Origin of the sequence: Streptomyces sp. NPDC006393, assembly GCF_040628575.1 — a bacterium.
In the GTDB taxonomy this organism is placed as follows: domain Bacteria; phylum Actinomycetota; class Actinomycetes; order Streptomycetales; family Streptomycetaceae; genus Streptomyces.
In genome coordinates, this window is record NZ_JBEXZD010000001.1 from 190,512 (window position 1) to 236,325 (window position 45,814).

Here is a 45,814-nt window from a genome sequence, read left to right on the forward strand (position 1 = left end):
CAGCCCGGGCCCCCGCCCCGGCCCGGGCGCCTGACCTGCTGTCACGCCCGCCGCGGAGCGTCGTCCGCCGCCCGTGTCAGGCGCGCCCCCAACGCCCGTACGCACTCCACCAGTTCCGCCGGTTCCCGCACCGTGAACGGGTGGCCGAGCATGGCCAGCCGGACCGCCAGCCACTCGACCGAGTCCCCGGTCGTGGCCCGCAGCCGGCACCCGCCGTCCGCCAGTGGCTCCGGGGTACCCAGCCAGGCGGGCAGCCGCTCCGCGACGACCTCGGCGGGCGCCTCGAAGACCACCGAGAAGGCGTACGTCTCCTGCCGCCGCTGCATGGACTGACGCAGATACTCGGCCGCGTTCCCGGTCGGCAGCTCGCGCGGGTCGAACCGCGCGCCGGTCGCGAACGGCTCGCTCACCCGGTCGACGCGGAACGTCCGCCAGTCCGCCCGGTCCACGTCGTACGCCACGAGGTACCAGCGCCGCCCGGTCGACACCAGCCGGTACGGCTCGGTCAGCCGGCGCGTCGCGGTGCCGTCGCCGGCCCGGTAGGCGAACCGCAGCCGCTCCCGGCCCGCGATCGCCGACGCCATGACGGTCAGCGTCTCCGGCGCGACGCTCGCGCCGTCACCGCTGGTCAGCGGGGTCGTCGCGGCCTGGAGGGTGGAGACGCGGTGACGCAGCCGGGCCGGCAGCACCTGCTCCAGCTTCGCCAGCGCCCGCACCGAGGCCTCGTCCACGCCCTCGATCGCGTGTCCGGCCCCCGCGCGCAGCCCGACCGCGATCGCCACCGCCTCCTCGTCGTCGAGCACCAGCGGCGGCATCGCCTTGCCCGCGACCAGCCGGTACCCGCCGTCGGAGCCCCTGGTCGCCTGCACCGGATAGCCCAGCTCACGCAACCGGTCCACGTCCCGGCGCACGGTGCGCCGGGACACCCCGAGCCGCTCGGCGAGCTCGCCGCCGGGCCACTCGCGGGGCGTCTGAAGCAGCGAGAGAAGCTGGAACAGTCGGGCCGGTGTGTCCGTCGTCATGGAGACGAGGATGCCGCACATCTAGGACATGACCTGACCTAGAGGGGTTCTAGCTTGTGGTCCATGACCTCCACCGGAACCACAACCTCCCCCGACAGTGCAGCGCAGACCGCCGACCGCCGTCGTTGGTTCGCGCTGGCGATCGTGATGACCGCGGCCTTCATGGACCTCGTGGACGTCACGATCGTCAACATCGCGATCCCCTCGATACAGCGGGACGCGGGCGCGTCCTTCAGTCAGATCCAGTGGATCACCGCCGGTTACGCGCTCGCCTTCGCGGCCGGCCTGATCACCGGCGGCCGGCTCGGCGACATCCACGGCCGCAAGCGGCTGTTCCTCGTCGGCATCGGCGGCTTCACCCTCGCCTCCGCCCTGTGCGGCTTCGCCGCGAACCCCGAGATGCTGGTCGCCTCCCGGATCCTCCAGGGCGGCATGGCGGCGATGATGGTCCCGCAGGTGCTGTCGATCGTGCACGCCACCTTCCCGGCGCACGAGCGCGGCAAGGTCTTCGGCCTGTTCGGCGCGATCGTCGGCCTGGGCGCGGTCTCCGGCCCGCTGCTCGGCGCGCTGCTCACCGAGTGGAACCTGTTCGGCCTCGAATGGCGGCCGATCTTCCTCATCAACCTGCCCGTCGGCGTGGTGGCGTTCCTTCTCGGCAGCCGCTTCATCACCGAGTCGAAGGCGCCGCGCGCGCTGAAGCTGGACCTGGTCGGCGTCGCCCTCGTGACGCTCGGGCTGCTGATGCTGCTCTACCCGCTGACCCGGGGCCGCGAGCTGGGCTGGCCGCTGTGGGGGTATGCGTCGATGGCGGGCGCGCTGGTCGTCTTCGCGGCGCTGGTGGCGTACGAGCGCCGGAAGGCGGCGCGGGACGGCTCCCCGCTGGTCGAGCTGTCGCTGTTCCGGGTGAAGAGCTTCGCGGCGGGCATCGCGGTGCAGACCGTCTTCGGAGTCGCCCTGGGCGTGTTCTTCCTGGTGTGGACGCTGTACATGCAGGTCGGTCTGGGCTGGAGCCCGCTGCGGGCGGGCCTGACCGGGGTGCCGTTCTCGATCGCGGTGTCCGTGGCGGCCGGGATGTCGGTGCAGAAGCTGGTCCCGCGCTTCGGCCGCAAGGTGCTCCAGGCGGGCGCGCTGCTGATGGCGGCCGGCGTGCTGCTCTACGTCTGGGAGTCCGGGCGGTACGGCCAGCACATCGCTCCCTGGCAGATGGCGCTTCCGCTGGTGGTGATGGGCGCCGGCATGGGCCTGATCGTCGCCCCGCTGACGGACGCGGTGCTGTCGGAGGTGCCGCGCGAGCACGCCGGTTCGGCCTCCGGCCTGATCAACACCGTGCAGCAGATGGGCAACGCGCTGGGGCTCGGGCTGGTGTCGGTGGTGTTCTTCGGAGAGATCGGGGACCGGCTGACCCCGGCCCAGGTCGGTCCGGCCTTCGTCGACGCCTTCCGGCACGCGCTGCTCTGGGTGGCCGCGGTGCTGGTCGTCATCTTCGCCCTGATGTCCGCCCTGCCCAAGCGCCCGGCCCAGCATGTCGAGGGCGCCGGTGAGCAGCCCGCGGACCAGGCCCGGGGGTCGGAGCCGGAGCCGGAGCGGGAACTCGTCGGCTGAGCACGTCCGGTGGAGGAGCCCGGTACCGATGGCGGTACCGGGCTCTTGCCTGCGCGGTCGTACGCGGTCGTACATGGTCGTACGCGGCTGCCTCCACGCCGTTTCCGGGCCGTGGCCCCCGGATGTCCGACCAAAAGCCCATCCGAAGCCCATCCGAAGCCCATCCGAAGTCCGATCGTGCCCGTTCCTGGCCCGAACCTGTTTACTTTCCGGACATCGGGGCGTAGCCTCAGGCCGAAACCACAGGTTCGGGCATCGGTCGGAGGTAAACGGACATGTACGCACCCGAGCGACAGCAGGAGATCCTCCGGCTCGCCCGTGACGGCGGCCGGGTGGACGTCGTGTCGCTCGCCGAGGAGTTCCAGGTGACGGCGGAGACGATCCGCCGGGACCTGAAGGCCCTCGACCGGGCCGGCCTGCTGCGCCGGGTGCACGGCGGCGCCATTCCGGCCGGCCGCCTCGACTTCGAGCCGGACCTCACCGAGCGCGAGTCCACCGCGGCCGACGAGAAGGACCGCATCGTCAAGGCGGCCCTGGCCGAACTGCCCACCGAGGGCACGCTGATCCTCGACGCCGGCACCACGGTGGCCCGCCTGGCCGCCGCCCTGCCCCTGGAGGCCGAGCTCACCGTCGTCACACACTCGCTCCCCATCGCGGCCCGCCTCGCCGACCACCCCGGCCTCCAGCTCCACCTGGTCGGCGGGCGCGTACGGCACCGTACGCGGGCCGCCGTGGACGCCTGGGCGCTGCGGGCCTACGGCGAGATCCGCGCCGACGTGCTGTTCGTGGCCGCCAACGGCTACTCCGCCGAACACGGTCTGACCACCCCCGACCTCGCCGAGGCGGCGGTGAAGCGCGCGGCGATCGCCGCCGCCCGCCGCGTGGTGCTGCTCGCCGACTCCACCAAGCACGGCCAGGAGCACTTCGCCCGCTTCGGTGGCCTGGGCGACGTGGACCTGCTGATCACCGACAGCGGGCTGAGCCCCGAGGACGCCGCCGTCATCGAGCGTGGCGGCACGGAAGTAGTACGCGCATGATCGTCACCGTCACCCCCAACCCGTCCCTGGACCGCACCTACGAGGTGCCCTCCCTCGACCGGGGCGAGGTCGTCCGGGCCACCGGCGAGCGAGTGGACCCGGGAGGCAAGGGCGTGAACGTCTCGCGTGCCGTCGCCGCCGCCGGACGGCGCACGGTCGCCGTACTGCCCCTGGGCGGTGCGCCGGGCGCCCTCGTCGCCGAACTGCTCGACGCGCAGGGCATCGAGGTCGCCCCGGTCCCGGTCGCCGGGGCCACTCGCTCCAACATCGCGCTCGCCGAGTCCGACGGCGTCCTGACGAAGATCAACGCACCCGGCCCGCGGCTGTCCGCCGAGGAGCAGGAACTGCTGCTGGAGACCGTGCGACGGCAGTCGCGCGGCGCGGACTGGATCGCCTGCTGCGGCAGCCTGCCGCGCGGACTCGCGCCGTCCTGGTACGCCGACCTGGTCGCGCGGGCGCACGCAGCCGGCGTACGCATCGCCCTGGACACCTCCGGACCCGCCCTGCTGCACGCGCTGCGCGAGGGCCCGGACGTGGTCAAACCGAACGCCGAGGAACTCGCCGAGGCCGTCGGACGCCCCCTGGCGACGGTGGGCGACGCGCTGAAGGCCGCCGAGGAACTGCGCGGACTGGGCGCGCGCGCCGTGCTGGCCAGCCTGGGCGCCGACGGGCAGCTGCTCGTGGACGGTTCGGGCGCCTGGTACGGCAGCGCGCGCGTCGACGCCGTCCGCAGCAACGTCGGCGCCGGCGACTCCTCGCTGGCCGGCTTCCTGATCGCGGGCGGCACCGGCCCCGAGGCCCTGGCCTCCGCCGTCGCCCACGGCGCCGCCGCCGTGCGGCTGCCCGGCAGCGTGATGCCGACCCCGGGCGACCTGGACCCGGCGGCGGTCACGGTCACGGCGGAGGTGCCGGTCGACCGCGCCCTGACAGAGCCGGTGCCATGACCGCCCCCGCCATGACCGCCCCTGCCCCTGATCCCCGCCGCGCCACCGCCCCCGCTCCCCGGCGCCGCACCACACGTGTGCCCCTCCCCGACGGCGCCTCCACCCCCGTCCCCACGTCCCCTTCCCTCTCCCGTCCCCACCCCGCCCGCCCCACCCACCGGGCGATACGCGTGCTAAGGAGCCCGCGATGAGCGAGATGATCACCGCGGATCTGGTCGATCTCGACCTGTCCGCCGACACGAAGGAAGCCGCGGCGCGCGCGCTCGCCGAGCGGATGGTGGCCCGTGGCCGGGTGACCGATCTGGAGGGCTTCCTCGCCGACGTGGCCGCCCGTGAGGCGCAGATGCCGACCGGTCTCGACGGCGGCATCGGCATCCCGCACTGCCGCAGCGCCCATGTCACCGAGCCGACGCTCGCCTTCGGGCGCAGCGCCGTCGGGATCGACTTCGGCGCACCGGACGGGCCCGCCGACCTGATCTTCCTGATCGCCGCTCCGGCCGGTGCCGACGACGCCCATCTGGCGATCCTGTCCTCGCTGGCCCGGCAGCTGATGAACGCGGAGTTCACCGGCGCGCTGCGGTCGGCGGGCGACGCGGCGACCGCGGCGGCGCTCATCCGCGGCGACGAGACTCCGGCGGAGGCGTCTGCCCGGGGCGGGGGCGCACAGGTGTCCGCGGACATGTCCGGCACCTCCGAAGACACCGCCGCGGCGTCAGGGGCGGCCTCCCCCGGCGCCGCGGCGGGCACCACCACAGCGGCGGCACCGGCGGCACCGGCGGCCCCGGATGCCGCCGCGCCCGCCGGCGAGGAGCGGCCGTTCCGGATCGTCGCCGTCACCTCCTGCCCCACCGGTATCGCGCACACCTACATGGCCGCCGAGTCGCTGGAGAACGCCGGCCGCGAGGCGGGTGTCGAGGTGCTCGTCGAGACCCAGGGCTCGGCCGGCTTCACCCGGCTCGACCCGGGCGTGATCGCGGCGGCGGACGGTGTGATCTTCGCCCACGACGTCCCCGTACGGGACAAGGACCGCTTCGCCGGGAAGCCGACCGTCGACGTCGGCGTCAAGGCGGGCATCAGCCGGCCCGGCGAACTGATTGTTGAGGTCCGGGAGAAGGCCGCGCGCGGCGAGGTCACCTCGGCGGCGGCGCCCGGCGGCACGCCGGTCGAACGGGCCGGTGAGGCGGGCGAGGGCTACGGCACGAAGCTGCGCAAATGGCTTATGTCGGGCGTCAGTTACATGGTGCCGTTCGTCGCGGCGGGCGGTCTGCTGATCGCCCTGGGCTTCGCGATCGGCGGCTACGAGATCAAATCGGCGCCGTCGGTCATGAACCACTTCGTGTGGACGCAGTCCGACAGCTGGGCCGCCCTGCTGTTCCAGATCGGCGGCGTGGCCTTCGCCTTCCTCGTCCCCGTCCTGGCCGGCTACATCGCCTACGGCATGGCCGACCGCCCGGGGCTCGTCCCCGGCTTCGTCGGCGGCTCGATCGCCCTCACCATCAACGCGGGCTTCCTCGGCGGCCTGGTGGCCGGTCTGATCGCCGGCGGTGTGGTGATGGCCATTCAGAAGGTGCGCATCCCGGCGCCGCTGCGCGGCATCATGCCGGTGGTGGTGATCCCGCTGATCTCCTCGGCGGTGGTCGGGTTCCTGATGTTCGTGGTCATCGGCAAGCCCATCGCCTCCGGGCAGAAGGCGATGACCGACTGGCTGAACGGCCTCACCGGAACCAACGCCGTCCTGCTCGGCGCGCTGCTCGGCCTGATGATGTGCTTCGACCTCGGCGGTCCGGTCAACAAGGTCGCCTACGCCTTCGCCACCTCCGGAATCGCGGTCTCCGACCCCAGCGACTCCGCGATGAAGATCATGGCCGCGGTCATGGCGGCGGGCATGGTGCCGCCGCTGGGGATGGCCCTGGCCACCACCGTGCGCGGCCGGCTCTTCACCCGGGCCGAGCGGGAGAACGGCAAGGCCGCCTGGGTTCTGGGCGCCTCCTTCATCTCCGAGGGCGCGATCCCGTTCGCGGCGGCCGACCCACTGCGGGTCATCCCCGCCTCCATGGTCGGCGGCGCGCTCACCGGAGCCCTGTCGATGACCTTCGGCGCGACGCTGCGCGCCCCGCACGGCGGCATCTTCGTGGTCCCGCTGATCGGCAACCCGTTCCTGTATCTGATCGCCATCGCGGCGGGCATGTGCGTGACGACCGCGCTGGTGGTCGCCCTCAAGTCGCTGCGCAAGCCCGCGCCGGGCGCGGCGGCCGAGGCGGGCGGCGCGGACGCGGGCGAGGGGCCGCAGGCCGCGGCCGCGGGGCGCAAGCAGCCGGTGGCGGCCTGACGGCGGACGCGTCGAAACCCCTTTGGGGTGCTGTGAGTAGTTCACGTCACTTGCGAGATGCGTCACGGTCCGGGACCAACGTCCCGGACCGTGGTGTTCACTTGGAGACATGCCTGAGCACGTCTCGATCCTGATCTGGTTCGGTGTGGTCCTGCCCGCCGTGCTGGTCATCGTCTGCGCCATCGGCCTCGCCGGCTACCGCTTCGGCCTGCGGTTCGAGATCCGTCGACGGCATCGTGTCCCCGGCCTGCCGGCCCTCCCGTCGCAGCGCGGCTCGGGCCCCCACCGGGAGTACGTCGAGCTGACCCCGGCCGAACGGGCCGCCTTCGCCGGCCTGATGCGCCAACTCGGCGACGGCCACTGACGACGCCAGGGCCCGCCTACTGCACCCGCGCCGCCGGTCCGCCGCGCTGCCTCCTCTACGGCACCCGCGCCGCCGCCGGTCCGCCACGCCGCCTCGTCTACGGCACCTGCGCCGCCCGGCGCTCCATCGCGTCCCGGGCGGCGTCCTCCGTCACGTACACCTCGCACATGTGGCGGCCGTCGGGCGTCGCCGTGTGCTCGACCTCCCACAGGGAGATCTCCACGCCGTCGCTCAGCAGGAACGCGTGCTCGTAGAGCGAGAAGCACAGTCCGGCGCGGCGCGTGCGGGAGGGGCGGCCGAACGCCTGGGTGATCTGGTGCCCGTACGCCGTGGCCAGCCGGGCGGCGACGTCCGGGCCCGGCCGGTCCGCGTTCTCCGCGCGCCGCAGCAGACGGCGCGCGTGGTCGGCCGAGTCCTCCGGGGCGTACGCGTGCCGGGCCTCGGGCAGCGGCGAGAGCTGCACCAGCACCGGCAGGTCCAGCTCCGGGTTGTCCGGCGGGAACGGCAGCCGGGCGGTGGCCGTGCGCAGCTCCTCCTCGTCGACGTACAGCTCGTGCTGCGGCTCGCTGCCGGGCGCGGTGTTGTGGACCAGCTCCCAGAGGGTGAGCGCCGAGCCGTCGGCCAGCAGCCAGGTGTGCCGGTACGTCTCGCGGTGCAGCCCCGCGCTGTGGTGCGCGGAGTGCAGCGAGCCGTCGTAGGCCAGCGCGCAGTCCAGGTGCCGTATCGTCTCGTCGGGCAGCTCGAAGGAGTTCAGCGCACGGCCGAGGAGCCGCGCGAGATGCTCCTCCAAGGAATCCGGCGACTCGCGTGGTTCGTACGCTGTCGTCTCGTACGGAACGCTCAAGGTTTCTCCCGGCGTCGCTGCATGTCACCTTGTGGGTGCATACCGTAGCCCCTCGGTCGGACATCATGTCCGGGAACCGAGAAAACGTACGGCGGAAAAACTGGCGGGCCGCGCGAGAAGTTCCCGCGCGGCCCGCCGTACCGTCAGAATCCGCTGCTCACAAGCCTGTTGGCGGGTCAGGGGCGGCTGCTGGGCCGGACCGGTCAGAGGGCGCTGCCGGCGGTCCACTCGCTCCAGGACATGTTCCAGCCGTTGAGGCCGTTGTCCGGGGCGACGGTCTTGTCGGGGGAGTTCCTCACGATCACGACATCACCGATGAGCGAGCTGTCGTAGAACCACTTGGCGTTGGTGGCGCCTCCTCCGCCCTGCACGTCCGCCATCCCGACGCAGCCGTGGCTGGTGCCCTCCCGGCCGAAGGGCGGATTGCCCTGGTTGTACCAGTAGTTGCCGTGGATGAAGGTGCCGGTGTCCGTGAGGCGCATGGCGTGCGGCACGTCCGGGATGTTGTACTCGCCGCCCAGGTCGACCGTCCGGCTGTCCATGCGTGTCTGGAGGAACTTCTCCGAGATCACCATCTTGCCGTTGTACGTGGTGTGCTCCGGGCTGCCGGTGGACACCGGGAGCGTCTTGACGGTCTGCCCGTCCCGGACCACCGTCATGGTCTGCGTGTTCACGTCCACCGTGGAGATCTGCGAGCGGCCGACGGTGAAGGTCACGGTCTTCTTCTGCACACCGTAGACGCCGTTCGCGCCCTGCACGCCGTCCAGGTCGATCCTCATCGTGACCTTGGAGCCGGCCTTCCAGTAGTCCTGCGGGCGGAAGTCGAGCCGCTGCGAGCCGAACCAGTGGCCGACCACCTGCTGGCCGGTGCTGGAGGTGACCGTGATGTGCGACTGCACGGTCTTCCTGTCGGTGATCGGCTTGTCGAACACGAACTTCACGGGCATGCCGACGCCGACCGTGGTGCCGTCGTCCGGCGTGTAGGTGCCGATGAAGCTGTTGGCCGTGGTGACGGTGGTGAAGATGGAGTTGGCCGCGGCCGTACGGCCGTCCGCGTCCTTCGCGGTCGCCGAGATCTGGTACTTCGTCCCGCGCTCCAGCTGCTCCTTCGGCTTCCAGCCGGCGCCGTCGGCGGAGATCGCACCGGGAACGGCTTGCCCCGACCCCGCCACGGTCATCCTCACCTCGGTCAGCCTGCCGCCGCTGACCTTCACCCCCGTGGTGTTGATCGACGCACCGGTCGAGCCGTCCTGCGCCGAGATGGCGATCTTCGCGGTGGAGGTCTTCGGGTCGTCCTTGCCGCCGCCGCGGCCGTCGTCGCTGGCCTTGGCGTCGCCGCCGCATCCGGTCAGGGTGAGGGTGCCGACCATCAGGGCGGCACAGGCCCCCAGTGCGCGCCGCGCTGTCATGTCCGGCCTTGTCACGGGCTTCTCCAGGTTGGTGTCGTGTGCGTGTTCCGCTGCAGTGCGTCGGTGAAGAGGCCGACGGGCCGTCACGAGGTTCCCGCCGCCCGGGCGAAAACCCTCACGGTGACAGAACCGCGACAATCACCGGAAACGGCTTCAGCGGCTGGGGTCGTACAGCTCGCCGTAGGACGGCCAGGCCCCGGCCGGGGTGTGGACCGGCTCGGCCGCGCGGACGGCTCGTACGATCGCCCGGGTGACGGTGTCCGCGCCGGCGGCGAGGATGTCGTTGAGGGCGAGGGGCTGGTCGGGCGCGAGCGGGCGGGCACCGGTGGACAGGGCGAACACCGTGTCACCGTCGTTGAGCAGGTGCACCGGCCGCACGGCCCGGGCTATGCCGTCGTGGGCCGTGCCGGCGAGCTTCTGGGCCTGCGCCTTGGACAGGTCCGCGTCGGTGGCGACCACCGCGAGCGTCGTGTTCAGCGGGGGCGGCGCGTTCCGCGCGGCGGCCTCGGCCAGCCGCCGGCGCGCCGCCTCGTGCACCCCGGCGTCCGGGTACGCGACCCGGCCCTGGAACAAGTCCCCGTACAGCACCCCCGTGTCCGGATCCACGGCCGAACCGGCCGCGTTGGCCACCACCAGCGCCGCCACCGTGACGCCCGAGGCGAGCACCGTGCTCGCCGTGCCGACCCCGCCCTTGACGGGGCCGACGGTCGCTCCCGTGCCGGCGCCGACGCATCCCTGTGGCACGGGCCCGCCCGGCTTGCTCGCGGCGGCGGCCTCCACCGCCTCGCGCCCGGTGGCCGCGTCCGGCCAGGCCCGGAAGTCGCCGCCCCGGCCCAGGTCGAACACGCAGGCGGCGGGCACGACCGGCACGACATGGGAAGGGTCCGGTCCCACCCGCACCCCGCGGCCCCGCTCCTCCAGCCAGGCCATCACCCCCGAGGCCGCGTCCAGCCCGTACGCGCTGCCGCCGGTCAGCACGACCGCCTCCACCCTCCGCACCAGGTTGCGCGGATCGAGGGCGTCGGTCTCCTTGGTGCCGGGCCCGCCGCCGCGCACGTCCACCGCGGCGACGGCGCCGCCCTCCGGTGCCAGCACGACCGTGGTGCCGGTGAGCCACCCGCCACCCCTGCGCGTGGCGTGGCCCACCCGCAGGCCGGGGACATCCGTCAATGCGTCAGCCGTCATGGAAGTCAGTCTCCCCGGACCTGCCGGAGCGTCATGCAGCCTGTTCCGCCGAACGGCCCGCGCCTCTTCCCGCGGTCTTCCGGCCCGTCAGGGCCACACCCGCCGCCACCGAGAGCGCCGAGACGATGCCCGCGGCGAACACCGCCCAGTCGCCCAGGAAGGTGCAGCAGATCACCAACAGGGCCGTGGTGGGCAGCACCGTCTGCTGGGCGATGCCCACCTTGAAGTACCGCGAGTGCAGCGCCCACACGGTGAGCAGATACAGCGCCGTCGGGAGGGTGACGGCCGCCGACGCGGCCAGGGCCGACAGATGGGTCTTGTCGACCGCCTGCTCGACGGCCACCTCCAGCCCCGCGCCGATCGCCGCGGCCGAGGCGAGGATCACGTAGTGGCCGTAACCCCACAGGAACGACTCCCGGTTGGAGCGCAGATGTCCGTGGATCGGCACCACGAAGTAGATCCACCAGGCGGAGAAGACGATCAGCAGGCCGCCCGCCGCGATCGGCAGCAGCTCGCCCAGTGCCTTGTGCTCGTCCGCGGCCGACTTCACCGCGATGGTGGCCGCCGCGATGGTCTCGCCCAGCACGATGATGGTGAACAGCCCGTACCGCTCGGCGATGTGATGCGGATGCCAGGAGGTGGCGTACGCCCTCTCCGCGATCAGCGGCACGGACAGCTCCGCGATCACCATCACCAGGAACACCCACGGCCGGGCCGGCTCCGGCAGCAGCACCAGCCCCAGCCAGCCGACCTGGCACAGCAGCACCCCCATCGCGTACCGCCGTGCCATGCGCCTCTCCGCGCCCTCGGCCCACCGCGCGGCCCGCAGCCACTGGGAGGCCATCGCCAGCCGCATGATCACATAGCCGAGCCACACCAGGAAGAAGTCGTGCTGCGTGAACGCCCGCGAGATGCCGGCGGCCAGCACCAGTACACCGGCGATCTGCACCAGGGTGACGAGCCGGTAGAGCACGTCGTCGTTGTCGTACGCGGAGGCGAACCACGAGAAGTTCATCCAGGCCCACCAGATGGCGAAGAACGCCATGGCGTAGTTCAGGATGCCGTGGCCCGCCCGGCCCTCGACCACGGCGTGCACCAACTGCACGCCCGCCTGGGCGACGGCCACCACGAAACACAGGTCGAAGAAGAGCTCCAGTGCGGTGGCGACCCGGTGCGCCTCGTGGCGTTCGCGTGCGGTCAGCGGGCGCAGCGGACGGCGGACGTGGGAAGCGGTGGTGGGGGCGGTCTCCGGAGTGGAATCGGAACTGGACGTCATGGCTCCCAGCACAGCAGAAAGCGACCGGGATTGCCCGGGCCGGCCGTCCGCGCCGGTCACCGTACCCTGGAGGCATGAGCACCGCCTCCGAGCCGCGCGACCCGAAGAACGCGCTGATCTTCGACGATCCGCTGAACCAGCAGTCCACGGACGACACCGACCGGGGATGGGGCGAGCGCACGGACGGCGACGCCGCCGCCGACCTCAGGCGCTTCCTCGACGAGAAGCCGCCCCACCACCTCTGACACCACCGGACAGGTCCTAGCGTCGCTCGTACTCGGCCTGGGCGCCGCCGCCGCGCTGGGCGACCAGCTCGTCGCGGATCTCCTTGAGCACCTGAAGCTCGGTCACCTCGATGACCTCGTGCGTGCCCTCCCTTGCCTTCTTCCGCGCCTCCTGCCGGGCCAGGAACTTCGCCATGGGCAGCACCATCAGGAAGTAGACCACCGCCGCGGTGATCAGGAACTGAAGCGTGGCGCCGAGGACCGAGCCCCACATGATCTGGATGCCCTGGTCGCCCTTGCACGTCGTGCTCACGCACGAGCTGTAGTGATCGAGGTTCTGGGTGCCGATCGCCCCGACCACCGGATTGATGACGCCCTTCACCACCGCGTTGACGATGTTGGTGAAGGCGGCGCCGACGACCACCGCGACGGCCAGATCGACGACGTTCCCGCGCATCAGAAAGGCCTTGAAGCCCTGCCAGACGCTCGGGTCCTTCTTCGCGCTCACCTGCGGCCCCTCCTAGGACATGCGGGTTGTAGAACAAACAGTTCAGCAACCTACGACTCACCACAGGGTCACCGCCAATCGGTCGGTCGCGCTCGCCCCGGCCAGGCTGGCCGCGGCCGAACGCGGCACCGAGAGCGCGACGAGCGCCCCGCCCCCGCTCCAGCCGCCGCCCGCGCTGCCGCTCCCGCCCTCGCCCGCCGCCGCGCCGTCCAGAACCGGCTCCGGCACCCTCGCCACCCGCGCCCCGTGCGCGACCACGCGGGCCCGGCCGCCCACCGCCGGGTCCTCCGCGGCGATCACGTCCACCCGGTCACCGGGCCGCAGCAGCCGGACCGTGGCCGCGTCGGCGAGGCGCACGGGCACGGTCACCGTCCGTCCCGCGTCCGCGCACCGAGTGCCGGGCCCGTTCGACGAGGTGTCGGCCGCCCGCACCGGATGCCCGCGGGCCGGCCCACCACGCGGTGGATCCGACGCGGCCCGCGGACCGGCGGCCACCAGTGCGGCCGCGGTGACCGCCAGCCCGGCGGCCATGGCCCGCCGCCGGTGCCGTACGAGCCGGCGCAGCCCGCACCGCCCGCCCCGCACGCGCACCGGCGGGAAGGGCGGCACCTCACACGTGGCCGGCACGTCCGTGCCGGGCGGTGACGGCGAAGCGCCGACAGAGGGCGCGAACGGGAGCGACAGTGGCGCCCGCAGTGATCCCAGCGATCTGAGAGACACGGGTGACTCGGAGGACTGGCGCGACCAGGACGGCGAGGGCGTCGGCGACGGCATGGACATGAGGAGACCACCACCTGAGGTGCGGGATCGGCGGGAAACGGCTTGCGACGCCCACGATGAGGCATCGCGCCGCCGCCCGCCGGAGCCCGTGCGCTACTCACGGGTTGTGGACAACCTCGCCACCCGAACGTGGCGTTCCGGCCCGTCGTTCCGGCCCGTCTCCGTACCCGGGGCGGGTCGGCAGGCTCCCCTACGGCAGCGCGAACCCCGGGTCCATCCCGCCCAGCGCGGTCGCGCACGCGCAGTCCCGCTCCCCGGTGGCGGGCAGCGCGGCCACTGTGTCGAACAGCACGCTCCGCAGCCGTTCCACGTTGGCGGCGAAGACCCGCAGCACCTCCTCGTGGGAGACGCCCTCGCCGGTCTCCGCGCCCGCGTCGAGGTCGGTGACCAGCGTCAGGGAGGTGTAGCAGAGCTCCAGCTCCCGGGCGAGCGCCGCCTCGGGATGCCCGGTCATGCCCACCACCGACCAGCCCTGCGCCTGATGCCACAGCGATTCGGCGCGGGTGGAGAAGCGCGGCCCCTCCACCACGACCAGCGTGCCGCCGTCGACCGCGTCCCAGTCCCGCCCGCGCGCCGCCTTCAGCGCGGTCGCGCGGCCCGTGGGGCAGTAGGGGTCGGCCAGGGAGACGTGCACCACGTTCGGCAGCGAGCCGTCGGCCAGCGGAAGCCCGTCGAAGTAGGTCTGCTCCCGCGACTTCGTACGGTCGACGAACTGGTCCGGCACGAGCAGCGTGCCCGGCCCGTACTCGGGCCGCAGACCGCCCACCGCGCAGGGGCCGAGGACCTGGCGCACGCCCACCGAGCGCAGCGCCCACAGGTTGGCCCGGTAGTTGATGCGGTGCGGCGGAAGGTGGTGGCCGCGGCCGTGCCGGGGCAGGAAGGCCACCCGCCGGCCGGCGATCTCGCCGAGGAAGAGGGAGTCGCTGGGTGCCCCGTACGGCGTGTTCACCTGGACCTCGGTCACGTCGTCCAGGAACGAGTAGAAGCCGGACCCGCCGATGACACCGATCTCTGCGTTCGCCATGGGCAGCACACTAGCCGTCCGCGTGAACGCCGAGGACCCCGCCGTCCGGTGACGGCGGGGTCCCGAGAAGCGGTGGGGTCAGGCGGCGGAGCTGCTCGCCGAGCCCGTCGAGGACGACGACGAGGACGCCGAAGACGAGGACGCCGAAGAGGAGCCGGAGCCGGACGACCCGGACGACGAGGCGCCGGAGCCGCTCGACGGCTTCGACGACGCCGGGCTGCTGCTCGACGAGGAGCCGCGGCTGTCGTTGCGGTAGAAGCCGGAGCCCTTGAAGACAATGCCGACCGCGGAGAACACCTTCTTCAGGCGGCCACCGCAGTTGGGGCACTCGGTGAGCGCGTCGTCGGTGAACTTCTGCACCGCCTCGAGGCCCTCGCCGCACTCGGTGCACTGGTACTGGTAGGTGGGCACTGTCTTCCTCCTGGCACTCTCACTCGATGAGTGCTAACGACGGTCCATAGTGACGTATTCCGTGGAATCAGTCCACTGTGGCGGGCGTGCGGTGACCGACGCCACGCGCCACGGTGCGGCTGTGGGCCCGGGTGGCGAGGTGCGACCGCAGGGTCACGAGGGTCAGCAGGGCGAGCACCGTGCCGGACATCGGGACCAGGAATCCGGCGCCGGCCCACAGGCGGTCCTCGAGCTGCCCGGCGACGGTGACGGCGGCCGCCTGGCCGAGGGCGACCGCGCCGGTGAGCCAGGTGAACGCCTCGGTGCGGGCCCCGGCCGGGACCAGGCCCTCGACCAGGGTGTAGCCGGTGATCAGGGCGGGCGCGATGCACATGCCCACCAGGAGGCCGAGCGCGGCCAGCAGGAGCACCGAGTGGGCGGTCCACAGCGCGGACGCGGCCACCGCGAGGGCCGTGTAGCCGACGACCAGGCGGCGCTGCGGGGCCGTCTTCCAGGCGAGGGCGCCGCAGGCGATGCCGGAGAGCATGTTGCCCGCGGCGAACGTTCCGTACAGCACGCCGTTGAGACCGGGCTCGCCGATCGACTCGGTGAACGCGGCCAGCGAGACCTGCATGCCGCCGAAGACCGTGCCGATGCCGAGGAAGGCCACGACCAGCACCCGCACACCGGGGACGCGCAGGGCGGAGGAGTGCTCCACGCGCGCGTGCCCGCCGTCGGCACCCACGGGCGGCTGGGTGCGCCTCTGCGCGGCGAACAGCAGACCGCCGACCAGGGTCAGCGCGGCCTCGGTGACCAGGCCCGCCGCCGGGGCGACGGCCGTGCACAGGGCGGTGGCCAGCAGCGGTCCGAGGACGAAGGTGAGCTCGTCGGTGACCGACTCGAAGGCCGCCGCGGTGGTCATCAGCGGGGAGTCCTTCAGGGTCACTCCCCAGCGGGCCCGCACCATGGGCCCGATCTGCGGGACCGAGGCGCCGGTCGGCACGGCCGCCGCGAACAGCGCCCACAGGGGTGCGTGCGCCAGGGCGAGGCCCGTCAGCGTCAGCCCGGCCAGGGTGTGCACCAGGACGCCGGGAAGCAGCACGGCGCGCTGTCCGTACCGGTCGGCGAGGCGACCGCTGTAAGGCGCGAACAGCGCCATGGAGACGCCGGTGACGGCCGCGGCGGCGCCCGCCGAGCCGTAGGAGCCGGTGGTGTGCTGCACGAGCAGCACGATGGAGATGGTCAGCATCGCGAACGGCTGGCGGGCCGCGAAGCCGGGGAGCAGGAACGTCCAGGCGCCGCGGGTGCGCAGCAGTTGCCCGTATCCAGGGCGGGAGGGTGCCGGCGAGGTCGTCGCGGGGTCGGTGGTGGTGACCGCGGATCCCACGGCCCGTGCCTTTCTGCCGCCTGGTAGCGCGGCCCCTTGTGCGGGCGCGCCGAGAGCTGTCCTCTTGCGCGGACTGCGGTAGATGCCGGCGCCCGCCTCGGGGGTGGCCCGGCCGCCATACGGTCGCGCCAGCTCTGCGTCAGGCAGAGTTGGTTCGATCAAGGTGCGCCTTCATCGTACAGGGGTGACGGGCTTGTGCCCCTGTGAAAGTGAGCACCATGAACGGTGCTCGCCTGGGTTCCGAAGCGCTCGAGGGCGGTCACACACAGGAAACGTTCCCTCACCGACCGCGGCCGCCGTGGCGGCCCTCCGCGGGGCCGTCGGCGCCCAGCCAGTCCGCCAGCTTGCCGCCGCGGCCGACCGCGCGCAGCCGGCGTTCCGCGGACTCGCGGACGGGGTCGGTGGTGACCACCAGGAGTTCGTCGCCGCGCCGCAGGACCGTGGAGGGCAACGGAACAAACGATTTTCCGTCGCGGACCACCAGGGTGACCGCCGACCCGGCGGGCAGCCGCAGCTCGTTGATCTCCACACCGTGCATCCGCGACCCCTCCGGGATGGCGACGGACAGCAGATGGCCGCGCAGCCGCTCCAGAGGCGCCGACTCGATGCCGAGGTCGGCGGCTTCCTGGGGTTCGCCGAGGCGCAGCCGGGCGGCCAGCCAGGGCAGGGTCGGCCCCTGGACGAGGGTGTAGACGACGACCAGGACGAAGACGATGTTGAAGATGCGGTGGGTGCTGTCGACGCCGTTCACCATGGGGATGGTGGCCAGGATGATGGGCACGGCGCCGCGCAGCCCGGCCCAGGACATCAGGGTCTGCTCCGGCCACGGCACGCGGAACGGCAGCAGGCTGACCACGACGCTCAGCGGTCGCGCGACCATCGTCAGCACCAGGCCGATGAGCAGGGCGGGCACGATGTCGTCGCCCAGTTCGTGCGGGGTGACCAGCAGGCCGAGCAGGACGAACATGCCGATCTGGGCGATCCAGCCGAGCCCTTCGGCGAAGCCGCGCGTGGCCGGCCAGTGCGGCAGCTTGGCGTTGCCGAGCAGCATCGCCGCCAGGTAGACGGCGAGGAAGCCGCTGCCGTGCGCCAGGGCCCCGGCGGCGTAGGCCGTGACCGCGATCGCCATCACGGCGATCGGGTACAGGCCGGAGGCGGGCAGGGCGACGTGCTTGAGGGCCGAGGAGCCGAGCCAGCCCACCGCGAGGCCGACGGCCGCGCCGATGGCCAGCTCCAGGGCTATCTCGCCCACCAGGGTGTACCAGTGGTCGACCGGCCCGGTGGTGGAGAAGGCGACGACCAGGATGACGACGGGCGCGTCGTTGAAGCCGGACTCGGCCTCGAGCGTGCCCTTCACGCGCGCGGGAAGGGGGATGCGCCGCAGGACGGAGAAGACGGCCGCCGCGTCCGTGGAGGACACCACCGCACCGATGATGAATGCCTGGCGCCAGTCGAGACCGACCAGGTAGTGCGCCCCGGCGGCGGTGACGGCGACGCTGGTCGCGACGCCGAGCAGTGCGAGCACGCAGGCGGACGGCAGGACCGGTCTGATCTCCTTCCACTTCGTGCCGAGTCCGCCCTCGGCGAGGATCACGACGAGGGCCGCGTAGCCGATGATCTGGGTCAGCTCGGCGTTGTCGAAGCGGATGTGGCCGACGCCGTCCGCGCCCATGCCGATGCCGATCCCCAGGTAGACGAGCAGGCTGGGGAGCCCGCTGCGCGAGGAGATCCGTACCGCTGCCACGGCGACGAGCAGGACGAGGGAGCAGGCGAGCAGGAGCTGGTTGAGGTGGTGAACAGTCAGTGGCGCTTCCTTCCCCGCGTTCCGAGTTCTCCGATCGGGACCTCTCGGCCTTCCGGCTCTCCAGCCCTTCGGCTTTCCAGCCCTTCGGCTCTCCGGCCTTCCGGCTCTCCAGCACTTCGGCTTTCCAGCCCTTCGGCTCTCCGGCCTTCCGGCTCTCCAGCCCTTCGGCTCTCCGGTCTTCCGGACTCTCCGGCCTCGGGCTCTCCGGCGTCCGGCACTCCGGTGCTCCGGTGCGCCGAGCCCCCGATTACTTCGTTACCTTACCTAACTCTTGACGCTTTCTTGACACTCGAAGGGCCGAGATCGAACGTTCGTCCGCGCTTGGACCCGACTCCGCGTCAAGTGATACCGGCCCCTGCGCCTATGGTTGCTCCAGCACTCCAGTACCGCCTGCCGCTCGCGTTAGGACAGCAAGGACAGCGATGCCCCCCAACACCACCGCCTCAACGGGTGACAAGCCCGGCAAGTCCGGCAGGAAGAAGGGGCGAAAAGCCCGACTCGTCGTGCTCGTCCTGGTGCTGGCCATCATCGGCGGCATCGCCTACGGGGCCTACTGGTCCATCAGCACCGTCCGCGCCTCCTTCCCGCAGACCAAGGGCTCGATCACGCTCCAGGGCCTGTCGGGCCCGGTCGACGTCAAGCGGGACGGCTACGGCATCCCGCAGATCTACGCCTCCTCGGCCGAGGACCTGTTCATGGCGCAGGGCTACGTCCAGGCCCAGGACCGGTTCTACGAGATGGACGTGCGCCGGCACATGACCTCCGGGCGACTGTCGGAGATGTTCGGCAAGAGCCAGGTCGACAACGACGCGTTCCTGCGCACCCTGGGCTGGGACAAGGTCGCCGAGGAGGAGTACGACAAGAAGCTGTCGGCCTCCACCAAGAAGTACCTCCAGGCGTACTCCCAGGGCGTCAACGCCTACCTCGAGGGCCGGAACGCCAAGGACATCTCCCTGGAGTACGCGGCCCTGGGCTTCACCAACGACTACAAGCCCGGGAAGTGGACCCCGGTCGACTCGGTCTCCTGGCTGAAGGCGATGGCCTGGGACCTGCGCGGCAACATGCAGGACGAGATCGACCGCGCCCTGATGACCAGCCGCCTCGGCCCCAAGCAGATCAAGGACCTCTACCCGGACTACCCCTACAGCCGGAACAAGCCGATCGTCACGCAGGGCCAGTACGACGAGCTCGCCGAGGCGTTCGAGGCGAGCGGTGGCGACAGCACGAGCGGCACCACCGGGACGACGACCGGTACCACCGGTACCTCGACGGGAACCACCGGCACCACCGGCACGACCGGGACGACGGCCGGCACCACCGGCACCGCGGGCGGCACCCCGGCCACGACGGGCGGGTCCTCCACCTCCGGCACCTCCGGCGTGCAGAGCCAGCTCATGGGCCTGCGCAACGTCATGCAGAACCTGCCGACCGCCGTCGGCGTGAACGGCGACGGCATCGGCTCCAACTCCTGGGTGGTGTCCGGGAAGTACACCATCACCGGCAAGCCGCTGCTCGCCAACGACCCGCACCTGTCGCCCTCGCTGCCGGGCGTCTGGTACCAGATGGGCCTGCACTGCCGCTCGGTGTCCGCCGCGTGCCCGTACGACGTCACCGGCTACACCTTCGCGGGCATGCCCGGCGTGATCATCGGCCACAACCAGAACATCGCCTGGGGCATGACCAACTCCGGTGTCGACGTCACCGACCTGTACCTGGAGAAGCTCAGCGGCGACGGCTACCTGCGCGACGACAAGACGGTGCCCTTCCGGAGCCGTGAGGAGACCATCAAGGTCGCCGGCGGCGCGTCCAAGAAGATCGTGGTCCGCCAGACCGAGGACGGCATGCCCCTGCTGTCCGACCGCGACGACGAGCTGGTCAAGGTCGGCAAGAAGGCCCAGGTCAACACGGCGGCACCGGACCGCGGCGACGGTTACGCCGTGGCCCTGAAGTGGACCGCGCTTCAACCGGGCACCACCATGGACGCCGTCTTCGCCCTCGACCGCGCCAAGGACTTCGCCGGCTTCCGGACGGCGGCCGAGAAGTTCGACGTGCCCTCGCAGAACCTGATCTACGCGGACACCGAGAACAACATCGGCTACACGCTGCCCGGCCGCATCCCCACGCGCGCGAAGAACGACGACGGCTCCGTCCCCGCGCCGGGCTGGGACTCCAGGTACGACTGGACCGGCTACCTGAAGCAGGACGAGCTGCCCTACGAGTACAACCCCAAGCGCGGCTACATCGTCACCGCCAACCAGGCCGTCGTCGGCCCGGACGACTACCCGTACACGCTCACCACGGACTGGGGCTACGGCACCCGCAGCCAGCGCATCACCGACCTGATCCAGTCGAAGATCGACGGCGGCGGCAAGATCTCCACCGACGACATGCGGCAGATGCAGACGGACGACAGCAGCGAGATCGCCAAGCTGCTGGTGCCCATGCTGCTGAAGATCGACATCGGCGACAAGGACGTCCGCCGGGCGCAGAAGCTCCTGGAGGGCTGGGACTACACCCAGGACGCGGACTCGGCGGCGGCCGCCTACTTCAACGCGGTCTGGCGCAACATCCTCAAGCTCGCCTTCGGCAACAAGCTGCCCAAGGAGCTGCGGGTCAAGGGCCAGTGCCTGTGGGTGGAGCCGGCCGACAACACCGGCCCGGTCGACGAGGCCACCAAGGTCCGCGAGTGCGGCGAGCGGGACGCCGACCAGGCGCAGCCGGACGGCGGCGACCGCTGGTTCGAGGTGGTCCGCAACCTCGTGGACGACCCGAACAGCGACTGGTGGAAGGCGCCCGCCTCGGGCTACGGCCGGCCCAAGGCCGACAACCGCGACGAGCTGTTCGAGCGCGCCATGATCGACGCCCGCTGGGAGCTGACCGCCAAGCTCGGCAAGGACATCGACACCTGGAGCTGGGGCCGGCTGCACCGCCTGTTCCTGAAGAACCAGACCCTGGGCACCGAGGGACCCGGCTTCCTGAAGTACGTCCTGAACCGGGGCCCCTGGAAGCTCAGCGGCGGCGAGGCCGCGGTCAACGCCTCCGGGTGGAACGCGGCCGGCGGCTACAACGTGGTGTGGGTGCCGTCCATGCGGATGGTGGTCAACCTCGCCGACCTCGACAAGTCCAAGTGGATCAACCTCACCGGCGCCTCCGGTCACGCCTTCAGCGCCCACTACACCGACCAGACGGGCAAGTGGGCCAACGGCGAGCTGCTGCCGTGGTCGTTCTCGGCGAACGCGGTCGAGAAGGACACGAGGGACACGCTGGTGCTCAAGCCGTGACCCGGCGGCCCGCAGGCTGACGAAGGCCCTCCACGCGCGCGTGGAGGGCCTTCGCCGTCCGTACGGCTTCGGGCTTCAGATGAAGCGGCGCACTCCCGACGGCGTCACCACCGCGTGCACCGGCCGGTCGTGCGGCTCCTTCGGCACCTGGCCGACGACCTCGAAGTCGTACAGCAGGACCACGAGCGCGGGGTGTGCGCCCGCCCGCTCCAGACGGGCCAGGACACGGTCGTAGGAGCCGCCGCCGCGCCCCAGCCGCATCCCGCGCGCGTCGACGGCGAGGCCGGGCAGCAGGACGACGTCGGCGGCCGCCACGGCGTCCGGGCCGAGGCGCTCCCCGGCCGGCTCCCACAGCGCCATCCTGCCGCCGTGCCGAACGCGCGCGAGGGAGCCCTCCCCGGCGTAGACGCCCCAGTCCAGGTCGTTGTCGGGCAGCAGGGCGGGCAGCAGGACGCGGACGTCCCGCGCGCGCAGCGCGTCGAGCAGCGCGAGGGTGCCCGGCTCGGTGCCCACGGAGACGTACGCGGCCACCGTGCGCGCCCGCGCCAGCTCGGGCAGCTCCAGCGCGCGCCGGGCCAGCGCCGACGCCGCCCGGCGCAGCTCGTCCGCCGTCAGCCCGTCCCTCGCCGCCAGGAACTCCCGCCGCACCGTCCGCTTGGCGGGCCCCGTCGTCCGTCCGATCTCAGCCAAGTCCGCTTCCGCACCTTTCTCGAGTCCTGAGCGCCCGATCGCCCATCCTTGCGGAGCACCCCAGCGGGGCTCCCTGCGGGGCTCCCTGGAGGCGTCCCGGAGGCGCGTCCGTTCCAGTGTCGCGTGCGTTCGTTCCGTGCGTTTCGTGCGTTCCGTGCGTCCCGTGTGCCGCTGTGCGGCACGTGTGCCGTTCCTGTGCGAATCGACGAACCGGAACCCCGGAGCCCGCGCAAAGGCGGTCGGAGCGGCGGATAAGGTTGCGGGCATGAGTCAGTCGCCTCCCCGGATCAGCAAGGCCGTCATCCCCGCGGCAGGCCTGGGCACCCGCTTCCTGCCGGCCACCAAGGCCACGCCCAAGGAGATGCTGCCGGTCGTGGACAAGCCGGCGATCCAGTACGTGGTCGAGGAGGCCGTCTCCGCGGGCCTCGACGACGTCCTCATGGTGACGGGCCGCAACAAGCGCCCCCTCGAGGACCACTTCGACCGCAACTACGAGCTGGAGTCCGCCCTGGAGAAGAAGGGCGATGCCGAGCGGCTCGTCAAGGTCCAGGAGTCCAGCGACCTCGCGACGATGCACTACGTCCGCCAGGGCGACCCCAGGGGCCTGGGCCACGCGGTGCTCTGCGCCGCCCCGCACGTCGGTCACGAACCGTTCGCCGTGCTGCTCGGCGACGACCTGATCGACCCGCGCGACCCGCTGCTCCAGCGGATGATCGAGGTGCAGGAGACCTACGGCGGCAGCGTCGTCGCCCTCATGGAGGTCGCCCCCGAGCAGGTCCACCTCTACGGCTGCGCGGCCGTGGAGGCCACCCAGGACAGCGACGTGGTCCAGGTGACCGGCCTGGTCGAGAAGCCGAGCCCGGCGGAGGCCCCCTCGCACTACGCGGTCATCGGCCGCTACGTCCTCGACCCGCACATCTTCGCCATACTCCGCGAGACGGAGCCGGGCCGCGGTGGCGAGATCCAGCTCACCGACGCTTTGCAGAAGCTCGCCGAGGCGCATTCGACGGCGGCCACTGCCGCGGGGGGCGTCGGCGGCCCGGTGCACGGCGTCGTCTTCAAGGGCCGCCGCTACGACACCGGCGACCGCGGCGACTACCTGCGTGCCATTGTCCGGCTCGCGTGCGAACGTGAGGACCTGGGCCCCGACTTCAGGGCCTGGCTGAAGCGGTACGTGGCCGAGGAGATGTGACGAGTTGAGCAGCGGCGGGCACCACACCACGGAACCGGACCGCCTGTGGTCGGTGGACGAGCACCTGGACGACGTCCTCACCACCGTGCGGCCCCTGGACCCCATCGAGCTCCAGCTGCTCGACGCCCAGGGCTGCGTCCTCGTCGAGGACGTCATGGTGCCGCTGTCACTGCCGCCCTTCGACAACAGCTCCATGGACGGGTACGCGGTGCGGGTCGCTGACGTCTCGGGCGCGAGCGAGGAGTTCCCGGCCGCGCTGGAGGTCGTCGGGGATGTCGCCGCGGGCGCGGCCGACCTGATCCGCGTGGGCCCCGGTCAGGCCGCCCGGATCATGACCGGCGCCCCGCTGCCGCCCGGCGCCGAGACGGTCGTGCCCGTGGAGTGGACCGACGGCGGGCTCGGCGAGGGCCCGGTCAGCGGGATGCGCGCCCGCAGCCTGTCCCCGGAGGGCGCCACCGGCCAGGTGCGCGTGTACCGGCCGGCCGAGGCACGCGCGCACGTGCGCGCCAAGGGCAGCGACGTGAAGGCCGGCGACCTCGCCCTGGAGGCCGGCACGGTCCTCGGACCGCCGCAGATCGCGCTGCTCGCCGCGATCGGCCGGGGCACGGTCCGGGTGCGCCCGCGCCCGCGCGTGGTGGTGCTGTCCACCGGCAGCGAGCTCGTCCAGCCCGACGAGCAGCTGCGCAACGGCCAGATCTACGACTCCAACAGCTTCGCCCTGACCGCGGCGGCCCGGGACGCCGGTGCCATCGCCTACCGGGTGGGCGCCGTCGCCGACGACGCCGACGTCCTGCGGTCCACCATCGAGGACCAGCTCGTCCGCGCCGACCTGATGGTCACCACCGGCGGGGTGAGCGTCGGGGCGTACGACGTGGTCAAGGAGGCGCTGTCGCACGTCGGCGACGAGGACGTGCCGGGCGGCGGGGTGGAGTTCCGCAAGCTCGCCATGCAGCCGGGCAAGCCGCAGGGCTTCGGCACCATCGGCCGAGAGCACATCCCGTTGCTGGCGCTGCCCGGCAACCCGGTGTCGTCGTACGTGTCCTTCGAGCTGTTCGTCCGGCCCGCCATCCGCACCCTGATGGGCCTTCAGGACGTCCACCGGCCGAGGGCCCGGGCGACGCTGACGACGGAGAAGGCGCTGAGCTCCCCGAAGGGCCGCAGGCAGTTCCTGCGCGGGACGTACGCCGACGGCGAGGTGACCCCGGTCGGGGGCAGCGGCTCCCATCTGATCGCCGCCCTCGCGCAGGCCGACGCCCTCATCGTCGTGCCCGAGGACGTCGAGTCGGTGGCGCCCGGCGACGAGGTCGAGGTGGTCCTCCTCGGCTGACCGGCGCTGGTTGGCGGTACCGTGTCGCGCACAGCAGGCCCGCGCGCCGCACCGCGCCGGGCCCGGACCGGGAGCGCCACAGAGCATGACTACGCCTTCCCGGGGGGAGACCCCCGGACCCTCCGCGCACAGCCGCGCACAGGACGTCGCGCGGGAGCGCGCACAGGAGGTCCCGCAGGACGACGCGCAAGGCCGCGCACAGGAGGCCGCGCAGGACCGACTGACGCACATCGACGACGCGGGCGCCGCCCGCATGGTCGACGTGTCCGGCAAGGAGGTGACCGCGCGCACCGCCCGCGCCAGTGGCCGTGTCCTCGTCTCGCCGCGCGTGGTGGAGCTGCTGCGCGGCGAGGGCGTTCCCAAGGGCGACGCCCTCGCCACCGCGCGGATCGCCGGGATCATGGGCGCCAAGCGCACCCCGGACCTCATCCCGCTGTGCCACCCGTTGTCGGTGTCGGGTGTGAAACTGGACCTGTCGGTCGCGGACGACGCCGTGGAGATCACGGCCACCGTGAGGACGACGGACCGCACGGGCGTGGAGATGGAGGCGCTCACCGCGGTCTCGGTCGCCGCGCTCACCGTGATCGACATGGTCAAAGCGGTCGACAAGGGGGCGGTCATCACGGACGTGCGGGTGGAGGAGAAGACGGGCGGCAAGTCGGGCGACTGGAGCCGGTCATGACGCTGGACGCAGGGGCCGGGGGCGCACTGCTCGCGCCGTACAGCGCCCTGGTGGTCACCGCCTCCAACCGGGCCGCGGCCGGGGTCTACGAGGACAAGGGCGGCCCGCTGATCGCCGACGGCCTCAGGCGTTTCGGCTTCGCCGTGGACGGTCCGCGGGTCGTGCCGGACGGCGACCCGGTGGAGGCCGAGCTGCGCGCCGCCGTCGAGGCCGGGTACGACGTCGTCGTCACCACCGGGGGCACCGGCATCTCACCCACCGACCGCACCCCCGAGGCCACCCGCCGGGTGATCGACCACGAGGTGCCGGGCATCGCGGAGGCCATCCGGGCGTTCGGACGGGAGAAGGTGCCGACGGCGGCGCTCTCCCGGGGACTGGCCGGGGTGGCCGGGGGGACGCTGATCGTCAACCTGCCGGGCTCTTCCGGCGGGGTGAGGGACGGACTGGCCGTGCTGGAGCCGCTGTTGACGCACGCCGTCGACCAGCTGCGCGGCGGCGACCATCCCAGACCCGGTGCCGGCAGTGGGGGTGCGAGCTGAACAGCCCATCCTGGCCCGTCGTGCTCGCGGAGGGCGATGTCGTCCTCCGGCCGATAAAGCTGCGCGACCAGCGGGCCTGGCGCGAGGTGAACCGGCGCAACCGGGACTGGCTCAGGCCGTGGGAGGCGACCATTCCGCCACCCACGCCCAGCGGGCCGATCGCGCATCGGCCGACCTACCGCCAGATGGTGCGGCACCTGCGGTCCGAGGCGAACGCGGGGCGGATGCTGCCGTTCGTCATCGAGTACCAGGGGCGCCTGGTCGGGCAGTTGACGGTCGCCGGAATCACCTGGGGCTCGATGTGCTCGGGCCACATCGGCTACTGGGTGGACGAGGCGGTGGCCGGGCGCGGGGTGGTGCCGACGGCGGTGGCGCTCGTCGTGGACCACTGTTTCCGCACCGTCGGACTGCACCGCATCGAGGTCTGCATTCGCCCCGAGAACGGGCCGAGCCGCCGGGTGGTGGAGAAACTCGGATTCCGCGAGGAGGGCCTCAGGCCGCGTTATCTGCACATTGACGGGGCCTGGCGCGATCACCTGGTCTTCGCGCTCACCGCGGAGGAGGTGCCCGAAGGGCTGCTGAGCCGCTGGCGGCGGACCCGCCCCCGCAACCCGCAGAACGCCCGGCAGAACAGCGAGTAGAAGCGGCGTAACCGCGAGTAATCCGGGCCGGCTCCCCTTGGAAATTGAATGAATGTTCGAAAATGATCGATGGGTGATCGTGCGGGTGGCATTGAATTCACGGGCTTGACGGCTTGCTGATCGCATCGGTCACAAAAAAAGTTCGAAATATCAGCCAGATCGTGCGACACACCGGCCCAATTGGCGGATGGCCTCACGCCAACCCCTCTACCGTGTGAGACGTGAGCAGCAGCGGCCTCATCTACGCAGTCATTGTCGGGGCCTGGGCCGCCTACTTGGTGCCCATGTGGCTCCGTAGGCAGGACGAGCTGAACGAGGCCCGTCCGACGGAACGCTTCAGCACCGCCATCCGGCTGCTGTCCGGACGGGCGGGCATGGAGCGTCGGTACGCCAGGGACCTCAGGGCGCGCTCCGCCGAGGAGGGGGAGTCCAGCGCCGTGGACCCGGACGCCGTCACCGACTCGGTGGACGTCCGGGCCTTCGCCATGCCCCCGACCCGGGCGCAGGAACCCGAGCAGGCCCCGGAGCGGGGCCGTCGCGGCCGTGCGGGCGTGCCCGCGGCCCGGACCACGTCACCGGCGGCCCCGCCCGCCTCCGGCACCACGTCCGAACCCGCGCCCGCGACCACGCCGGCATCCGCGCCCGCCTCCCCGTCGGTATCGGCGTCCGTGGCGCCGTCCGTACCGGCGTCCGCGTCCGGACCGGGGGCCGGATCGGGGGCCGGATCGGGTTCCGCCGTCGCGCCCGCGCGCAGGCGCGTCCCGGCGGCTCGGCGCGCGCCCGGCGCGGAGGCGGCCGCAGCGCGCGCCCGGCGGACGAAGGTTCTCGCGCGCCGTCGGCGCACCACCGTCGTCCTCTTCCTCGCCTTCACCCTGGGCGCGATCGTCGCCGCCGTCGGAGGCCTCGCCTTCCTGTGGGCGCCCGGAGCGCCCGCCGTCCTGCTCAGCGCGTACATCGCGTATCTGCGCGTCCAGGAGCGCCGTCGCTTCGCGTACCAGATGGACCGCCGCCGCGCCGAGGCCGCCGCGCAGCGGCTGCGGGAGAGCCGGCACCCACAGCGCCGGCGCGCCCCCCTGGACGAGGACGCGGACGAGCCGGAGGCCGCGGGTGAGCCGGAGGCGGATCAGGGACTGTCCGCGCTCGCCGCCGACCGGCGCGCCCTGGTCGAGCAGACCGACCACGCGGAGTGGCTGGACCAGCAGCGCGAGCGCCGCCGGCGCCCCGGGCACGGCGACAGCTGGGACCCGGTGCCCGTCCCGTTGCCGACGTACGTCACCGCACCGGTCGCCCCGCGCGCCAGCTCCGACGTGGACCTGGGCACACCGGACTCCTGGAGCTCGGCACGGTCGTCCGCGGCGGTGCCGGGGCAGGAGGACGCGGCTTCCGCCGCGGAGGAACCCCCGGCGCCCGAGGAGGACCGCCCGCCCGCCGGAGGCCGCGGCGACGCCCGCCCGCAGGCTCGAGGCCGCTCGCGCGGGGGGAGCTCCGCCGCCTCGGCCCGCCGCTCCCGCGAGCGTGGCCGCACCCCGCTGTTCGACCAGTACGAGGACGGCGAGCGGCCGCGCGCGGCCAACGAGTAGTCCACGAACCCCGTGGGAGCCCCACGGCTGACCAGCCCGGGAACGGATTTCCAACCACCCGGACGGGGATGCTAGAGTTTCACTCGTTGCAAGGGCCTGTGGCGCAGTCCGGTAGCGCACCTCGTTCGCATCGAGGGGGCCAGGGGTTCAAATCCCCTCAGGTCCACGCAGCTCGGAGCCCCGGTCGGTGATCACCGACCGGGGCTCTGACATGTCGTACGGCGGTGAGGCACGGCACACTGAAGGGTGTGGACCGAGGAGGCCGCAGATGGCGAAGCGGTACGGGAAGGTCGACTTCGTGCACGGGCGGAGCCGGCGCGCCGAGCGGTGCAACCTGCGTCACCAGTGGGAGAAGGACCGGGCGCGCGCCGGCCTGAGGGAGCGCGGCAGCAGGGGCGCCACCGAGCGGGACACCGGCCTGAGCACCGGCCAACTGGCCTTCCACGCCGAGTACGAGCGGATCGAGGCGCCCGAGGAACTCGCCCTGACGCTGGGCATCGAGCCGGGCGCCGCCGTCCTCAGGCGGACGTACCGCACGCGCCGGGCCGGCGAGCGCGCACCGCTGAACATAGCCCGGTCCTACCTCCCGTACGAGATCGCGCGGAAGAATCCCGAACTGCTCGACCAGACCCGGGAACCGTGGCCCGGCGGGACCATGCACCAGCTCCTCACGGTGGGGATCGAGGTCGGGCGGGTCGAGGAGGTCGTGACCGCGCGTCCGCCCACGGCTCAGGAGGCCGAGGAACTCGGCCTGATGCCGGGTGTCGCGGTGATGGACGTCCGCAAGACCCTGCACGACATGGGCGGCCGGATCGTGGAGGTGGCGGACGTCGTGCTGCCCGGTGACCGCTACGCCGTCAAGTGTGTGACCCCGTTGGAAAGGTGGTGACCGGTCGCTTGACGCACATCGTGTCGGTGATCACTCCGGTGCACGGGCCCAGCGCCCCCTACCTCGCGGACGCCCACGCCTCGCTCACCCGGCAGGAGATGCCGCCCGGCTGGGACTGGGAGTGGGTCCTCCAGGAGGACGGCGAGAGCGGGGACGTACGGCCGCACGTCCCCGACGACCCGCGCATCAGCTTCGAGCAGGGCAGGCAGGGACGCGCCGGCATGGCCCGCACCATGGCACTCGCCCGAGCCCGGGGCGACTTCGTCAAGGTGCTGGACGCGGACGACATGCTCACGCCCGGCGCACTGCTCCGCGACATCACGACCCTGACCGGACGCGACGGCATCGCGTGGACGACGTCCCGCGTGCTCGACCTGCTCGCCGACGGATCGACCGTCGGTTTCGACGGCGACCCGCCGCCCGGTCCCCTCGCACGCGGCGCCGTCCTCGAACGATGGCGTACGCACGACTACCGGGCCCAGGTCCACCCGGCCACCCTGTGCGCCCGGCGCGACCTCGTGACGGCGCTCGGCGGATGGATGGCCCTTCCCTCGTCCGAGGACACCGGCCTGCTGATGGCGCTGAACGCGGTCAGCACCGGATGGTTCATCGCCGAGTGCGGACTGCTCTACCGCAAGTGGCCCGGCCAGAGCACCGCACAGAGCGCACACCACCGCGACACCGAACGACGCGCCCGCATGAAGATCATCGAGTCCCGCGCCGAGGCCCTCGCCAGACTCAGCACCTGGCAGGCCTGACCGCGTCCCCCGGCTACAGCGGCTTGGCGAAGCACATGCTCGACTCGTACTCGCGGTAGTAGCCGAACTTGGCGCACGGCTCGTAGCCGCTGGAGGCGTACAGGGCGATCGCCTCCGGCTGCTGGTCGCCGGTCTCCAGGACCATGCGGACGCGGCCGGCGGCGCGCGCGTCGGCCTCCAGCGCGGCGAGCATGCGGCGGGCCAGGCCCCGGCCGCGCATGGACTCGATGACGTACATCCGCTTCAGTTCGGCGTCGCCGTCCTCGTTGCCCTCGGGGTTCTTGTCCTGGCTGCGCCAGCCGCCCGTGGCGACGGGGGTGCCGTCCTCGTCGTAGGCGATCAGGTACACGCCGTTCGGCGGCCGGAAGTCGTCCGGGTCCAGGGGCGTCGCGTCGCCGCCGTCGCCGTAGCGCACGTGGTACTCGGCCTGGACCTCGTCGTTCAGCTTGACGGCGTCCGGGTGGTCGAAGGGCACAGGGCGGATAATCATGATAGGCACCGTATATCAATGCAGGCGGCGGCGGGAGTCGGCAACGGGGGAGTGCACGGGTGGTCTCTTGCGGGACCCCGTCCAGTGTGCCGGTAAAGTGCCCGGGTGCTGACTGTGACCTCCGCCAATGTGAACGGACTGCGTGCCGCCGCGAAGAAGGGCTTCGTGGAGTGGCTCGCGGGGACCGGGGCCGATGTGCTGTGCCTCCAGGAGGTGCGCGCCGAGCCGCAGCAGCTGCCCGAGCACGTGCGCACGCCCGACGGCTGGCACGTCGTGCACGCACCCGCCGCCGCCAAGGGCCGCGCGGGGGTCTCGCTCTACACCCGCCGCGAACCCGACCGCGTCCGGGTGGGCTTCGGATCGTCGGAGTTCGACACCAGCGGGCGGTACGTCGAGGCCGACCTGCCGGGTGTGACGGTCGCCTCCCTCTACCTCCCCTCCGGCGAGGTCGGCACCGAACGCCAGGACGAGAAGATCCGCTTCATGGGCGAGTTCCTCGCCCACCTCAAGGAACTGCGCGAGCGTGCCGCCGCCGACGGCCGCGAGGTCCTCGTCTGCGGCGACTGGAACATCGCCCACCAGCAGGCCGACCTGAAGAACTGGCGCGGCAACACCAAGAACTCGGGCTTCCTGCCGGAGGAACGCGCGTGGCTGACCCGCGTCTTCGACCCCGCGGACGGCGGCTACGTCGACGTCGTACGCGCCCTGCACCCGGACACCGAGGGGCCGTACACCTGGTGGTCGTATCGGGGGCGGGCCTTCGACAACGACTCGGGCTGGAGGATCGACTACCACTGTGCGACCCCCGGGCTGGCCGGCAAGGCCGTCAAGGGGCACGTGGAACGTGCGGCCACGCACGCCGAGCGCTGGTCGGACCATGCGCCGGTGACGGTGGTCTACGACCACTAGGCGGTCGCTCGCCGGACGGCCGCTACCGGCGCTTGTCCAGCCGCCGGTCCAGGGCCAGGGAGAGTTCTGCCTCCACCACGCTGCGGGCGAGGGGGCGCAGGCGGTGGAGGTCCTCCTCGGGGGCGTGGCGCAGGACCAGGTCGGCGAACAACTCGGCGAGGGCGTCGGCGTGTTCGCGGACGCGGGCGGCGGCCGCGAGTACGTCCGCGAGCGGGATGCCCTCGCGGACCAGCGCGGAGGAGACGTCGAGGAGGCGGCGGCTGATGTGGACGATCTCGTCGCCGTCGGTGCCGAGGTAGCCCAGTTCCAGGGCGGCGGCGAGGTTCTCGGGGGTGACCTCGCCCTCGAAGCGGGCCGCGAGTTCCTCGGGGGTGAGGCGGACCGGTTCCTCCTCGGTCGGGGCGACGCCGAGGACGTCGGCGACGTCGCGGCCGTGGTCGAGGGCCTCGGCGAGTTCCGCGATGCCGCTCAGGGTGTGGCCGCGTTCCAGCAGGGCCGCGATGGTGCGCAGGCGGGCCAGGTGGTGGTCGTCGTACCAGGCGATACGGCCCTCGCGGCGGGGCGGCGGGATCAGTTTGCGTTCGCGGTAGAAGCGCAGGGTGCGCACCGTGATGCCGGCCAGTTCCGCCAGCTCCTCCATGCGGTATTCACGCTTCTCTGCCACACGGGAAGCCTATGTCGTGCCCCGGGTGCCCGCGGCGGCGGCCGTTGAGGTGAATCGTCGTCGCCCGCCCCCTACCCATGAGTACGGTGCTCCTCTACTCTCCCCATTGCGCCAGTATTCACTGGCAGAGTCCAAGAGCGATGCGCGGAGGCTTCGGGATGGCCCACGAACACGAGCACGTGCGGGTGGCGGTGATCGGCTCCGGATTCGGCGGGCTGGGCGCCGCCGTGCGGCTGCGCCGGGAGGGGATCACCGACTTCATCGTCCTCGAGAGGGCCGACAGCGTCGGCGGCACCTGGCGCGACAACAGCTATCCGGGGTGCGCCTGCGACGTGCCCTCCCACCTCTACTCCTTCTCCTTCGCCCCCAACCCCGACTGGCCGCGCACCTTCTCCGGGCAGCGCCACATCCGCGCCTACCTGGAGCACGTCGCCGACGTCTTCCGGCTCCGTCCGCACATCCGCTTCGACTCCGAGGTCAAGAAGATGACCTGGAACACGGAGCTGCTGCGCTGGGACATCGAGGCGACCGCCGGGAACCTCTCCGCCGACGTCGTGGTCTCCGCGACCGGACCGCTGTCCGACCCCAAGATCCCGGACATCCCGGGCCTGGAGTCCTTCCCCGGCAAGGTCTTCCACTCCGCCCGCTGGGACCACGACTACGACCTCGCCGGCAAGCGGGTCGCCATGGTCGGCACCGGTGCCTCCGCCATCCAGATCGTGCCGTCCATCCAGCCCGAGGTGTCCCGCCTCACCGTCTTCCAGCGCACCCCGCCGTGGGTGATGCCCCGCGTGGACCGCGCCATCAGCGGCGCCGAGCGCTCACTGCACCGCGCGCTGCCGCTGACCACCCGGCTGCGCCGCGGGCTGCTGTGGGGCATACGGGAGTTGCAGGTCCAGGCCTTCACCAAACACCCGGGCGAACTGGGCTTCGTCGAGCAGCTGGCCAAGCGCAACATGGCCCGCGCCATCAAGGACCCGGCGCTGCGCGCCAAGCTCACCCCGGACTACCGCATCGGCTGCAAGCGGATCCTGCTGTCCAGCACGTACTACCCGGCGCTCGCGCAGGACAACGTGGACGTCGTCGCGGGCGGGCTCAGCGAGATCCGCGGGTCCACCGTCGTCGCCGCCGACGGCACCGAGGCCGAGGTCGACGCGATCATCTTCGGTACGGGCTTCCATGTCACCGACATGCCGATCGCCGAGCGGGTCGTCGGCGCGGACGGCCGTACGCTCGCCGAGACCTGGAAGGACGGCATGGCCGCGCTGCGCGGCGCGTCCGCGGCCGGGTTCCCGAACTGGATGACGATCATCGGCCCGAACACGGGCCTCGGCAACTCCTCGATGATCCTGATGATCGAGTCCCAGCTGAACTACATGGCCGACTATCTGCGCCAGTTGGACGTCCTGGGAGGCCGGGTCGCCCTCGACGCCCGCCCGAGCGCCGTGAACGCCTGGAACCGCAAGGTGCAGGAGCGCATGAAGCGCACCGTGTGGAACACCGGCGGCTGCACGAGCTGGTACCTGGACGCGAACGGCCGCAACACCACCGTCTGGCCCGGCACCACGACCGAGTTCCGGCGCGCCACGCGCCAGGTGGATCTCGCGGAGTACGCCGTCCTGCGGCCACCGACGGCGAAGGCCTCTCCGGCCTCCCCGGTCGACGAGGCCGCGGAGGTGACCGCGTGAGCCGCCTCGCCCACGTCTCCTCCGGCCCCTACGCCCCGCCCGTTCCGGTCCGCGTCCTCACCGTCACCTCCGCCGACGGCGCCCGCCTGCATGCCGAGGTGCACGGCCCGGAGGGCGCGCCGGCCGTCGTCCTCGCGCACGGCTGGACCTGCTCGACCGCGTTCTGGGCGGCGCAGATCCGGGCGCTGTCCGCCGACCACCGCGTCATCGCCTACGACCAGCGCGGCCACGGCCGCAGCCCGGCGAGCGCGACCTGCGGCACCGACGCCCTCGCCGACGACCTCGAAGCCGTACTGAACGCCACCCTCGCGCCCGGCGAGCGGGCGGTGATCGCCGGGCACTCCATGGGCGGCATGACGGTGATGGCGGCGTCGGCGCGCCCGGCGTTCCGCGAGCACGCGGCGGCCGTCCTGCTGTGCAGCACGGGCAGTTCCCGGCTGGTCGCGCGGTCCACGGTCGTACCGATCCGGGCCGGACGGCCGCGGACCTGGCTGACGAAGCACATCCTCGGCTCGCGGGCCCCGCTCGGCCCGGTCACGCCGCTCGCGCTGCGAATCCTCAAGTACGGGACGATGGGCCCCGGTTCGGCGCCGGACATGGTCCAGGCGTGCGCGCGGATCGTGCACGCCTGTCCGCGCACCGCCCGCCACGCCTGGTCGCGGGTGCTGGAGACGCTCGACCTCGACCACGGCGTACGGGAGTTGAGGGTGCCCACCGAGATCGTCGCCGGCACCGCCGACCGGCTCACGCCGCCGGTGCACGCGCGGGAGCTGGCCGCCGCGCTGCCGGAGTGCGCCGGCCTGACCGAGCTGCCCGGGATCGGCCACATGACGCCCGTGGAGGCGCCCGACCTGGTCACGGGGAAGATCCGCGCGCTGGTCGCCGCACACGCGGGCGCGCACGTACACGCACACGCCGAGGTCGAGGTCGAGGAGAGCGCATGAGCAGGGTGAGTCTGGAGGGGCAGGTCGCGGTCGTCACGGGCGCCGCGCGGGGCGTCGGCGAGCTGCTCGCGCGCAAACTGTCCGCGCGCGGCGCGAAGGTCGCGCTGGTCGGTCTGGAACCGGACGCGCTCAAGCAGCTCTCGGAGCGGCTGCACGGCGAGAGCGCCCACTGGCACGCCGACGTCACCGACCACGAGGCGATGACGCGGGTGGCGGCGGAGGTCAGGGAGCGGTTCGGCAAGGTCGACATCGTGGTCGCCAACGCCGGTGTGGCGACCGGAGGTCCGTTCGCCGGCTCCGACCCGGAGTCCTGGCGGCGGGTGATCGAGGTGAACCTGATCGGATCGGCGGTCACCGGCCGGGCGTTCCTGCCCGCGCTCGTCGAGAGCCGGGGCTATCTGCTGCAGATCGCCTCGCTGGCGGCGATCACCCCGGCGCCGATGATGACGGCGTACTGCGCGTCCAAGTCCGGTGTGGAGGCGTACGCGCACAGCCTGCGCGCCGAAGTCGGCCACCAGGGCGTGCGGGTGGGCGTGGCGTACCTGTCGTGGACCGACACCGACATGGTGCGCGGGGCCGACCAGGACGACGTCATGCGGGAGTTGCGGCAGCGGCTGCCGTGGCCGTCCAACAAGACCTATCCGCTGGGCCCGGCGGTGGACCGGATCGTGGACGGCGTCGAGCGGCGCTCCAGTCATGTGTACGGGCAGTGGTGGCTGCGCGGGATGCAGGGCGTGCGCGGGTATCTGCCGGGGATCATCGGGACGGTGGGGCAGCGGGAGATGCGGCGGTTCGCGGACCGGCTGACGGGGATGCGCACCGGTCTGGTGGGCGCGGGCGGCGCCGCCGACGAACAACACCGGGCCACTGGTGCTACGCAGCGTCACTGATCGACATGCGCAGCGTCACCGCCCGTGTGAATCTGGTCGAGGTCGATCCCCTCACCCACTTGGGGATCCCCCTCACCCACACGGGAGTGAAACAGCATGGGTATGAAGGACAAGTTCCAGGACCAGGCCGAGCAGTGGCAGCAGCAGGGCAAGGAGCGCACGCAGGAGGGCCGCGAGAAGGCCGGCCAGCGCTCGTCCCAGCAGCGTGAGCGTGGGCGTCAGCACATCGACGACACCCACGACGAGATGGAGGACCGTCTCAACCAGGACTACGACCGGTAGTCGGTAGTCACTGACGTTTGCTGCGCTCGGCTTCGGCCGGGACGCGTGGGGCGCCCTGTGTGCAGGGGCGCCCCACGTTGCGCCTGCGGCGAGCATGAGCCGTCGCTTCACCTGGCGCCTCTCCGCCCGTTGCCCGGAGTTGTCGGCTGTGTCCACCCGTTCCGCCTTGCGGAACGACTGCCCACAGCCGGTTGCTACTTCTGCCGCGGGGGCAGTTTCGGGCGGGTGCGGTCGGGGACGTTCTCGTAGCCGGGCGGGGTCGCGGGCGGGTTGGCGGTCAGGAGGTCCAGGGCCAGTTCGATGGCGTCGTCCATCTCGACGTGGCGGCCCTCGGCCCAGTCCATGGGGGTGCGCAGGGACTCGATGTCCGGGCTGACGCCGTGGTTCTCCACGGACCAGCCGTAGGCGTCGAACCAGGCGGCGTTCATCGGCACCGTGATGACCGTGCCGTCGCCGAGGCGGTGCCGGCCGGTCATGCCGACCACGCCGCCCCAGGTGCGCTGCCCGACCACCGGTCCCAGCTTCAGCAGCTTGAAGGCCGCCGTGATCATGTCGCCGTCGGAGGAGGTCGCCTCGTCCGCCAGGGCCACTATCGGGCCCCGGGGCGCGTTGGAGGTGTACGACACCGGCTGGGCGTCGCGGGTCAGGTCCCAGCCGAGGATGGTCCGGGTCAGCTTCTCGATGACCAGTTCGCTGATGTGGCCGCCCGCGTTGCCGCGCACGTCGACGATGAGGGCCGGGCGGGACATCTCCATGCGCAGGTCCCGGTTGAACTGCGCCCAGCCAGAGCCGCCCATGTCGGGGATGTGCAGATAGCCGCACCGGCCCTCGCTCAACTCCCGTACCACGGCCCGGCGCTTGGCCACCCAGTCCTGGTAGCGCAGCGGCCGGTCGTCGATCAGCGGGACGACGGCGACCCGGCGCGGCGGGCCGTCGCCGTCGGGGGGCGCGAAGGTCAGCTCCACCGTCGTACCGCCGGAGCCGGCCAGCAGGGGGTACGGGCCCGTCACCGGGTCCACCGGGCGGCCGTCGACGTGGGTCAGCACGGCGCCCTCGCGGATGCCCGCGCCGGCCAGCGGTGAACGGGCCCGGGAGTCGGAGGAGTCGCCGGGCAGGATCCGCCTGACCGCCCACCCGGCGTCGCGGTGCACGAGGTTGGCGCCCAGCAGGCCCTGCCAGCGCTGGTAGTGCGCGGGGCCCTCGTTGCGGCGGGCGGCGGCGACGTAGGCGTGGGAGGTGCCCAGCTCGCCGAGCACCTCGCGGAGCAGGTCGGCGAACTCGTCGGGGGAGGCGACCCGTTCGACCAGCGGGCGGTACTGGGCGAGGACGGCGTCCCAGTCGATGCCGCACATGTCCGGGTCCCAGTAGTAGGCGCGGATCAGCCGGCCGGCCTCCTCGTAGGACTGGCGCCACTCCGCGCCCGGGTCGACGACGTGCATGATCCGGCGCAGGTCGATCCAGGTCGTGGTGTCGCTGTCGCCGATCTCGGTGGACGGCACCGCGCGCAGGTCGCCCTCGTCGACGACGACCAGCCGGGTGCCGTCGCCGCTGATCGCGAACGAGTCTAGATGGCCGACGAGTTCGGACTTCTTCGCCTTGGTGATGTTGAAGAACTCCAGCGTCGGCCGGCCGGTGATGTCGTCCGGGTTCAGGAACGTCTCGCCCAGCGCGCCCGAGATCGGCCAGCGCAGCCAGACCAGGCCGCCGCCCGCGACCGGGCAGAGCGCCGAGTACTTGGAGGCGACCACCGGGAACGGAGTGACCCGGCTCGCGAGACCCTCCACCTCCACGGTCACCGCGCCCGGCTCGCCGGTCTCCTCGTCCTCCACGGGGTCCAGCCCGCCGGCCGCCGGGCGGCCCTCGGGGTTCAGCGCGAAGGGGGAGGGGGTGGCGGAGGACAGCGGGACCAGGTAGGGCTTGCAGCCCAGCGGGAAGGACAGGTCGCCGGTGTGCACGTCGTACACCGGATCGAAGCCGCGCCAGGACAGGAAGGCCAGATAGCGGCCGTCCCGGGTGAAGACCGGGTTCTCGTCCTCGAAGCGGCCGTCGGTGACGTCCACGATCAGACGGTCCTTGATCCGGGCCACCTTGATCTGCCTGAGCGAGCGGCCGATGCCGGGGTGCGACCAGGTCAGCCACGCCCCGTCCGGGGAGAAGGCGAGGTCCCGCACGGGTCCGTTGCCGGACCGGACGAGTTCGGTGACCGTCCCGCCGGAGTGTTCGGCGTCCTCGGAGCTGCTCTCGGCGTCCTCGGAGCTGCTCTCGGCGTCCTCGGGCACGTCGAGCAGGAGCAGCCGGCCGTCGTGCGAGGCCAGGGCCAGCCGTTCGCCCTCGCAGTCGGCGGCCATCTCCAGCACCCGGCCCAGCTGCCCGGAGGCGAGCCGGCGCGCTGGGTGGGGGCCGGTGGCGCGCGGCAGGTAGGTGATCTCGACGGCGTCCGGGCCGTCGGCGTCGGTGACGTAGGCGATCCGGCCGCTCGCGCCGAGCATCTCCGGGAGCCGGACGCGGACGCCGGGCGTGTCGGTGAGGGTGCGCGCGGGGCCGTCGCGGTGGGTCAGCCAGTACAGGGAGCCGCGTACGACGACCGCGCTGGCCCGGCCGGTCTCGTCGACGGAGAGGCCGTCCAGGTTCTGGGCGGCGGGTACCGGGTAGCGGCGGCGGCCCGCGCGCGGCCCGCTCAGCCGTACGTCGAGCCGGTGCGGCACCGAGTCGGGGGACAGGTCGTCGACCATCCACAGGTCGCCCGCGCACTGGTACACCACCCGCTGTCCGTCGCTGGCGGCGTGCCGGGCGTAGAAGGCGTCGTGGTCGGTGTGGCGGCGCAGGTCGGAGCCGTCGTGGGCGCACGAGTAGAGGTTTCCGACGCCCTCGTGGTCGGAGAGGAAGGCGATCCGGCCGCCGACGAACATGGGGCAGGCCAGATGGCCGTCGATGCCGGCGAGGAGCCGCTTCCCGTGCAGCCACAGCCGGCCCGTGGCGCCGCCCCGGTAGCGCTTCCAGGAGGCCGGTTCGTGCGGCGGGGTGCCGGTCAGCAGCAGGCTCTTGCGTTCACCGTCGAGGTCGGCGACCTGGAGGTCGGCGACCGGGCCCCAGGGCAGTTTGCGGCCGGGGGAGCCGTCGGTGTCGACCTTGTAGGCCCAGGTGAAGTACGAGAAGGGCTCGCCGTGGGAGGTGACGGCGAGGATCGCGGTGTGGCCGTGCTCGTCGGGCGGGGCCCAGCCGCACACCTGGGTGTCGGTGCTGCCCCAGTACGACAGCTGCCGGCTGGGACCGCCGTCCACCGGCACGAGGTGGATCTCGGGCGCGAGGCTCCGCCAGCTCGTGCAGGCGATGTGGCGGCCGTCGGGGGAGAAGCGGGGGTGGCCGGTCTTGGTGCGGTCCACGGTGAGCCGCCAGGCACGCTCCGCTCCGTCGAGCGGCGCCAGCCAGAGGTCGTCCTCGGCCACGAAACACAGCAGATCGCCGCTGAGATGCGGCAGGCGCAGATAGCTCACCTCCCCCATGCTTCGCCCGCCCATCCGGCGCAGCAACTTGTGCCGTTTATGCGGATCCGACAGACGTGACCCACCACACGTACGAAACGGTTTCGTTTCGTTGAGGCACTGCGCTACATTCGTTCCGTACGAAACGGTGTCGTTCGACAAGCGGAAAGGCGGGCGGGATGACCGAGGTGGCGGCCGCACGCCGGAGCCGGATCACGCCCGAGCGCGAGGCCGAGTTGTACGAGGCCGTGCTCGACCTGCTCCGCGAGGTCGGCTACGACGCCCTCACCATGGACGCCGTCGCCGCCCGGACCAGGTCCAGCAAGGCCACGCTCTACCGCCAGTGGGGCGGCAAGGCCGAGCTGGTCGTCAGGGCCGTCCGGCACAGCAAGCCCGGACAGCTGGACCGGATCGACACCGGGTCGCTCCGCAGCGACCTGCACGCCCTGGTCTCCCGCGAGGACGACTGCGGCATGGCCCAGAACTCCGCGCTGATGCGGGGCCTGGCCATGGCGATGCACAGCAACGACGACCTCCGGCAGGCCTTCCGGGAACAGCTCATCGAGCCGGAGATGGCCGAGTTCCAGCGGCTGCTGCGGCGCGCCGTCGACCGGGGCGAGATCCGCGAGGACTGTCCCGCGCTGGACTTCGTGGTGCACATGCTGGCCGGCGGGTTCGTCGTCCGCGCGCTGATCGAGGACCAGCCGCCGACCCAGGCCTTCCTTCGTTCCTACATCGACGCCGTGGTCCTCCCCGCCCTCGGCGCGCCCACCGTCTGACACCCCCCAAGACCTCCCCAGCAAGCCCACCCTCTGACGTCTCCGCTCACGTCGTCGGGCTGATCACCCCTGCCCAGTTCCACCCCAACGACCTGACCGGGAGTACGCCCACGTGGCCACGTTCCTGTACAAACTAGGACGCCTCGCCTTCAGGCGACGGCACTTCGTCGCGCTGATCTGGGTGGCGCTGCTGACGCTCGCCGGCGTCGGCGCCGCCTCCGCGCCCCCCGCGGGCAACAGCTCCTTCTCCATCCCCGGCACCGAGGCGCAGAAGGCCTTCGACCTGCTGGAACAGCGGTTCCCCGGCGCGAGCGCCGACGGGGCCACCGCCCGGGTGGTGTTCAAGGCGCCGGGCGGCGAGAAGATGACGGACGCCGCCAACAAGGCGACCGTGAACAGGACCGTCAAGGAGCTCTCCCACGGCTCCGAGGTCGCCTCCGTCGCCGACCCCTACACCGGCCACGCCGTCAGCAAGGACGGCACCGTCGCCTACGCCTCGGTGAAGTACAAGGTCTCCGGCATGGAGCTGGAGGACTCCTCGCGCACCGCCCTGAAGGACGCCGCGCAGGACGCGCGGGACGCCGGGCTGACCGTGGAGATCGGCGGCGACGCGCTGAGCGCCGCGCCCGAGACCGGGGCCACCGAGGTCATCGGCATCGCCATCGCCGCCGTCGTCCTCGTCATCACCTTCGGCTCGCTGCTCGCCGCCGGGCTGCCGCTGCTGACCGCGCTCATCGGTGTGGGCATCGGCGTCTCGACGGTCACCGCGCTCGCCCACGCCCTCGACCTGGGCACCACCACCTCCACCCTGGCCACGATGATCGGCCTCGCGGTCGGCATCGACTACGCGCTGTTCATCGTCTCCCGCTACCGCGCCGAACTCGCCGAGGGCCGCGAGCGCGAGGAGGCCGCCGGCCGGGCCGTCGGCACCGCGGGCTCGGCGGTGGTCTTCGCGGGCCTCACCGTCGTCATCGCCCTGGTCGGACTGTCCGTCGTCAACATCCCGATGCTGACCAAGATGGGCATCGCGGCGGCCGGTACGGTCGTCGTCGCCGTCCTCATCGCGCTGACGATGATCCCGGCACTGCTCGGCTACGCGGGCCGCAGGGTCAAGCCGGCCGGCCAGAGGAGCAGGCTGCTTGGGGGCGCCCGCGCCGCGAAGAAGCCGGCCCGGCCCAACATGGGCACCCGCTGGGCGAGCTTCGTCGTCCGCCGTCCCGTAGCGGTGCTGCTGCTCGGCGTGATCGGCCTGGGCGCCGCCGCCGTCCCGGCCGCCTCCCTCGAACTCGGCCTGCCCGACGACGGCTCCCAGCCCGTCTCCACCACCCAGCGCCGCGCCTACGACCTGCTCTCGGAGGGCTTCGGGCCCGGCTTCAACGGCCCGTTGATGGTCGTGGTCGACGCGAAGGAGAGCGACGACGCGAAGGCCGCCTTCACGGAGGTGACCGACGAGATCAAGGGCCTGAAGGACGTCGTCACGGTCACCCCGGCGCAGCCCAACAAGGCGGGCGACACCGCGACCGTCACCGTGATCCCGAACTCCAAGCCGTCCTCGACCACCACCGAGGACCTGGTGCACGCCATCCGCGACGCGGGCTCCGGCATCAAGGCCAAGACGGACGCCGAGGTCCTGGTCACCGGCTCGACCGCGATGAACATCGACGTCTCGCAGAAGCTGAACGACGCCCTCTTCCCGTACCTGGCCCTGGTGGTGGGCCTGGCCTTCCTCCTGCTGATCGTGGTCTTCCGCTCGCTCCTGGTCCCGCTGAAGGCGGCGCTCGGCTTCCTGCTGAGCGTGCTGGCCGCGCTGGGCGCCGTGGTCGCGGTCTTCCAGTGGGGCTGGCTGTCCGGCCTGATGGGCGTGGAGGAGACCGGCCCGGTCATGTCGATGATGCCGATCTTCATGGTGGGCGTCGTCTTCGGCCTGGCGATGGACTACGAGGTCTTCCTCGTGACCCGGATGCGCGAGGCCTACGTCCACGGCGAGAAGCCGGGCCAGGCGATCGTGACCGGCTTCCGGCACGGCGCACGCGTCGTCACAGCCGCCGCGGTCATCATGATCGCCGTCTTCTCCGGCTTCATCGGCTCCAGCGAGTCGATGATCAAGATGATCGGCTTCGGCCTGGCGATCGCGGTCTTCTTCGACGCCTTCGTCGTCCGCATGGCCGTCGTCCCGGCGGTCCTGGCGCTGCTGGGCCGCAGGGCCTGGTGGCTGCCGAAGTGGCTGGACCGCGCCCTGCCGAACGTGGACGTGGAGGGCGAGGGACTGCGCACAGAGCCGGGCTCCGGGCCCAGGGACCTCGACGAGGACCGGGAACTGGTCCGCGTCTGACGCGGACGGCTCTTGGCCGACCGGCCGGTGAGGGTGCCCGTGGGGACGGGGCTGCACCCTCACCGGCCTTCGCCTCACCGGCCTTCGCCCCGCCGGGGGTGAATTCGCTCGTGACCCGTGCGGCCGGCGGGCTAGCCTGCCGGCATGACGACGACTGCCACCACCGACGCCGGAGGATCAGGAGCGCACCCCAGGTTCGCCGAGGCGTTGCGGGAGATGGGGATCGGGGAGCTGGCCGGTGAGGTACGCCGGTTTCCCGAGGCCACCCGGACCGCCGTCGAGGCCGCCGCGGCCGTGGGGTGCGAGCTGAGCCAGATCTGCAAGTCACTGGTCTTCGACGTGGACGGCGAGCCGGTCCTGGTGCTCATGGACGGAGCCTCCCGGGTGGACGTCCGGCGCGTCCGCGAGGAACTGGGCGCGGGCAAGGTCACCCGCGCCAAGGCCGACGTCGTGCGCGAGACCACCGGGTACGCCATCGGGGGCGTGCCGCCGTTCGGGCACCGTACCCGCACCCGGGTGCTCGCCGACCGGGGGCTGCTCGGCCACGACGTGGTCTGGGCCGCGGCGGGCACTCCGTACACCGTCTTCCCGATGGAGCCGAAGGAGCTCGTCGCCCACGCCGGCGGCACGCTCGTGGACGTGCGCGAGCGCACTGCGTGACGCCGCTGGTCACGGCGGCCGTGCTGCTGGCCGCGGTCACTCACGCCTGCTGGAACGCGCTCGCGCACAGGATCCCGGACAAGCTCGTCGGGTTCACCCTGATCTCCGGCGGCGGGCTGCTGATCGGCGCCGTCCTGGCGGCGTTCACCCCCGTGCCGGCGGCGGACGCCTGGCCGTACCTGTGCGCGTCGGCCGCCGTCCACATCGTCTACTACGCGCTGCTGATGACCTCGTTCCGGCTCGGTGACTTCGGGCAGGCGTATCCGATCGCGCGCGGCACGGCACCGCTCGTGGTCACGGTGCTGGCCGCCGTCTTCGCGCACGAGGTGCCCGACCGCTGGGTGACGGCGGGCATCGCACTGTCGTGCGCGGGGCTGACCGGGGTCGCGCTGTGGGGGCTGCGCGGACGGCGGCCGAACTGGGCGGCGGTCGGAGCCGCGCTGGCCACCGGGCTGTCGATCGCGGCGTACACGGTCGTCGACGGCCTCGGCGTCCGCGCCTCCGGCACGTCCCTCGGGTACATCGCCTGGCTGATGGCGGTCCAGGGCCTGGTCATCCCGGCGTACGCCGTCCACCGCCTGCGCCCCCGGACAGTCGCCGCCCTGCGCCCCTACGCCGCGCTCGGCCTGCTCGGCGCCGCGCTGTCCGTCACGGCGTACGGCCTTGTCCTGTGGGCGCAGACCAGGGCGGACCTCGCCCCCGTCTCGGCGCTGCGGGAGTCCTCCATCCTCGTGGGCGCCGCGATCGGCGCCCTCTTCTTCAAGGAGCGCTTCGGCGCCCCGCGCCTGGCGGCCGCCGGGCTGCTGGTCGTCGGCATCGGACTGATGCTGCACGCGAGTTAGGGCCGGCTGCCGCCCGCGGTCAGGGCCCGGCCGACGCCTGCGGGTCGGGGGCTGATGCTGCGTGTCGGTGGCGGAAGGAGCACCCTGGAAAGAGGTGTTCCGGAGGTGATGGTCATGATGAAGACTGCCGTGGGATGGCACGTCGAGCTCGAGTTCCAGGAGGACGACGAGCACACGCGGGCGGCGGCGCTGGTGCGCCTGCCCGACGGCAGCGAGGTCCGGTCGCACGGTCGGGCGAGCAGGCACCGCACCGATTCCAATCAGCCACGCGTCGGCGAGGAGATCGCCGGGGCACGCGCCCTGAACGAGCTGGCCATGGAGCTCCTCAGCAAAGCGCACGAGGAGATCGACCAGGCGTCGGGCCGCACGTCCCAGCCGATCCACATCTGAACCCCGCTGAAGGCGCTGCCGAAAGCCCCGAGCCCCGAGCCCCAAGCCCCAAGCCCCAAGCCCCGAGCCCTGCGACGGGCTGCGGCTCCGGCGCCGCGCCTACGCCAGTGACGCCCGCACGGCCCGTACCAGCGCCTGGGCCCTCGGGTCCGCCGTGACGCTGGTGCGGAAGCCGTTGGTGACGTAGCCGAAGGCGACGCCCGACTCCGGGTCGGCGAAGCCGAGCGCGCCGCCGCGGCCGGGGTGGCCGAAGGACCCCGGTGCGAGCAGCGGGGACGCGCTGCCGTGCAGCATGTAGCCGAGGCCGAAGCGGGTGGGGACGACGAGGACGCGGTCCGGGCCCGCCGAGGCCTCCGCACGGGCGCGGGCCGTCGTCTCCGGCGTGAACAGGCGGACGCCGCCGTCCACTGCGCCGATGAGCGAGGCGTAGAAGCGGGCCAGGCCGTCGGCCGTCGCGATGCCGTTGGAGGCGGGCAGGACGGCCGCCCGGTACGCCGGGTCGTTCTCGTCGGGCTGCGGGGTGATCGCGCCGAAGGCGCGGCGGGTGAGGGATTCCGGGTCGGAGTAGGCCTCGGCGACCGCACGCCGGGGGCGCGTGCGCAGTGCGCCGCTCTCGGCGGCCGGGGGCTCGACGCGGCCCACCTGGCCCACGCGCGGCGCCTCGCCCTGCGGCAGGCCGACCCACAGGTCCGCGCCGGCCGGCCCGGCGATCTCGTCCGCGATCCACTCGCCGATCGTGCGGCCGGTGACCCTCAGCACCAGCTCGCCCGTCAGCCAGCTGTACGTCTGAGCGTGGTAGCCGTGGTCCGTGCCCGGCTCCCACACCGGTGCCTGGGCCGCCACCGCCTCCGCGCCGAGCGCCGGATCGGCGGCCTGCGCGGGCGTGAGCGGCCGGTCCAGCACGGGCACGCCCGCCCGGTGGGCGAGGACGTGCCACACCAGCGTCCGCTCCTTGCCGGCCGCCTTGTACTCGGGCCAGTAGGCGCCCACCGGGGCGTCCAGGTCCAGCTCCCCACGCTGGTGCAGCAGCAGAAGCACGGCGGCGGCGACACCCTTGGTCGCCGAGCGCACGATCTGCGCGGTGCCCCGCTCCCAGGGCGCCGTACCGTCGGCAGCCCTGTCCACGTCCCGGGTCCCGGCCCACAGGTCGACGACCTTGCGCCCGTCCCGGTACACCGCGACCGCCGCGCCCCGCTCGCCCCGCGCGGTGAAGTTCCCCGCGAACGCGTCCCTGACCGGCTCGAAGCCCTCGGCCACCGCACCGTTCACGTCCACGTCCGCACTCCTGTCGCTGTCGCTCGCCACTTGCCGCTCACCGCTCGTATCCGTCGGTCACCTGCGACAGTGAGTGCAACACGGGCGTGCCGCCTGCGATTCCTCGGGGGTCAGGTGCTTGCCGTCACCGAGCGCGGGTCGAAGCCGAACGGCAGCTCGAGGCGGTGGGCGCGCATCAGCGCGTCGTCGGAGAGCAGCTCGCCCGTCGGGCCGTCCGCCGCGATCACCCCGTCGCTCAGGATCAGCGAGCGCGGGCACAGCTCCAGCGCGTACGGCAGGTCGTGGGTGACCATGAGCACGGTCACGTCCAGCGAGCGCAGGATGTCGGCGAGTTCGCGTCGCGAGGCCGGGTCGAGGTTGGACGAGGGCTCGTCCAGGACCAGGATCTCCGGCTCCATGGCGAGGACCGTCGCCACGGCCACCCGGCGGCGCTGCCCGAAGGAGAGGTGGTGCGGCGGGCGGTCGGCGAAGTCCTGCAT

42 protein-coding genes and 1 tRNA gene are annotated in these 45,814 nt (G+C 72.4%); 26 read left to right on the forward strand and 17 right to left on the reverse strand.

Annotated features, from left to right (window positions below; all coding sequences use genetic code 11):
• Positions 1-41 precede the first annotated feature (41 nt).
• Positions 42-1,022: a YafY family protein gene (locus ABZ484_RS00825; RefSeq protein ID WP_358863723.1), complete on the reverse strand. Its 981-nt coding sequence runs from the start codon at positions 1,020-1,022 to the stop codon at positions 42-44.
• A gap of 63 nt (positions 1,023-1,085) precedes the next feature.
• Here ABZ484_RS00825 and ABZ484_RS00830 point away from each other — a divergent pair, with 63 nt between their 5' ends.
• From ABZ484_RS00830 to ABZ484_RS00850, 5 genes are all read left to right on the forward strand, one after another.
• On the forward strand, positions 1,086-2,624 hold the full coding sequence (locus tag ABZ484_RS00830) for an MFS transporter (RefSeq protein ID WP_358863724.1): 1,539 nt from the start codon (positions 1,086-1,088) through the stop codon (positions 2,622-2,624).
• Positions 2,625-2,899: 275 nt separating this feature from the next.
• Complete coding sequence (locus ABZ484_RS00835; RefSeq protein ID WP_358863725.1) at positions 2,900-3,661, forward strand: DeoR/GlpR family DNA-binding transcription regulator; 762 nt, start codon at positions 2,900-2,902, stop codon at positions 3,659-3,661.
• Positions 3,658-4,605: a 1-phosphofructokinase gene (pfkB, locus tag ABZ484_RS00840; protein WP_358863726.1), complete on the forward strand. Its 948-nt coding sequence runs from the start codon at positions 3,658-3,660 to the stop codon at positions 4,603-4,605. Before ABZ484_RS00835 ends, pfkB begins: the two co-directional genes overlap by 4 nt.
• A gap of 187 nt (positions 4,606-4,792) precedes the next feature.
• On the forward strand, positions 4,793-6,934 hold the full coding sequence (locus tag ABZ484_RS00845) for a fructose-specific PTS transporter subunit EIIC (protein ID WP_358863727.1): 2,142 nt from the start codon (positions 4,793-4,795) through the stop codon (positions 6,932-6,934).
• Positions 6,935-7,043: 109 nt separating this feature from the next.
• Positions 7,044-7,298 (forward strand): hypothetical protein, encoded by a 255-nt coding sequence (locus tag ABZ484_RS00850; protein ID WP_358863728.1) that lies wholly within the window; start codon positions 7,044-7,046, stop codon positions 7,296-7,298.
• Positions 7,299-7,395: 97 nt separating this feature from the next.
• On the opposite strand, the gene ABZ484_RS00855 is transcribed toward ABZ484_RS00850, so the two are convergent.
• The 4 genes from ABZ484_RS00855 to ABZ484_RS00870 all read right to left on the reverse strand — a co-directional run bounded on the left by ABZ484_RS00855 (position 7,396) and on the right by ABZ484_RS00870 (position 12,012).
• Complete coding sequence (locus ABZ484_RS00855) at positions 7,396-8,142, reverse strand: DUF6227 family protein (protein ID WP_358863729.1); 747 nt, start codon at positions 8,140-8,142, stop codon at positions 7,396-7,398.
• Positions 8,143-8,345: 203 nt separating this feature from the next.
• Positions 8,346-9,512, reverse strand: coding sequence for an Ig-like domain-containing protein (locus ABZ484_RS00860; RefSeq protein ID WP_358863767.1), 1,167 nt, complete (start codon positions 9,510-9,512; stop codon positions 8,346-8,348).
• Between the two features lie 192 nt (positions 9,513-9,704).
• Complete coding sequence (locus ABZ484_RS00865) at positions 9,705-10,736, reverse strand: P1 family peptidase (protein WP_358863730.1); 1,032 nt, start codon at positions 10,734-10,736, stop codon at positions 9,705-9,707.
• 31 nt (positions 10,737-10,767) lie between these two features.
• Complete coding sequence (locus tag ABZ484_RS00870; RefSeq protein ID WP_358863731.1) at positions 10,768-12,012, reverse strand: low temperature requirement protein A; 1,245 nt, start codon at positions 12,010-12,012, stop codon at positions 10,768-10,770.
• A gap of 74 nt (positions 12,013-12,086) precedes the next feature.
• Between ABZ484_RS00870 and ABZ484_RS00875 the strand changes: the two genes are divergently transcribed.
• Positions 12,087-12,257 (forward strand): hypothetical protein, encoded by a 171-nt coding sequence (locus tag ABZ484_RS00875; RefSeq protein WP_199923065.1) that lies wholly within the window; start codon positions 12,087-12,089, stop codon positions 12,255-12,257.
• A gap of 16 nt (positions 12,258-12,273) precedes the next feature.
• On the opposite strand, the gene mscL is transcribed toward ABZ484_RS00875, so the two are convergent.
• The 6 genes from mscL to ABZ484_RS00905 all read right to left on the reverse strand — a co-directional run bounded on the left by mscL (position 12,274) and on the right by ABZ484_RS00905 (position 18,129).
• Positions 12,274-12,744 carry a large conductance mechanosensitive channel protein MscL gene (mscL, locus tag ABZ484_RS00880; RefSeq protein WP_358863732.1) on the reverse strand — a complete coding sequence of 157 codons (471 nt, stop codon included), beginning with the start codon at positions 12,742-12,744 and terminating at the stop codon, positions 12,274-12,276.
• Between the two features lie 57 nt (positions 12,745-12,801).
• Positions 12,802-13,371: a hypothetical protein gene (locus tag ABZ484_RS00885; RefSeq protein WP_358863733.1), complete on the reverse strand. Its 570-nt coding sequence runs from the start codon at positions 13,369-13,371 to the stop codon at positions 12,802-12,804.
• Positions 13,372-13,714: 343 nt separating this feature from the next.
• A complete protein-coding gene (locus ABZ484_RS00890; RefSeq protein ID WP_358863734.1) occupies positions 13,715-14,548 on the reverse strand; it encodes an S-methyl-5'-thioadenosine phosphorylase in 834 nt (277 codons plus the stop codon).
• A gap of 78 nt (positions 14,549-14,626) precedes the next feature.
• A complete protein-coding gene (locus ABZ484_RS00895) occupies positions 14,627-14,959 on the reverse strand; it encodes an FmdB family zinc ribbon protein (protein WP_358863735.1) in 333 nt (110 codons plus the stop codon).
• A gap of 67 nt (positions 14,960-15,026) precedes the next feature.
• Positions 15,027-16,325 carry an MFS transporter gene (locus ABZ484_RS00900; protein WP_358863736.1) on the reverse strand — a complete coding sequence of 433 codons (1,299 nt, stop codon included), beginning with the start codon at positions 16,323-16,325 and terminating at the stop codon, positions 15,027-15,029.
• Between the two features lie 280 nt (positions 16,326-16,605).
• On the reverse strand, positions 16,606-18,129 hold the full coding sequence (locus ABZ484_RS00905) for a potassium/proton antiporter (RefSeq protein WP_358863768.1): 1,524 nt from the start codon (positions 18,127-18,129) through the stop codon (positions 16,606-16,608).
• A 422-nt stretch (positions 18,130-18,551) separates the two neighbouring features.
• Between ABZ484_RS00905 and ABZ484_RS00910 the strand changes: the two genes are divergently transcribed.
• Positions 18,552-21,410, forward strand: coding sequence for a penicillin acylase family protein (locus ABZ484_RS00910; protein ID WP_358863737.1), 2,859 nt, complete (start codon positions 18,552-18,554; stop codon positions 21,408-21,410).
• Between the two features lie 75 nt (positions 21,411-21,485).
• Here the strand turns inward: ABZ484_RS00910 and ABZ484_RS00915 are convergent, their stop codons facing one another.
• Entirely contained in the window at positions 21,486-22,100 is a 615-nt protein-coding gene (locus tag ABZ484_RS00915; protein WP_358863738.1) for a 5-formyltetrahydrofolate cyclo-ligase, read from the reverse strand.
• A gap of 265 nt (positions 22,101-22,365) precedes the next feature.
• On the opposite strand from ABZ484_RS00915, the gene galU reads away from it, so the two are divergent.
• The 9 genes from galU to ABZ484_RS00960 all read left to right on the forward strand — a co-directional run bounded on the left by galU (position 22,366) and on the right by ABZ484_RS00960 (position 29,708).
• The gene (galU, locus tag ABZ484_RS00920; RefSeq protein ID WP_358863739.1) at positions 22,366-23,292 is read left to right on the forward strand and encodes a UTP--glucose-1-phosphate uridylyltransferase GalU; all 927 of its coding nucleotides are present in this window, start codon (positions 22,366-22,368) and stop codon (positions 23,290-23,292) included.
• Positions 23,293-23,296: 4 nt separating this feature from the next.
• On the forward strand, positions 23,297-24,619 hold the full coding sequence (gene glp, locus ABZ484_RS00925) for a gephyrin-like molybdotransferase Glp (protein WP_358863740.1): 1,323 nt from the start codon (positions 23,297-23,299) through the stop codon (positions 24,617-24,619).
• Between the two features lie 85 nt (positions 24,620-24,704).
• Entirely contained in the window at positions 24,705-25,301 is a 597-nt protein-coding gene (gene moaC, locus ABZ484_RS00930; RefSeq protein ID WP_358863741.1) for a cyclic pyranopterin monophosphate synthase MoaC, read from the forward strand.
• The gene (locus ABZ484_RS00935) at positions 25,298-25,840 is read left to right on the forward strand and encodes a MogA/MoaB family molybdenum cofactor biosynthesis protein (RefSeq protein ID WP_358863742.1); all 543 of its coding nucleotides are present in this window, start codon (positions 25,298-25,300) and stop codon (positions 25,838-25,840) included. The genes moaC and ABZ484_RS00935 overlap by 4 nt, the downstream gene beginning before the upstream one ends.
• A 20-nt stretch (positions 25,841-25,860) precedes the next feature.
• Complete coding sequence (locus tag ABZ484_RS00940; protein ID WP_030163911.1) at positions 25,861-26,481, forward strand: GNAT family protein; 621 nt, start codon at positions 25,861-25,863, stop codon at positions 26,479-26,481.
• A gap of 221 nt (positions 26,482-26,702) precedes the next feature.
• Positions 26,703-28,061, forward strand: a complete 1,359-nt coding sequence (gene glpR / locus ABZ484_RS00945) for a gephyrin-like molybdotransferase receptor GlpR (protein WP_358863743.1) — start codon at positions 26,703-26,705, stop codon at positions 28,059-28,061.
• 92 nt (positions 28,062-28,153) lie between these two features.
• Positions 28,154-28,227, forward strand: a tRNA-Ala gene (locus tag ABZ484_RS00950).
• Positions 28,228-28,329: 102 nt separating this feature from the next.
• Positions 28,330-28,950 (forward strand): UTRA domain-containing protein, encoded by a 621-nt coding sequence (locus ABZ484_RS00955; protein ID WP_358863744.1) that lies wholly within the window; start codon positions 28,330-28,332, stop codon positions 28,948-28,950.
• 8 nt (positions 28,951-28,958) lie between these two features.
• Positions 28,959-29,708, forward strand: coding sequence for a glycosyltransferase (locus tag ABZ484_RS00960; protein ID WP_358863745.1), 750 nt, complete (start codon positions 28,959-28,961; stop codon positions 29,706-29,708).
• A 13-nt stretch (positions 29,709-29,721) separates the two neighbouring features.
• Here ABZ484_RS00960 and ABZ484_RS00965 read toward each other — a convergent pair whose 3' ends face one another.
• On the reverse strand, positions 29,722-30,198 hold the full coding sequence (locus ABZ484_RS00965; RefSeq protein ID WP_358863746.1) for a GNAT family N-acetyltransferase: 477 nt from the start codon (positions 30,196-30,198) through the stop codon (positions 29,722-29,724).
• A gap of 105 nt (positions 30,199-30,303) precedes the next feature.
• Between ABZ484_RS00965 and ABZ484_RS00970 the strand changes: the two genes are divergently transcribed.
• On the forward strand, positions 30,304-31,107 hold the full coding sequence (locus ABZ484_RS00970; protein ID WP_358863747.1) for an exodeoxyribonuclease III: 804 nt from the start codon (positions 30,304-30,306) through the stop codon (positions 31,105-31,107).
• Positions 31,108-31,129: 22 nt separating this feature from the next.
• On the opposite strand, the gene ABZ484_RS00975 is transcribed toward ABZ484_RS00970, so the two are convergent.
• On the reverse strand, positions 31,130-31,771 hold the full coding sequence (locus ABZ484_RS00975; protein ID WP_358863748.1) for a MerR family transcriptional regulator: 642 nt from the start codon (positions 31,769-31,771) through the stop codon (positions 31,130-31,132).
• Positions 31,772-31,929: 158 nt separating this feature from the next.
• Here ABZ484_RS00975 and ABZ484_RS00980 point away from each other — a divergent pair, with 158 nt between their 5' ends.
• From ABZ484_RS00980 to ABZ484_RS00995, 4 genes are all read left to right on the forward strand, one after another.
• The gene (locus ABZ484_RS00980) at positions 31,930-33,459 is read left to right on the forward strand and encodes an NAD(P)/FAD-dependent oxidoreductase (protein ID WP_358863749.1); all 1,530 of its coding nucleotides are present in this window, start codon (positions 31,930-31,932) and stop codon (positions 33,457-33,459) included.
• Positions 33,456-34,403: an alpha/beta hydrolase gene (locus tag ABZ484_RS00985; protein WP_358863750.1), complete on the forward strand. Its 948-nt coding sequence runs from the start codon at positions 33,456-33,458 to the stop codon at positions 34,401-34,403. The genes ABZ484_RS00980 and ABZ484_RS00985 overlap by 4 nt, the downstream gene beginning before the upstream one ends.
• Entirely contained in the window at positions 34,400-35,293 is an 894-nt protein-coding gene (locus ABZ484_RS00990; RefSeq protein ID WP_358863751.1) for an SDR family oxidoreductase, read from the forward strand. Before ABZ484_RS00985 ends, ABZ484_RS00990 begins: the two co-directional genes overlap by 4 nt.
• A 96-nt stretch (positions 35,294-35,389) precedes the next feature.
• Positions 35,390-35,575: a hypothetical protein gene (locus tag ABZ484_RS00995; RefSeq protein WP_358863752.1), complete on the forward strand. Its 186-nt coding sequence runs from the start codon at positions 35,390-35,392 to the stop codon at positions 35,573-35,575.
• 194 nt (positions 35,576-35,769) lie between these two features.
• Here the strand turns inward: ABZ484_RS00995 and ABZ484_RS01000 are convergent, their stop codons facing one another.
• Positions 35,770-39,069: a S41 family peptidase gene (locus ABZ484_RS01000; protein WP_358863753.1), complete on the reverse strand. Its 3,300-nt coding sequence runs from the start codon at positions 39,067-39,069 to the stop codon at positions 35,770-35,772.
• Between the two features lie 167 nt (positions 39,070-39,236).
• Here ABZ484_RS01000 and ABZ484_RS01005 point away from each other — a divergent pair, with 167 nt between their 5' ends.
• The 5 genes from ABZ484_RS01005 (at position 39,237) to ABZ484_RS01025 (ending at position 44,060) form a co-directional block, all read left to right on the forward strand.
• Entirely contained in the window at positions 39,237-39,836 is a 600-nt protein-coding gene (locus tag ABZ484_RS01005) for a TetR/AcrR family transcriptional regulator (protein ID WP_358863754.1), read from the forward strand.
• A gap of 112 nt (positions 39,837-39,948) precedes the next feature.
• Positions 39,949-42,168: an MMPL family transporter gene (locus tag ABZ484_RS01010; RefSeq protein WP_358863755.1), complete on the forward strand. Its 2,220-nt coding sequence runs from the start codon at positions 39,949-39,951 to the stop codon at positions 42,166-42,168.
• A 144-nt stretch (positions 42,169-42,312) separates the two neighbouring features.
• Entirely contained in the window at positions 42,313-42,828 is a 516-nt protein-coding gene (locus ABZ484_RS01015; RefSeq protein WP_358863756.1) for a YbaK/EbsC family protein, read from the forward strand.
• Positions 42,825-43,670 (forward strand): DMT family transporter, encoded by an 846-nt coding sequence (locus ABZ484_RS01020; protein ID WP_358863757.1) that lies wholly within the window; start codon positions 42,825-42,827, stop codon positions 43,668-43,670. The genes ABZ484_RS01015 and ABZ484_RS01020 overlap by 4 nt, the downstream gene beginning before the upstream one ends.
• Before the next feature lie 114 nt (positions 43,671-43,784).
• Positions 43,785-44,060, forward strand: coding sequence for a DUF1876 domain-containing protein (locus ABZ484_RS01025; RefSeq protein WP_358863758.1), 276 nt, complete (start codon positions 43,785-43,787; stop codon positions 44,058-44,060).
• Between the two features lie 99 nt (positions 44,061-44,159).
• Here the strand turns inward: ABZ484_RS01025 and ABZ484_RS01030 are convergent, their stop codons facing one another.
• Positions 44,160-45,335: a serine hydrolase domain-containing protein gene (locus tag ABZ484_RS01030; protein ID WP_358863759.1), complete on the reverse strand. Its 1,176-nt coding sequence runs from the start codon at positions 45,333-45,335 to the stop codon at positions 44,160-44,162.
• A gap of 110 nt (positions 45,336-45,445) precedes the next feature.
• A partial coding sequence (locus ABZ484_RS01035; RefSeq protein ID WP_358863760.1) for an AAA family ATPase occupies positions 45,446-45,814 on the reverse strand: 369 nt, incomplete at its 5' end.

Bases quoted from the DNA above. Each gene is read 5' to 3' on its own strand.
- ABZ484_RS00860 (WP_358863767.1), bottom strand. From the start codon at position 9,512: ATGGTCGGCACCCTCACCCTGACCGGATGCGGCGGCGACGCCAAGGCC.
- ABZ484_RS01025 (WP_358863758.1), top strand. From the start codon at position 43,785: ATGATGAAGACTGCCGTGGGATGGCACGTCGAGCTCGAGTTCCAGGAG.
- ABZ484_RS00935 (WP_358863742.1), top strand. From the start codon at position 25,298: ATGACGCTGGACGCAGGGGCCGGGGGCGCACTGCTCGCGCCGTACAGC.
- ABZ484_RS00825 (WP_358863723.1), bottom strand. From the start codon at position 1,022: ATGACGACGGACACACCGGCCCGACTGTTCCAGCTTCTCTCGCTGCTT.
- ABZ484_RS00890 (WP_358863734.1), bottom strand. From the start codon at position 14,548: ATGGCGAACGCAGAGATCGGTGTCATCGGCGGGTCCGGCTTCTACTCG.
- ABZ484_RS00955 (WP_358863744.1), top strand. From the start codon at position 28,330: ATGGCGAAGCGGTACGGGAAGGTCGACTTCGTGCACGGGCGGAGCCGG.
- ABZ484_RS01015 (WP_358863756.1), top strand. From the start codon at position 42,313: ATGACGACGACTGCCACCACCGACGCCGGAGGATCAGGAGCGCACCCC.
- ABZ484_RS00870 (WP_358863731.1), bottom strand. From the start codon at position 12,012: ATGACGTCCAGTTCCGATTCCACTCCGGAGACCGCCCCCACCACCGCT.
- ABZ484_RS00830 (WP_358863724.1), top strand. From the start codon at position 1,086: ATGACCTCCACCGGAACCACAACCTCCCCCGACAGTGCAGCGCAGACC.
- ABZ484_RS00835 (WP_358863725.1), top strand. From the start codon at position 2,900: ATGTACGCACCCGAGCGACAGCAGGAGATCCTCCGGCTCGCCCGTGAC.
- pfkB (WP_358863726.1), top strand. From the start codon at position 3,658: ATGATCGTCACCGTCACCCCCAACCCGTCCCTGGACCGCACCTACGAG.
- ABZ484_RS00965 (WP_358863746.1), bottom strand. From the start codon at position 30,198: ATGATTATCCGCCCTGTGCCCTTCGACCACCCGGACGCCGTCAAGCTG.
- galU (WP_358863739.1), top strand. From the start codon at position 22,366: ATGAGTCAGTCGCCTCCCCGGATCAGCAAGGCCGTCATCCCCGCGGCA.
- ABZ484_RS00865 (WP_358863730.1), bottom strand. From the start codon at position 10,736: ATGACGGCTGACGCATTGACGGATGTCCCCGGCCTGCGGGTGGGCCAC.
- ABZ484_RS00875 (WP_199923065.1), top strand. From the start codon at position 12,087: ATGAGCACCGCCTCCGAGCCGCGCGACCCGAAGAACGCGCTGATCTTC.
- ABZ484_RS01005 (WP_358863754.1), top strand. From the start codon at position 39,237: ATGACCGAGGTGGCGGCCGCACGCCGGAGCCGGATCACGCCCGAGCGC.
- moaC (WP_358863741.1), top strand. From the start codon at position 24,705: ATGACTACGCCTTCCCGGGGGGAGACCCCCGGACCCTCCGCGCACAGC.
- ABZ484_RS00995 (WP_358863752.1), top strand. From the start codon at position 35,390: ATGGGTATGAAGGACAAGTTCCAGGACCAGGCCGAGCAGTGGCAGCAG.
- ABZ484_RS00910 (WP_358863737.1), top strand. From the start codon at position 18,552: ATGCCCCCCAACACCACCGCCTCAACGGGTGACAAGCCCGGCAAGTCC.
- ABZ484_RS00845 (WP_358863727.1), top strand. From the start codon at position 4,793: ATGAGCGAGATGATCACCGCGGATCTGGTCGATCTCGACCTGTCCGCC.
- ABZ484_RS00980 (WP_358863749.1), top strand. From the start codon at position 31,930: ATGGCCCACGAACACGAGCACGTGCGGGTGGCGGTGATCGGCTCCGGA.
- ABZ484_RS00990 (WP_358863751.1), top strand. From the start codon at position 34,400: ATGAGCAGGGTGAGTCTGGAGGGGCAGGTCGCGGTCGTCACGGGCGCC.
- ABZ484_RS00850 (WP_358863728.1), top strand. From the start codon at position 7,044: ATGCCTGAGCACGTCTCGATCCTGATCTGGTTCGGTGTGGTCCTGCCC.